Raw genomic sequence first — 57671 nt, forward strand, 5'->3', positions numbered from 1 at the left:
TCCAACCCCGAAACAAGTCCGAGGCCGGGGATGTCAACATATCTGGCGTTGACTTTTGGCACGCTGTTGAGTTCTCAAGGAACGGACACTTCCTTCAGGCGGCTTTCACACCGACCCTCCGGGCGCTTCGTTCTTTCGTGTCTCCAGCTTACCAGACGTTTTCCGCTCCGTTTTCCGGAGTTTCATTCATCCGATTTGCTTCGGCCTTTCGGCGCTCCCGAACTCTAGCAGAGTTTTTCGGGCCGTTTCCCGCGCTCCGTTCTCGAATTTCGTTCGAGAACTTCTGCCGGGGCCGTCCCGTGGGGCAACCCGGAGAACATTACGCACCGGGCTGCCCCACGTCAAACCGAGGTCAAGGGGTCGCGAGCCGAAGGCTCAGACCTCGACGACGACCGGCAGGATCATCGGTCGGCGGCGGTAGTTGTCCGCCACCCACTTGCCGAGAATCCGGCGGACGAGCTGCTGGACCTGGCGGACCTCCAGGACACCGTCGCCGGCCGAACGGTCGAGCGCCTCCTGCAGCTTGGCCGTCACGGGGGCGAACGCGGCGTCGTCGATACCCGAGCCACGGGCCTGGATGCTCGGGCCGCCCACGATCTTCCCGTTGGTGGAGTCGACCACCACGAAGCAGGAGATGAAGCCCTCCTCGCCGAGAATCCTGCGGTCCTTGAGCGAGGCCTCGGTGATGTCACCGACCGAGGAGCCGTCCACGTACACGTAGCCGGCCTGGACCTTGCCGACGATCCGGGCGACGCCGCCTTCGAGGTCGACGCAGACGCCGTCCTCGGCGATGACCGTCCGGTTGCGCGGCACGCCGGTGGCGATACCGAGATCGGCGGCGGCACGCAGGTGACGCCATTCACCGTGGACCGGCATCAGGTTGCGCGGCTTGCAGATGTTGAAGAAGTACAGCAGCTCGCCGGCCGAGGCGTGGCCGGAGACGTGCACCTTGGCGTTGCCCTTGTGCACGACCTTGGCGCCCCAGCGGGTCAGGCCGTTGATGACCCGGTAGACGGCGTTCTCGTTGCCCGGGATCAGCGATGAGGCCAGGACGACGGTGTCGCCCTCGACGATGCGGATCTGGTGGTCGCGGTTGGCCATCCGGGACAGCGCGGCCATCGGCTCGCCCTGCGAACCGGTACAGATCAGCACGACGTCCTTGTCCGGCAGGTCGTCCAGCTGCTTGACGTCGACGACCATGTTGCCGGGGACCTTCAGGTACCCGAGGTCGCGGGCGATGCCCATGTTGCGGACCATCGAACGGCCGACGAACGCGACCTTCCGCTTGTACTCGTGCGCGGCGTCCAGCACCTGCTGGATGCGGTGCACGTGGCTCGCGAACGAGGCCACGATGATGCGCTTGTCGGCGTTCGCGAAAACGTTTCGCAGCGCGACCGAGATGTCGCGCTCGCTCGGGATGAAACCGGGGACCTCGGCGTTGGTGGAGTCCACCAGCAGCAGGTCCATGCCCTCCTCCGCCAGCTTGGCGAAGGCCGGCAGGTCGGTGAGGCGGCCGTCGAGCGGCAGCTGGTCCATCTTGAAGTCGCCGGTGGCGACGACCATGCCGGCGGGCGTGCGCACGGCGACGGCCAGCGCGTCCGGGATGGAGTGGTTGACCGCGATGAACTGGCAGTCGAAGGGGCCGATCCGCTCGCGGTCGCCCTCCTTGACCTCCAGGACGTACGGCCGGATGCGGTGCTCGGCGAGCTTCGCCTCGATCAGCGCGAGCGTGAGCTTCGAGCCGATCAGCGGGATGTCCGGGTTCTCCCGGAGCAGGAACGGCACGGCGCCGATGTGGTCCTCGTGGCCGTGCGTGAGGACGATGCCGTCGATCTTGTCGAGGCGGTCCCGGATGTAGGTGAAGTCCGGGAGGATCAGGTCGACGCCGGGCTGCTCGTCCTCCGGGAAGAGGACGCCGCAGTCGACGATGAGAATGCGGTCCCCGTACTCGAAGACCGTCATGTTGCGGCCGATCTCGCCGAGACCGCCGAGCGGAGTGATACGCAGGGCGCCCTGCTTGAGAGCGGGGGGTGCGCCGAGTTCGGGATGCGGGTGGCTCAAAAGACTCTCCTCACGGCGCACGCCATATGCCCGGGGGTCCTCCCCCGCGAGACATATGGCGTGCGTACTCAGTGTCGGTTTTTCCTACTGGGTCTGTGCATTCGCGCCTTCGGTCCGGTCCAGCGGCGAACCCGTGAGGGTCCGGCGAGCCGGGGCGCGCACGTCTGTGTCTGTTACAGGTCTACCCCGCCGGCGGCGAGATCCTTCTTCAGTTGCGCGATCTCCTCGGGAGTCGCGCCGACGAGGGGCAGCCGCAGCGGCCCGGACGGGTGTCCCTGGAGCTCCAGTGCGGCCTTGGTGAGGATGACGCCCTGCGTGCGGAAGATACCGGTGAAGACCGGCAGCAGGCGCTGGTGGACGGCCGTGGCCTTGGCCACATCGCCGGACAGGAAGCCCTCGACCATGGCCCGCAGCTCGGCGGCGACCAGGTGTCCGACGACGCTCACCACACCGACGGCTCCGACCGACAGCAGCGGCAGGTTGAGGATGTCGTCGCCGGAGTACCAGGCCAGGTCCGAGCGGGCGATGGCCCAGGCGGCGGCGCCGAGGTCGCCCTTGGCGTCCTTGTTGGCGACGATCCGCGGGTGCTCGCCGAGCCGGACCAGGGTCTCGTGGCTCAGCGCGACACCGCTGCGGCCGGGGATGTCGTACAGCATGACCGGCAGGCCGGTGGCGTCGGCGATGTGCGTGGTGTGCCGGTACAGGCCCTCCTGCGGGGGCTTGCTGTAGTACGGCGTGACGACCAGCAGGCCGTGCGCCCCGGCGGCCTCGGCCTGGCGGGCCAGGTCGGCGCTGTGGTGCGTGTCGTTGGTGCCGACGCCGGCCACCACGTGTGCCCGGTCCCCCACCGCCTCCACCACCGCGCGGACGAGCCGGGCCTTCTCGGCGTCGCTGGTGGTCGGGGACTCGCCGGTGGTGCCGTTGACGACGAGGCCGTCGTTGCCCGAGTCGACGAGGTGCGCGGCGAGGCGCTGGGCGCCGTCGAGGTCGAGGCCGCCGTCGGCGGTGAACGGGGTCACCATCGCGGTCAGGACCCGGCCGAAGGGCGTCTGGGAGGTGGAGGTCGGAGCCATGCGTCCAAAGCTACTCGTAGGCGGTGGGGCGGTACCCAGGCCGGTCCAGGGTTCGGACAGGTGCGCCGCTCGGGCGGGCGCACCGGAGGCCGCGCCAACAGCGCGGACATGGGATTCCGGTGCTGCGTGCTCGGGGGTTCAAGCAGCACCGGAATCCGTGTTCACGAGCGTAGGGAGAGGTCAGAAATGCCGCAATCCAGACATGCCCGACACTCCGCCCATCTGCTCGTCGTCGCAGGTCAGGGGGCGACCCGGCCGTGCTTCTCGAAGGCCGCACGGGTGAGCGGCATGAGCTCGGCCCACCGCTCCTCCATCTGCTCGGCCACCATCTCGATCTCGCGCTGGGGGAACGACGGGACCGCCGAGTTCTCCCGCTTGGTGCGCAGCGACAGGAAGTGCATCAGCGAGCGCGCGTTGCAGGTCGCGTACATCGAGGAGAAGAGACCGACCGGCAGCACCGCACGGGCCACCTCGCGGGCCACGCCCGCGTCCAGCATCTCCTGGTACCGCTCGTACGCCTCGCGGTAGGCGGCCTCCATCGAGGCGGTGACGGTCCTGTGCTGCTCCGCCGTGCCCTCGACGAACTCGTACCGGCCCGGGCGGCCCTGCTGGACCAGCTTGCGCTCCTCGGCGGGCACGTAGAAGACCGGCTCCAGCTCGCGGTAGCGCCCGGACTCCTCGTTGTAGGACCAGCCGCTGCGGTGGCGGTGGAACTCGCGGAAGACGAAGATCGGCGCGCTGATGAAGAAGGTCATCGAGTTGTGCTCGAACGGCGTGCCGTGCCGGTCCCGCATCAGGTAGTTGATCAGGCCCTTGGACTTCTCCGGGTCCTCCTGGAGCGCCTCCAGGGACTGCTCCCCCGCCGTCGAGACCCGGGCCGCCCAGATGACGTCCGAGTCGGCGGCGGCGCTGCGGACCAGGTCCACGGTCACGTCGCTGCGGAACTGGGGGGCCGTCGTGCGGTCGCTCACGCGTTACTCCTCGCGGATTCGGTGGTGCCGGTGGTGCCGGTGGTACTGGTCGCGCCCGCGGTGCGGTGCAGCCGGATCGCGTGCTGCATGGTCTTGCGGGCGCGCGGCACGTCGCCCGCGTCGGCGTACGCGACCGCCAGGCGGAAGAACACCCGCCAGTCCCCCGGGGCCGCCTCGGCCTCGGCCCGGCGACGGGCGAACACCGCATCGGCCGAGGCGCGGTCGATCCGCCCGCCGGTGGTGCGCTTCAGCTCGTCGACCGGCAGGCCGCCCTCGGCCTCCAGCTCCTTGGCGAGCCGCTCGCTGTACCGGCCGAAGCGGACCGTCTGGCGCAGGAACCAGACGCCGATCACCGGGACGACGAAGGCGCAGAGGCCCAGGCCGATGCCCAGCGGCTTGCCGGTGGCGAGCAGTTGGACACCCTCGCCCACGCAGACCAGGGCGACCAGCAGCAGGACGCCGGAGAGGACGAAGAAGCCGGTACGGGAGGTCACGACGCGCTCCGGGGGGCGGACACGGTCACAGGTCCAGGAAGTGTTCGAGGCCGAGGGTCAGCCCGGGAGTCTCCACGACCTTGCGCACGCCGAGCAGGATGCCCGGCATGAAGCTGCTGTGGTGCAGCGAGTCGTGGCGGATGGTGAGGGTCTCACCGGTGTCCCCGAACATCACCTGCTGGTGGGCGAGCAGGCCGCGCAGCCGGACGGCGTGCACGGGCACGCCGTCCACGTCGGCGCCGCGGGCGCCGGGCAGGCCGTGCGTGGTCGGGTCCTGCTGCGGCGGCCGACCGGCCTCGGCGCGGGCGGCGGCGATCAGCTGGGCGGTGCGGGTGGCGGTGCCACTGGGCGCGTCGGCCTTGTGGTCGTGGTGCAGCTCGACCACCTCGACCGACTCGAAGTACCGGGCCGCGGTCTGGGCGAACTTCATGCCGAGCACGGCGCCGATGGAGAAGTTCGGCGCGATCAGCAGGCCGAGCTCCGGTGCCCCGTCGAGCCGGCCGCGGACGGTGGCCAGCCGCTCGTCGGTCCAGCCGGTGGTGCCGGTGACCACGTGGATGCCGTGCTGCAGGCAGTAGTCGAGGTTGTCCATCACGGAGTCGGGATGGGTCAGCTCGACGGCGACCTGCACGCCGGCGTCGGTGAGCTCGGAGAGCTCCGACCCCCGCCCGAGGGTGGCGACCAGCTCCAGGTCCGGGGCGGCCTCGACGGCCTTGACGGCCTCCGAGCCGATCCGCCCCTTGGCGCCGATCACGGCGACACGCAGCGTCATGGTGAGATGTCCCTTCAGACCAGCAGGTCGGCGAGCCGGGCGGCCCGCTTGTCGTTGATCGGACCGATCAGCGCGAGCGACGGCCGGTGGGCACCCAGCACATCACGGGCCACGGCGTGCACGTCGTCCAGGGTCACGGCCGCAATCTTCGCCAGCATCTCGTCCACCGACAGGTGGTGGCCGTAGCTGAGCTCCGCCTTGCCGATCCGGTTCATCAGCGAGCCGGTGTCCTCCATGCCGAGCACGGTGGAACCGGAGATCTGGCCGACGGCGCGGTGCAGCTCCTCCTCGGTGATGCCTTCGGCGACCACCTTGGCGAGCTCCTCGCGGCAGATCCGCAGCACCTCCTCGACCCGCTTGGGCTGGCAGCCGGCGTAGATGCCGAACAGGCCGCTGTCCGCGTACGAGGAGGAGTAGGAGTAGACCGAGTACGCCAGGCCGCGCTTCTCGCGGACCTCCTGGAAGAGCCGCGAGCTCATGCCGCCGCCGAGGGCCGCGTTGAGCACGCCCATCGCCCAGCGGCGCTCGTCGTGCCGGGGCACACCGGGCACGCCCAGCACCAGGTGGGCCTGCTCGGTGGTGCGCTGGAGCACCTCCACCCGGCCGGCGGTGCGCAGCGCCTTGACGCCGCGCCGGGCCTCGGCGGGGGCGGCCTCGGAGCGGGCCAGCAGCGGGGCGAAGGCCTGCTCGACCTGCTTGACGACCTTGCGGTGGTCGAGGTTGCCGGCCGCGGCGACGACCAGGTGCTCGGGCTTGTAGCGGCGGTGGAAGAAGCCGGCGATCTGGTCGCGGGTGAGCGACCGGACGGTCTCCTGGGTGCCGAGGATCGGGCGGCCGAGCGGGCCGGTGCCGAAGATCACCTTGGCGAAGAGGTCGTGGACGACGTCACCGGGATCGTCCTCGGCCATCGCCATCTCCTCCAGGATGACGCCGCGTTCGGCCTCGACGTCCTCCGGGCGGATCAGGGAGCCGGTGAGCATGTCGCAGACCACGTCGATGGCCAGCGGGAGGTCGGTGTCGAGCACCCGCGCGTAGTAGCAGGTGTTCTCCTTGGCGGTGAAGGCGTTCATCTCGCCGCCGACCGCGTCCAGGGCGGCCGAGATGTCCAGCGCGCTGCGCCGCTCGGTGCCCTTGAAGAGCAGGTGCTCCAGGTAGTGGGTGGCGCCGTTGAGCTGCGGGGTCTCGTCACGCGAGCCGACGCCGACCCAGATGCCGAAGGTCGCGGAGCGCACCGTCGGCAGGGTCTCGGTGACGACGCGCAGGCCGCCGGGGAGGACGGTGCGGCGCACCGTGCCGGCGCCGTCCGCGCCCTTGAGCAGGGTCCGGGTCGTGCCGGGGCGCTGCTTCGCCGCCGAGGCCTGGGCCACGGTGGTACCTCCGTAGAAAGCAATCCGTAAAGAGCATGGGGAGCGGGACAACAGGGTGCGGCCCGCACGCCGACGGGGGCGTGCGGGCCGCTGGGTCAGCTAGCGGCGCTTCACTCGGAAGCGGCCTCGCCGGCCTCTTCGCCCTCGACGACCGGGATCAGGGAGAGCTTGCCGCGCGGGTCGATCTCGGCGATCTCGACCTGCACCTTGGCGCCGACGCCGAGGACGTCCTCGACGTTCTCGACGCGCTTGCCGCCGGCCAGCTTGCGGATCTGCGAGATGTGCAGCAGACCGTCCTTGCCCGGCATGAGCGACACGAAGGCACCGAAGGTCGTGGTCTTGACCACGGTGCCCAGGTAACGCTCTCCGACCTCCGGCATGGTCGGGTTCGCGATCTGGTTGATCGTGGTGCGGGCGGCCTCGGCGGCCGGGCCGTCGGCGGCACCGATGTAGATGGTGCCGTCGTCCTCGATCGTGATCTCGGCGCCGGTGTCCTCCTGGATCTGGTTGATCATCTTGCCCTTGGGGCCGATGACCTCACCGATCTTGTCCACCGGGATCTTGATGGTGATGATGCGCGGCGCGTTCGGGGACATCTCGTCCGGGGAGTCGATGGCCTCGTTCATCACGTCGAGGATGTGCAGGCGGGCGTCGCGGGCCTGCTTCAGCGCGGCGGCGAGCACCGACGCCGGGATGCCGTTGAGCTTGGTGTCCAGCTGCAGGGCGGTGATGAAGTTGCGAGTACCGGCGACCTTGAAGTCCATGTCGCCGTACGCGTCCTCGGCACCGAGGATGTCGGTGAGGGTCACGTAGTGGGTCTCACCGTCGATCTCCTGCGAGATCAGGCCCATGGCGATACCGGCGACGGCGGCCTTCAGCGGCACACCGGCGTTCAGCAGCGACATGGTCGAGGCGCAGACCGAGCCCATCGAGGTGGAGCCGTTGGAGCTCAGCGCCTCGGAGACCTGGCGGATGGCGTACGGGAACTCCTCGCGGGTCGGCAGGACCGGCAGGATCGCCCGCTCGGCGAGCGCGCCGTGGCCGATCTCGCGGCGCTTCGGCGAACCGACGCGGCCGGTCTCGCCGACCGAGTACGGCGGGAAGTTGTAGTTGTGCATGTAGCGGCGACGCGTCTCCGGGGAGAGCGTGTCCAGCTGCTGCTCCATGCGGAGCATGTTCAGCGTGGTGACACCCAGGATCTGGGTCTCGCCGCGCTCGAACAGGGCCGAGCCGTGCACCCGCGGGATGGCCTCGACCTCGGCGGCCAGGGTGCGGATGTCGGTGACACCGCGGCCGTCGATGCGGACCTTGTCCTTGATGACGCGCTCGCGGACGGTCTTCTTGGTCAGCGCGTTGTAGGCGGCGCTGATCTCCTTCTCGCGACCCTCGAACTCGGGCAGCAGCTTCTCGGCGGCCAGCGCCTTGACGCGGTCCAGCTCGTTGTTGCGCTCCTGCTTGCCCGCGATGGTGAGGGCCTGCGCCAGCTCGTCCTTGACGGCGGCGGACAGCGCGGCGAGCACGTCGTCCTGGTAGTCCAGGAAGACCGGGAACTCGCCGGTCGGCTTGGCGGCCTGGGCGGCCAGCTGGGCCTGGGCGGCGCAGAGCACCTTGATGAACGGCTTGGCGGCGTCCAGACCGGCGGCGACGATCTCCTCGGTCGGCGCCTCGGCGCCGCCCTCGACGAGCTTGATGGTCTTGTTCGTGGCCTCGGCCTCGACCATCATGATCGCGACGTCGCCGTCCGGCAGGGTGCGGCCGGCCACGACCATGTCGAAGACGGCCGACTCCAGCTCGCTGTGGGTCGGGAAGGCCACCCACTGGCCGTTGATCAGGGCGACGCGCACGCCACCGATCGGGCCGGAGAACGGCAGGCCCGCCAGCTGGGTGGAGGCGGAGGCGGCGTTGATGGCCACCACGTCGTACAGGTGGTCCGGGTTGAGCGCCATCACGGTGACGACGACCTGGATCTCGTTGCGCAGGCCCTTGACGAAGGACGGGCGCAGCGGGCGGTCGATCAGGCGGCAGGTGAGGATCGCGTCCTCGGAGGGCCGGCCCTCACGACGGAAGAAGGAGCCGGGGATGCGGCCGGCGGCGTACATCCGCTCCTCGACGTCCACCGTCAGCGGGAAGAAGTCGAAGTGCTCCTTCGGCTGCTTGGACGCGCTGGTCGCCGACAGCACCATGGTGTCGTCGTCCAGGTAGGCCACGGCGGAGCCGGCGGCCTGACGGGCCAGACGGCCGGTCTCGAAGCGGATGGTACGGGTGCCGAAGGAACCGTTGTCGATCACGGCCTCGGCGTAGAACACGTTCTCTTCCACCTGGAAGATCTCCTCTTTCGTACGTTCTCCGGGAGAGCGTCCCCGCGCATCGTCTGCCGGGGGCCCCTGGCCCTCTTTCGCAGAGGGGGGCAGTCGGGCCGGTCTTCGATCGAAGCCTCCGGTGCGCCCCGCTTCGGTCTGCGGGGCTTCCGGCGGCCACTACCGAGGACCGGCGCCTCTCGACTGGCCGGGTCCGGGTTGGCGGTCCGCGTCTGGACGCTCTCTCGGATGCGGGCGGCTTCCGTTTGAAGCCTTCGTCCCGCGGGGGGTCTGGGGTCTTTCTGCCTGGGTGGCGCTCGACAGCGCCATCACCGGCATTTCCCACAACCCTACGGTGCAATCCTCGGGCACCTGGGGAGGTGCGCGCGAGTTGTTATGTTCGGGCGCCGCCAGGGCGCCCCGGGCCATCGGCCGCAGCATACGCGCGAGGGGCGGCCCCCCGGTGTGGGGAGCCGCCCCGAGCGGCGGTCTTAGCGGGCGCCACCGGCGGCACCGCGGCGGATGCCCAGGCGGTCGACGAGCGTACGGAAGCGCTCGATGTCCTTCTTGGCCAGGTACTGCAGCAGACGGCGACGCTGGCCGACCAGGATGAGCAGGCCACGGCGCGAGTGGTGGTCGTGCTTGTGGACCTTGAGGTGCTCGGTCAGGTCCGCGATGCGGCGGGAGAGCATGGCGACCTGGACCTCGGGGGAGCCGGTGTCGCCCTCCTTCTGGCCGAACTCGGCGAAGATCTGCTTCTTGACGTCAGAGGCGAGAGCCACGTGCAACTCCTTCGAAGTGATACCAAGCGGTCCTGGTCTACGGCACAGGACTCTGTGAGAACTCGGTGTCGTGACGGGCGCGGCCGGCGGTCGGCGCCCCCGACGGGGGCGGACACACGGCTGCGCTCGGAGGCCAAGCGTACCAGTGCCGGTGATCCCGCCCGACGGCGGCCGGTGCCCGGCAGGACGGGGCGGGTCAGCCGGTGGCTCCGCGCACCAGCCGGTAGACGTCGAGGACCGCCAGCACCAGCGGGACCAGCGCCATCAGGGTCAGGCTGTCGACCAGGTCCAGGATCCGCCCCCAGAACGGGGAGACGCCGAGCCGGGGCACCACCAGGGCGATCGCGACGAGGACCGCGGCGCCGAAGGCGATCGAGGCGGTCAGCCAGACGGTGCGCAGGTCCGCACCGGTGGAGCCGACACCCGCGCGGAGGACGAACTGCGGGGTGTGCAGGGCGAGTCCGACGACCAGTAGGGAGAGTCCGGACAGGCCGGCCACGGTCAGGCCGAGGACCTGCGCGCTGTAGCGGAAGAGCCGGGCCCGGAGCATGGTGGCGAGCCCGAGGGCGAGGGCGAGCAGTTCGGGGAAGGTCCCGTCGGTGAAGCCCAGCACCGCGCAGGCGCCGACGATCACCGCGGCGCAGCCGCCGACCAGGCCCACCAGCACCTCGTGGCCGCGGCGGGCCTGGTGGGCGATCCGCTCGTACTGCACCAGTTCGGCGCGGTCGGCCTCCTCGTCGTGGTCGCGGCTGCGCGTGCGGGCCTGGCCGGGGGCGCTGAATCCGACGGGCAGCCGGGCGAAGCGGGCGGAGAGGCCGGGCAGGAAGCCGATCACGGCGACGGCGGTGACCCCGGTGACGGCGGCGATGTGGTCGGCCGGGGTGTCGGGCAGCAGGACGGCCGCGAAGGTGGCGAGCGCACCGGCGGCGGACAGGAAGGCGGCCGCGACGAACAGCGCGTCCCTCTCGGGCAGCAAACCGACCAGCAGGACGGCGACGACCAGGACGGTCACGCAGCCGGTGAGGAAGTGGAGCCGGCCGGGGCCCTCCAGGGGCGCGGCCGGGGCGAGGATCCCGCTGCCGGCGATCATGGCGTGCGGAAGGGCGCCGAGGCCGAGCGCGAGACCGGCCCAGGCGTCCCGGTAGACCCGGGCCCGCACACCGGCGAAGGCGGTGAGCACGACGGCGACGACGCCGGAGAGCACGCCGGGCAGGCCGTGCATGTCGTGACGCAGGTCGGCGAACCAGAGCACGAAGCCGAGCAGGGCGAGCAGCACGCCCGCGCCGGTCAGGCCGAAGGCCCGCATCAGTTCGGGGCTCCAGAACCGGCGGTCGGTCTCACCGGCGGTGGCGATGGCGTCGGCGACGTCGTCGTAGACGGCGGGGGGCAGCGACTCCGCGAACGGGCGGAGGCTGAGCAGGTCGCCGTCGCGCACCTGCTGGGCGGCGAGCGACAGGCTGCCGTCGAGGACGGTGCCGTCGCGGCGGACGAGGTGGAATCCGGTGGGGGCGCCGTCCGGCCGGGTCTGGTGGGAGAGCCGCAGCACCTCGGGATACACGTCCGCGAGCGGGATGTCCTCGGGCAGGGCGACGTCGATCCGGCTGTCCGGGGCGACGACGGTGACCCGGCAGAAGCCGGTGGTGGCAGAGGTGTTCATGACCCGGACCTCGCGTTCGCTCGACGCACTGGGCGCTCCCCCTCGTCGGCCCTGCCGACCTGCTGACCTTGCCGGTTCCGCTGATGGTTCTGCCGGTGATTCCGTCGGCGTTTCCGTTGACGGCGCGCCGTGCGCCGGCGGCCGGTTCGACCCGGTTCCGATCGCGGCCCGCGATCGGAACCGGTCCACCCGGGACGCACGTTGACGAAGCGTCACTTTACCGCCCGGCTCGCGCCCGTCCTCGACGCAGGGCGGCGGACGGGCGGGCGGACGGCGGTGTGGCGGGGCGGGGCGCCCAGTAGGATCGGCCCCTGCGCGAGGCGACGGGGGCGGGGCCGCGCTCCCCTCCCGGGTGCCTGCGGTCGGCGGAGCGGGGGCGGCGCCACACGGGGCGCGCTCACCCGTACGGATCCAGTGGCGTGAGGGCTGATGCCGTAGTGATCGAGCGAAGCGTTCGTGGTCGTGGGGTGGGGCGCGCATGGGCGTGATCACGGTGAAGCGGCCGCCCCGGGCCTATCCGCCGGCGGTGCCGGACGAGCCGGTGGAGCTGGTCGGCCCGCCCGAGCTGCCCCGTTCGGGCGGCGAGGACTGGGTGATGGGCGTCCTGCCGATGCTCGGGATGGGCGGGTCTGCGGTCTTCTTCTTCTCTCCGGGCGCCCCGGCCCCGATGAAGATCATGGGCGGTCTGATGATCGTCTCGACGGTCGGCATGGTGCTCGCCCAGATCGTCCGCGTCCGCCGGGGCGGCTCCACCGCCACCGCGGACGAGCGCCGCGACTACCTCAAGTACCTGCAGCAGATGCGCCGCCAGGTGCGCCGGACCGCCGAGCGCCAGCGCGGCGCGCAGCTGTTCCTCAATCCCGAGCCCGACCAGCTCTGGTCGATCGTGGCGGACGGCCGGCGGATCTGGGAACGCCGCACCGGCGACGCCGACTTCGCACAGATCCGGGTCGGCCGGGGGCCGGTGCAGCTGTCCACCCCGCTGGTCGCACCGCAGACGGCGCCGATGGACGAGCTGGAGCCGCTCTCGGCGGCCGCGATGCAGACCTTCCTGAAGGCCCACGGCACCCTGCAGGACCTGCCGTTGGCGGTCTCGCTGCGGGCGTTCTACCACGTCACGGTGTGCGGGGACCCGGACACCGTGTACGGCAACGTACGGGCGATGATCGCCCAGTTGACGACGCTGCACTCGCCGGACGACCTGCTGGTGGCGGTGGCCGCGGCGCCGGGCGCGGCGGAGGAGTGGGAGTGGACCAAGTGGCTCCCGCACAACCAGCACCGCAAGGAGTACGACGGCGCGGGCTCGCGCCGGCTGACCGCCACCGGCCTCGGCGAGCTGGAGTTCCTGCTGCAGGACGAACTGGCGGGCCGCCAGCGGTTCGTCCGGGACGCCGCGCCGTCCCCTGACCAGCCGCACGTCGTCGTCGTGACGGACGGCGCCGCGGTGCCGCACGACTCCTTGCTGGCCGGCGCCGAGGGCGTGCACGGGGTGACCGTCATCGAGGTGGTTCCCGGTGACCTGGACGAGCCGACCGGGCATCTGATCATGACGGTCACGCCGGACACGCTGGTGCTCCGCTCGGCGTCGGGCGCGACGTACTCCGGCAAGCCGGACGTCCTGTCGGCCTGGCAGTCGGAGGCGCTCGCCCGCCAGCTGGCCCCGTACCGGGCGTCGGCCGGCGGCGACGACGAACCGCTGCTCTCCGACCTCGACTTCACCGACCTGATGAACTCGGGCGACCCGGGCTCCTTCGACGTGACCCGCAGCTGGCGCCGGCGGGCGCAGCACGAGCGACTGCGGGTGCCGATCGGGGTCGGGGCCGGCGGCGAGCACATCCACCTGGACATCAAGGAGGCCGCGCTGGAGGGCATGGGTCCGCACGGCCTGTGCGTCGGCGCGACCGGCTCCGGCAAGTCCGAGCTGCTGCGCACCCTGGTGCTGGCGCTGGCGATGACGCACACCTCGGAGACCCTGAACTTCGTGCTCGCCGACTTCAAGGGCGGGGCCACCTTCGCGGGGATGGCGGACATGCCGCACACCTCGGCGGTGATCACCAACCTGGAGGGTCAGCTCACCCTGGTCGACCGCATGCGGGACGCGATCGAGGGCGAACTCAACCGCCGCCAGGAGCTGCTGCACCGGGCGGGCAACTACGCCAACGTCCACGAGTACGAGCGGGCCCGGGCGGCCGGCGCGGCGCTGGACCCGCTGCCCTCGCTGGTGCTGATCATCGACGAGTTCTCCGAACTCCTCACCGCCAAGCCCGACTTCATCGACATGTTCATCCAGATCGGCCGGATCGGCCGGTCGCTGGGGGTGCACCTGCTGCTGGCCTCGCAGCGCCTGGAGGAGGGCAAGCTGCGCGGCCTGGACACCTACCTCTCGTACCGGATCGGCCTGCGCACCTTCTCCGCGGCCGAGTCGCGGGCGGCGATCGGCGTGCCGGACGCCTACCACCTGCCGCCGGTGCCGGGCGTCGGCTACCTCAAGTTCGGCACCGACGTGATGGAGCGGTTCAAGGCCGCGTACGTGTCCGGGCCGTACCGGGCGCCGGGGCAGCAGCGGTCGACCGGCGGCCGGCTGGTGACCGCGCGGCCGGTGGTGTTCACGGCGGCCGAGGTGGCGGTGTCGGAACCGCCGGTGCAGGAGGTCGAGCCGCTCGCCGAGGAGCCGGACGACGCCCTGGTGGACACCGTGCTGGACGTGTTCGTGCAGCGGATGGCGGGCCGGGGCCCGGCCGCGCACCAGGTGTGGCTGCCGCCGCTGGACGCGCCGCCGAGCGTGGACCAGCTGCTGCCGCCGCTCCGGACGACCCCGGAACGCGGGCTGACCGCACCCGGGTACGGGGCGCTGGGCCGCCTGCGGGTGCCGGTCGGCACCGTCGACCGCCCGCGCGACCAGAAGCGCGACATCCTCGACCAGGACTACGCGGGCGCGGCCGGCCACGGACTGGTCGTCGGCGGGCCCCGGTCCGGCAAGTCGACGGTGGTGCGCACCGCGGTGGCCGCGTTCGCGCTCACCCACACCCCGCTGGAGGTGCAGTTCTACCTGCTGGACTTCGGCGGCGGCGGCTTCCAGTCGCTCCAGGACCTGCCGCACGTCGGCGGGGTGGCCGGGCGGCTGGACGTCGAGAAGGTCCGCCGGACCGTCTCCGAGGTGCACGGCGTGCTGAACCGGCGCGAGGAGCTGTTCCGGGCGACCGGACTCGACTCCATCGCGACCTACCGCTCCCGCCGGGCGGCCGGACAGCTGCCGGACGAGCGGTTCGGCGACGTCTTCCTGGTGATCGACGGCTGGAACACCTTCAAGCAGGAGTTCGAGATGCTGGAGGGCGTGATCGGGGACATCGCCCAGCGCGGCCTCGGCTACGGCGTCCACCTGATCGTCACCGCCGCCCGGTACGCGGAGGTGCGGCCGGCGCTCAAGGACCTGCTGCAGAACCGGACCGAACTGAAGCTCGGCGACGCGATGGAGTCCGAGGTGGACCGCCGGGTGGCGCAGAACGTGCCGGCCGTCCCGGGGCGCGGGGTCACCGCGGACCGGCTGCACTTCCTCACCGGCCTGCCGCGGCTCGACGGGTCGAGCGCGGTGGACGACCTCCGGGACGGCGTGGCCGGACTGGTCGCGGCCGTCGACGCCGCCTGGACGGGCCCGCGCGCGCCGCAGGTGCGGATGCTGCCGACGGTGCTGGACGGCCACGCGCTGCCGAAGGGCTTCGAGCACCCCGAGCGGGGCGTCGCGTTCGGCGTCGACGAGGCGGAGCTGGCACCGGCCTTCGTCAACTTCGAGACCGATCCGCTGTTCATCGTCTTCGGCGACACCGAGTCCGGGAAGTCGGCGCTGCTGCGGATGCTGGTCAAGCAGATCACCGACCGGTACACCCCGGACCAGGCCGGCATCGTGGTGGGCGACTACCGGCGGGCGCTGCTCGGCACCGTGCCGCCGGACCACCTGGTGGAGTACGCGGCCGCGCAGCCGGCCATGACCCGGGTGGTCGAGATGCTGCGCGGGGCGTGCGCCCGCCGCCTGCCCGGACCGGACGTGACCCCCGAGCAGCTGCGCAACCGCAGCTGGTACAGCGGCAAGGACATGTTCGTCGTCGTGGACGACTACGAGCTGGTGGCCACCGCCTCCGGCAACCCGCTGGCCGCGCTGACGGAGTTCCTGCCGTTCGCCCGCGACATCGGTCTGCGGGTGATCGTGGCGCGGAGCGCGGGCGGGGCCGGCCGGTCGCTGTACGAGCCGTTCATGCAGCGGATGCGCGAGCTGGGCGGCCAGGGCGTGCTGCTGTCCGGCAACCGGGACGAGGGGGCGCTGCTGGGCACGGTCAAGCCGCAGGCGCTGCCGCCGGGCCGCGGGGTGTTCGTCTCGCGCCGGGTGACCGGCGGGCAGATGGTCCAGACCGGCTGGCTGCCGGCGTCGTGACGCGCCGGCGTGGCTATGCACGACGGACCCGACACAGGTGACGGAGGGTGATCGACGGGCCGGATCCGCGAGGGTCCGGCCCCGCCCCACGTCCCATCTGCTGAAACGTTACCTAGATCTTTACGCCGGAGGGCTGCGGTTCCCGCACCTCCCGGAACGGCGGGCGGGCCACCCGGGGGCGGCCGATCGACCTGTCCTGACGTCGAGACGTCGCCTTTGAATGGGCGCTCGCAATCCCGCGTTCACCTTGGATTCAGACCCAGGGTGGCGAAGGTAACAAGTCGGACATGCATAGTGATGACGATCTGTGATCATGAGATCGCATGCTTATGCCGTCGACCGCAACGGATTCCGAAGCAATTCGACGATTGACTCGATCGATACGGGCAAGGTTCCATGGCGGCCCGGGAGCGACAGAACCAGAAACCGAGCAACCAGCCAGCGGAGGCGATACCGCTCCCTCTCCAGGACCGCACAGAGCCGATCGGAAGCCTCATGACCGACACGCTTCGCCCGCCACGCGCCGTAGCCCCCGCCACGGCGACCGCGGGCACCGCCGCCGCCCCGCAGACGCTCAAGCGCTCGATCGGCGTCGTGGGCGGCACGCTGCTCACGCTGTCCTGCGTCACCCCGGCCTCCACGCTCTTCGTGATCGTCCCGGAGCTGTTCTCCAGCATCGGCAGCGCCACCGCGCTGGCCATCGCGATCGGCTCGGTGCTCTGTATCGCGGTCGCCTTCTGCTACTCCGAGCTCGGCACCCTGATCCCCAGCGCGGGCGGCGAGTACGCGATGGTCGGCACGCTGGCCGGACGGCTGGCCGGCTGGCTGGTCTTCGTGCTCTCGCTGATCGTGGTGATGATCGTCCCCTCGGTGATCGCCCTCGGCACCGCCGACTACCTCGCGCCCGTGCTCCACGTCGACAAGCCGATCGCCGGCGCCGCGGTGATGCTCGCCGCCACCCTGGCCGGCCTGCTCGACCTGCGCGCCAACGCCTGGATCACCGGCATCTTCCTGGTCCTGGAGGTCATCGCCGCCGGGGTCGTCTCGGTGCTGGGCTTCGCCCACGCCAACAGCGACGCGCCGAGCATGCTGCACGGCGTCGTCACCGGCGAGGACGGCGTCACCACCACGGTGAGCATCGGCGCCGTCATCGGCGCACTCGGCATCGCGCTCTTCATCACCCAGGGCTTCTCCACCGCGGTCTACCTCTCCGAGGAGCTGGAGAACCCGCGCCGCAACGTCTCCCGCACCGTGCTGTGGACGCTGGGCATCTCCGCCGCCGTCATCCTCGTCCCGGTCACCGCGATCACCGTGGGCGCCCCCGACCTGGCGACGCTCAGCTCGGGCGACATCTCCGGCATGGTCACCGCCTGGAGCAACTCCGCGGTCGGCACCTTCATCAGCCTCTGCGTCGCCCTGGCCATCATCAACGCCGGCATCGTCATGGTCATCCAGAACTCCCGGGTGCTGTTCGCCTCGGCCCGCGACAAGGCCTGGCCCGACCCGGTCAACAAGGCCTTCGCCACCCTGGGCCGGTTCGGCTCCCCGTGGGTCGCCACCCTGGCCGTCGGCCTGCCGGGCGCCGCGCTCTGCTTCGTCGAGGGCGAGCTGCTCAGCGAGATCACCGGCGTCGCCGTCACCGGGATGTACCTGCTGGTCGCGATCGCCGCGCTGCTCTCCCGCCGCGACCGGCACAAGCACGCCGCCGCCTGGCGGATGCCGCTCTGGCCCGCCGTCCCGGTGGTCCTGATCGTCGTGCTGGTCTACATCATCACCCAGCTCGACACCGTGCCGCTGCTGTGGACCGGCGGCATCACCGCGGCCGCCACCCTCTACTGGCTGTTCTACCTGCGCCCCCGGCAGGACACCCGCTGGGTGATCAGCCTCCCCGAGGACCAGCAGGGCTGATCCGACCGGAACCCGACCTCCCCCCCTCCCCCACGCGGCAGTGCCCCGGGCCCCCCGGCCCGGGGCACTGCCGTGTCGTGGCCCGGGCGCCGCTACTTCTTGAGCTTCCACTGCGGGGCCGTGGCGACCGCCTTCAGCTGCTCGACGGTCAGCGCCGGGGTGGCCCGGGTGGCCGGGGTGCGCAGGCCGGCGCTGTTGAAGGCGCTGATCACCACCCGCAGGCCGTCCGCGTGGAGGGTGTCGACCGTCCACATGCCGCCCTGCTTGAGGACGGTCACCCGGGTGCCGTCCGGGAGCCTCTCGGCGTTGCCGAACAACTGCTCGACCGCATTGTCATGGCTCCCGTCCTGCACGTTGACCTGCACCAGGGACTTGCCCTTGCCGTCGTCCACCACGAAGTCGGCGAAGCCCGGCTGGCCGCCGGTCTCGGCCTGCTTCAGACCGGCCGGCAGCAGCCCGGCGGTGATCGCCAGGATCTCGTCCTTGCCGTACTCCTCGGTGTCGCGCGGCTTCACCGGCGCCGGGAGGGGGATGCCCGCGACGATCCGGTCCCAGGACTTGCCGGTGACCACCGCCGTCAGCTGCTCGGGCGTCAGCGGCGGGGCGGGCCGGGAGACCGGCGCCCCCTTCGCGGCCGGGGCGTTCCACTCGGTCAGCTGGACCATCCGGCCGTCCTGGCCGACCAGCCGGGCGAACCACCGCTTGGTCTCGGCCCGGTTGTCGGGGTACTCGTAGCCCTGGAACACGGTCAGCGAGCCGCCGCCCGGCAGGGCGGTCGAGGTGCAGGCGTCGAACCGCATCGCCTTCCGGTCCGGGCAGCCGTTCTCCGTACGGCGTGCGTCGCCCTCCCCGTACCGGTCCAACGAGAGGCTCAGCACGGACCCGCCCTTGCCGTCGTCGAAGAGCAGCGGCCCGGCGGCATCACCGGTGCCGGTGACCTTGCCCGCGGGCAGCAGGGTCCGGAGGACGGCGATCGCCTCGGGGACGGAGTAGGCGCGGGCCGGGGCCCCGTCCTGGCCTCCCTGGCCTCCCTGGTCGCTCTGGTCGGTACCGGTGCCGGTGCCGGTGGCGCTCACGCTCGCGGTTCCGCCGCCCGCCGCGGGTGCGGTCTGCGGCGCGGTGGCCGGGGAGCCTCCGGTGCCGCCGGTGCCGCCGGTGCCGCCGGTGAGGTACATCGCGCCGGTGCCGACCAGGGCCAGCGCGACCGCGCCGCCCAGCGCCGCGGTGGCCGAGCGCCGTCGGCGGAGCCGGCGGCCCCGGGCCAGGCCACCGACCGCCAGCGCCTGCCGGCCCTCGCCTCCGAAGCCCTCACCCGTGCGGGTCATGGCGAAGAGAAGATCATCCTCGAACCTGTCCTGTTCGGACATGCGTGATCACCGTTTCAATAGGCGGCGGGTGGTGGCGGGTGGCACCGGGCGTCGGTGCGAGCGCGGGGCCAGAGGGGCGCCGGGCAGCGGTAGGGCGGGGGGCTCGGTGTGCGGTGTGCGGCGTGCGGTCAGGAGACGTCCGGAAGCGACAGGAAGCGTCAAGGATCGGTCATCGAACGGCGAGCTCGGCCAGCGTCTCCCCGAACTGCGCCCGCAGCCGGGCCAGCGCCCGCGTGGTCCGGGTCCGGACCGCTCCCGAGGAGACCCGCAGCACCTCGGCGGTCTCCTCGACACTGCGATCCTCCCAGTAGCGCAGCACCAGCACCGCCCGGTCCTTGGGCGGCAGCCCGCCGAGCGCGTCGAGCAGGGTCAGCCGCAGCGCGCGGTCCGCCTCCCGGCCCGCACGCTCGGGCAGCTCGCCGGTGGGCCGCTCCCCGCTGGAACGCCGGCGCTGCTGGGCGAGGAAGGTCCGCACCATGACGGTGTGGGCGTACGCGCCGGGGTTCTCGACCCGGTACCGCCCGCCGGTCCAGGCACTGCGGCGCCACAGCACGTACATCCGCCCGAGGGCCTCCTGGACGAGGTCCTCCGCGTAGTGGGTGTCCCCACTGGTGAGCAGGCACGCCGAGCGGTACAGCCGCCCCGTGTGGCCCGCCACGAGCTCCAGGAACTCCCCGTCCTTGGCCTCGCGCGTGCCCCCGGTCCGTCCCATCCGACGTGCCTCCCCCGCCCGCTCACTCCCCCGACACGGGAGGGATGCGATGAGCGGGGCCGGATGTTACAGCCCGACCGGAAAAGATTCCGGAACTCAGTCCGAGGGCCCGCGGCGGTGGTCGCGGAGCACCACGGCGCCGCCGATCACCAGGGCCACCAGCAGGGCGCCGACACCCAGCACGTAGGTGGCGGTCCGGCCGTCCCGGTCGGCCCGGGTCTCGCCGAGACCGGGCGGCCGCGGCACGATCGGGGCGGCGGCCAGCCGGACCGGCGGATCCTCGGTGGCCCGGTCCGGCGGCGCGACGGGCGCGGTGGCCACGGCCTTCACCGGGTCGACGACGCCCCACCCGACGTACTCGTTGGGCTTGTGGTCGGTACGCTGCGCGGTCTGCTCGATCCAGGCCCGCACCTGGCTCGGCCGCCAGTCCCCGTGCGCGCCGACCAGCAGCGCGGCCAGCCCGGCCACGTACGGCGCGGCGAAGCTGGTGCCGTTGTCCACGCACTGGCCGCCGCGCGGGACGGTGGAGAGCATGTCGACGCCGGGCGCCGCGACGTCCACGAAGTCGCCGTACTGGGAGAAGTAGGTCCGCTCGTTGTTGCGGTCCGAGGCGCCGACGGCGAGCACGGTCGGGAAGGCCGCCGGGTAGGTGTCGCCCTTCCTGCCGTCGTTGCCGCTGGAGGCCACCACCACCGCGCCCCGGCTCTCGGCGTTCTCGATCGCGGCCTTCAGCTCGGTGTAGCCGACGAACCCGCTGTCGCCCGCGCCGCGCACGTCCTGGGAGATGTTGACGACCCTCGCGCCCTGCCGGACGGCCGAGTCGATCGCCTCGACCAGCGAGTGGACGTCCCCGTTGCCCTCCGCGTCGTTCTGCCGGATCGACAGGATGGTGGCGCCCGGGGCGATGCCGACGAAGCCGGTCTGCTCGCTGCGCCCGGCGGCGATGATGCCGGCGACCTTGGTGCCGTGCCCGACCAGGTCGTTCTTGCCGCCGCCCTCGATCCGGCGGCCCTCCTTGTCCTTCAGCAGCGATCCGCCGTCGATCACCCGGTGCGCGAGCTGCGGGTTCTGGTCGTCCACCCCGGTGTCGATGACCGCGACCAGCACCCCCGCGCCGGTGGTCGCGCCGCCCTGCCAGAGCTCGTCCAGCACCATCCGCTGCAGGGACCACGGCACGGCCTGCACGTTCGGCGCGGACCTGCCGCAGTCCCCGGCCGCGGCGATGCCCGGTGCGGCGGCGGCACCCGGTCCGGCGGCGACCGCCGGGGCCACCGCCGGGCCGCCGAGCACCGCCAGCGACGCCAGCGCCACGGCCGCCGTCCGGTACCTGGCCACCGGCACCCTGCCACCCCTCATGTCGTCCACCCCGGTTGCGCGCCAGGGGCGGGTGCCCGCCGGGCAACCCGCCCCTCGTCGAGTCGTGCTCGGGCCGCAGCCCGCCGTCAGCCCGTCCAGAGGGTGGCGTTGCGGTTCTCGGTGTTCTGGTAGCTCTCGGCCGCCTTGTCCAGGGAGTTGGCGATCTGCGCCAGCACCTGCTGCAGGTGCGCGGCGCGCTCGTCCCACTTCGTCTGGTGGGCCTGGTAGCCCTGCTGGGCGACGCCCTCCCAGCTGGTGGCGATCTTGGTGACACCCGCCTTCAGCTCCTCGAGCTGGGCGTTGATCGTCTGCGCGGTCCGCCGGACCTCGGAACTGGCGCTCTTGATGGTGCTGAAGTTGACGAGAATGTGTTCGGCCACGATGTCTCCTAGTCGAGGCTGCGAAGCACCCCATCACCCGAGGGGCGCGTCGCCGGGTGAGCGGACGGAACGGGGATCAAACCGTGCCGGCGCCGAAGGTCGCCTGCTGCTCCGCGTCGGCCTGCGCGTACTTCTGGGTCGTGAGCTCGATCGCTTCCTTGATCGCCACCAGCGACTTGTTGAGCTCCTGGGCGTCCGTGTTGAACTGGCCCTGGAGGTTCGTGTACGCCTGCGCGGCCTGCCCCTGCCAACCGCTGGTGATCGAGGTGACCAGGTTGTTGAGGCCGTTGATCTCGGTGTTGATCGCGCCGATGACCTCGTCCATGTGCTTGGTGAACGCCAGCATCTCCTGAGCGGTCGTCCTGAACTGACCCATGCTCCACCGTCCCCCACGAGACAGACCCTGTGTCCGGGGCGCCGGTTCCGAGCCCCCCGCGCATCACCGGTGTGATGTCCTGCAGCACTGTAGTCGGCACACGCAGCTCACCCAACCTCGCGCGGGGGCCGGTTACCAAGCCATGACATCACGTCAGTTTCCGTGCCCTGAAAGGCGATAGACCGATCATGCGTTCTGCTGCTGAGCTGCGCTCCCGGCATTGAGCGCGGGGCCGGCCGGCACCAGGTTCGACCACTGCCGGGGGACGGGGGCCGGCTGCAGGCCCTGGTAGCCGAGCCGGGCCTGGTTGCCGCCCGCCTCCTCCGGCCGGCCCGCCGCGGCCGGGGCCCCGGACTGTCCGGACGAGGCCGACGAGGCCGACGGGACCGGCTGGGCCGACGCCGCGGCCTGACCGCCCTTGCCGCTGTCGCCGCTGGCCGGCACCGCGTACCGCAGGCCCGTCTCGGTGATCAGGAAGTCGGTGCCGGAGCCGTCCGTCCCGTTGTCCAGCGCCCGGTAGAACAGGCCGTGGCCGGGCGTCACGTGCGCCGACGCCGCCCCGTTGCCGTACCGCGCCGGATAGTCCGGGCCGGCCCAGACGCTGCGCCGCGGGGACCTGCCGTCCTCCGCCACCCCGTCGAAGGTGCTGCAGACCACGGCCCTCGCGTCCTTCTGCGCCTGCCAGTCGTTGACCGGGGCACCCGTCCTGGTGGGCCAGTCGGCGGCGCCGTCGTCCGTCAGCGGAGTGCTGCTGTTGAGCGCGGCGTGCTCGGCCGGGGTGATGTCCTCGATCCGCGGGTTCCGGTTGGCGTCCTGGTCGTACAGCGGCTGCAACAGCGGGTTCTGCCTGATCAGTTCGGCCTGGAACGGGGTGATCAGCAGCAGCCGGCTCCTCCCCACCACGTAGTGCCGGTCACCGAACCGGACCAGCCGGCCCACCTTGCGGTTCTCCGGATTCTGCAACGCCACGGAGGAGTTGGGGGCCTTGGTGTCCGGCACCAGCCCGTCGATCCGCGGGAAGACGATGTCACTGCCCGGCGCCAGCGTGTCCAGCCAGTCCCTCTTCACCTTCTGCGGGCTGGCGGTCGCCCCGAAGACCGCCCCCATCAGCTGCGTCCGCGTGGCGTCCGAGTCCTCCGGACCGCCGATCGCGTGCCTCCGGCCCTTCGAGTCCACCAGGAACAGCCTCAGCCGCCCCCCGCCCGCACCGGCCTGCCCGGAGCGGGCCGCCACCTGCGGGTCGTCCGCCTGCTGCACCAGCAGCGCCTGGTCGACGTCGAGCAGCCGGTCCGGCGCCTCCAGCGCCCGGGCGTCGGCGCCGCCCGCCACGAAGACCGCCTGGTTGACCGTGTTCCCCCCGTCGTCCGCGCCCGGACGGTCGCAGACCGACCACTTCATCGGCCGGCTCGCGTTCTCCCTCGACGGCAACTTGTCCGGGGCGTAGGGGATGCCGATCGTCGGGCCGTGGTTGGGGTACTTGTCGAGCACCCCGTCGGCGACCACCACCACCTTGGCGCCCACCGGCAGCACCAGCCGCGCCGACGACATGTTCAGCACCTGGTGCAACCGCTTGGTCCGGCCGTCCGGATCGGTCAGCACGACGTACCGGGTGGTGCTCTGCTTGCCCTGGACGATGAACCTGCCCTCGTCCCAGCCGAGCGGCGCGCTCGGCCGGAACACCCCCCAGAGCCCGAAGCCACCGACCACCAGCGCCCCGACGACCACGCTCGGCAGGACCGCCCTCACCGGACGCGGCGCGTCCTCGTCGCTCCCCCCGCCACCGGGCAGGAGGAAGGCTCCGACCGTGCGCCTGCGGGCGAAGGTGTAGGCGTTCAGCTCGTCCCGACGCGATGCCATGCTCGTCGTCCCCCCTGTCAGACCGACCTGCCCCGTGGTCCGCATCCGCCGGGCGAGAACGTGCTCGAACCTCTACGATGCGGCAGCAGACGGTGAGTACGGTACGGGCACGGATCGCGAACGGGCCAGCGGGACAAGACAACTGACTTAGCGAAAGGGGCCACCGGGGGATGCCAGGCCAGACCGCTCCAGGACGTCGCAGCACGGCACGCAACAGCGGACCACACCGCCCCGGACCCCGCCCGCAACCCGGCCCCGGCACCTCCGCCGCCCCGACCCGCCCCGACCCGGCCGACGGCCCCGTCCCGGTCCGCATCCACCCCCGCCCCGGGCTCCTGGGCGGTCGCCTGGCGCTCCACCAACTGGTGCTCGTCGAGGTCGCGTCGGCACTGGCCGCAGTCGGCTGGACGATCAGCCGACCGGTCGCCGCCGCGTTCGGCGCGATCGCCCTGGCCCTGCTCGTGCTCGCGGTCGTCCCGGTCCGCGGCCGCACCGCCCCCGAGGCGCTGCGGGTCCGGGCCGCCCTGCAGGCCCGCCGGAAGCGCGCCCGGGACGACGCGCCGCCGGCCGGCACCGACCCGGCGCTCGCCCCCGCGCTGGAGCTGGAGCCCGCGCTGCGCACCTGCACCCACACCACCGAGGCGGCCTTCGGCGGCCGTCCGGTCCGCCGGGAGACCGGCATGGTCGGCGACGGCACCTTCCTGAGCACCGTCCTGCTCGTCCAGACCAAGGACCGCCCGCTGCGCCCCGCCCGCACCGCCCGGCCGCTCCCGCTGGACGTCGTCTGCTCCGTGCTGCGGGTGGACGACATCACCCTGGAGTCGGTCCAGCTGGTCCAGCACACCCGGCCGGCGCCCGCGCCGCACCTGCCCGAACAGTCGCTGGCCGCCCGCGCCTACCGGGAGCTGCCGGACGGCGCAGCCACCCCCGGCCTGCGGCTCACCTGGGTGGCGCTCAAGCTCGACCCCGAACGGGCGGCCACCGCGGTGCGCGCCCGGGGCGGCGGCGAGGAGGGCGCCCGCAAGGCACTCCAGCGGGTCACCGACCAGCTCGCCGGGCGTCTGAACAGCGCGGGCTTCGACGCGACCGTGCTCGACGAGCGCGAGCTGATCGCCGCACTCGCCACCGCCGCCTGCGTCAACCCCCTGGCCACGGCCGGCCGCCGGGGCACGGGCGGCGGCGGCAGCGGGCGGCGCACCCAGGAGGGCAACCGGTTCTGGCGGGTCGACGACCGCTGGCACAGCACCTACTGGATCTCCCGCTGGCCGCAACTCGGCCGCCCCGGCGGCGCCCCCGGCCGGATCGCCGTCCCCGACCTGGTGAACCTGGTCACCGGCGCACCCGCGCTGGCGAGCACCTTCAGCCTCACCGCCGGGCACGGCACCGGCGGCTCGGTGACGCTCAGCGGCCACGTCCGGGTGACCGGGCGCAGCGAGAGCGAGGCCGTCCGGATCGGACGCCGGGTCGAGGCCCGCGCGCAGGGCGCCGGCCTGGGGCTGACCCGGCTCGACCTGGAGCAGGCCCCCGGCGTGCTCGCCACCCTCCCGCTGGGAGGTACCGCCTGATGGCGTACCAGGGCTACCGGCCGACCGGTGCGCCGACCGGAGCCGGGCGGCGGCCGAGGATCCCGTCCCGGCTGCTGCCCGGTTTCGGGCTTCGCGGCCCGCGGCGGGAGAAGCACGTGCTGGCCGTCGGGGATCTGGCCGCGCTGGCCTTCCCGGTCGGCGACGACGGCGTACTGATCGGCCAGGACGTGCACCGGGCGCAGCCCGCCGTGCTCGGACTGTTCCGGCCCGGCGCCTACGACCTGGTCCTGGTCGGCGGCGTCTGGACGGCGCAGGTCATCGCGCTGCGGGCGGCCGCCACCGGCGCCCGGGTCGCCGTGGAGACCGCCCGCGCCCACCTGTGGGGCCCGCTCGCTCAGGCCGCCGGCGGCGGTCAGCCGTGCGTCACCGTCCACCAGGTCGGCAGGCTCGGCCCGCAGGGCGCCTCGGTCACCTCGCCGGTCCTGGTGGTGCGCGACCTCGGCGCCCGCCCGCCCGGCAGCCGGCTCTCCGCCACACCCTGGCAGACCACCCTGACCGTGCTGCCGTACCTGGGGCCGAACGCGGCCCGGGTGCTCAACGCGGCCGACCTGGTCGGGGTGCAACGGGTCTCGCCGCAGGAGGCGGAGCTGATCGGCCGGGTGCTGTCGCTCGGCCCGCCCGAGGTCGGGGCGCTGCCCACCCTCGCCGAGGACCTGACGCTCTGGACGACCCGGATGAGCCGGCAGTACGTACGGGTCGTCGCCGGGCAGGCGGAACGGCAGGTCCTGGGCGGCCCGCGGCGGATCGACTGACCCGGCCGATCCCGGTCGCGGCCCGGTCGGAGATGAGATACCGCCTTCAGTGGGGGGTGGCTCACGGCCTAGGCTGTGATGCGGCAACGGCACCGCGAACGTGCGGCGGCGAACACGAGGGAGCCTCAGGTGAGTAGCGATCGGGACGGCGTCTACGTCGGCGACAACGCGGCGGAGGACGACGACGACTGGTCCGACGCGCCCGACTACACTCCCCCGTCCTGGTACGTGCAGACGGACGCCCCGGGTGCTCCGGCGGCTCCCGGTCCGGCTCCGACGCCTGCCCCTGCCCCCGCCCCTGCCGCCGCCCCGACGGCAGCGGCTCCGGTGGCGCCGCCCGCTCCGGCTCCGGCTCCGGTTCCGGCCGTCGAGCCCGCTCCGCAACCCCAGCCGCCGGTCCAGCCCCAGTTCCAGCCGCAGCCGGCGCCCGCGCCGGCCGTCCCGGCCGCACCCACCGCCGGGATAGCGGCGCCGCACCCCCCGTTCGCCGCTCCGCCGACCCACCCGGCCGTGCCCGCGCCCGCCCCGGTTCCCGCCCCGTACGCGGAGCAGCCGCCGGCCGTCGCCCAGCCCTGGCCCGCGGCCGACCCGTCGGTGCAGCCGCAGCCCTACCCCGGTGGACCCCACCCGCCTGCGCCCGCCCCGGCGCCGCTGCCGGCTCAGCCGGCCCTGCCGTACCCGGACCCGCAGCAGCAGGCCCGGGGGTACCCGCAGGCCCAGCCCCAGCCTCAGCCGTACTCCCAGCAGGTGCAGCAGCCGCAGGACCCGCAGGCCGCCGCCTGGGCCGCCGCGCAGCAGGCCGCCCAGCAGGCCCCGGCTCCGCAGCCCGGCCCGCAGCCCGGCCCGCAGGCCGCCGCCGACCCGCGCGCGGCCGGCTGGCCCCAGCCGAACACCTACCAGCAGCAGCCCCCGCAGCCGGGCCCGGGCCTGCCCGCCCAGCCCTGGCAGCAGCAGCCCGACGCCCCGCAGGTGCCCGCCGCGATGCAGCAGTCCGGGGCCCCGCAGCAGACCGCGCACGGCGCCCCGCTCGGCTACACGGCCGCCGTCGAGCTCTCCTCGGACCGCCTGCTGCGCAGCCAGCCGAAGCAGCAGCGCCAGCAGCCGCGGTTCCAGTTCGGCGGCAAGGCCGCCGCCGCCGAGAAGTCCCGCAAGCTGGAGATCATCCGCACCCCGGTGCTCAGCTGCTACCGGATCGCCGTGATCAGCCTCAAGGGCGGCGTCGGCAAGACCACGACCACGACCGCTCTCGGCGCGACGCTGGCCAGCGAGCGCCAGGACAAGGTGATCGCGATCGACGCCAACCCGGACGCCGGCACGCTCGGCCGCCGGGTCAAGCGGCAGACCGGCGCGACCATCCGCGACCTGGTGACGGCCATCCCGCACCTGCGCAGCTACATGGACATCCGTCAGTTCACCTCGCAGGACCTGCACTCGGGCCTGGAGATCCTGGCGAACGACGTCGACCCGGCCGTCTCGACGACCTTCAACGACTCGGACTACCGGCAGGTCATCGACGTGCTGGGCCGCCAGTACCCGATCATCCTGACCGACTCCGGCACCGGCCTGCTGTACAGCGCGATGCGCGGGGTGCTGGACCTCGCCGACCAGCTGATCATCGTCTCCACCCCCAGCGTGGACGGCGCCTCGTCCGCCTCGACCACGCTGGACTGGCTCTCCGCGCACGGCTACGCCGATCTGGTGCAGCGTTCGATCACCGTGGTCTCCGGGGTCCGCGAGACCAGCAAGATGATCAAGGTCGAGGACATCGTCGCGCACTTCCGGACCCGCTGCCGGGGCGTGGTCGTGGTGCCGTTCGACGAGAGCCTGGCGGCCGGCGCCGAGGTCAACCTCGACATGATGCGGCCCAAGGTCCGCGAGGCGTACTTCGACCTCGCCGCGCTGGTCGCCGAGGACATCGTCCGCGCCCAGCAGGCCGCGGCCCAGCAGGCGAGCTGGCAGCACCCGGGCGCACAGCAGTACGCCGCCGCACCGCAGCCCTACGCCCCGCAGCAGCAGCCGGCCCAGCAGCCCGGCCCGCTCCACCCGGACCCGCAGCAGCAGCCGTACCCGCACCAGCAGCCGGTGCAACCGTGGCAGCAGCCGGGCCCCCAGCCCGTCCCCGGTGCTCCCTGGGCGCAGCCGGGCCAGACCCCGCCGCCGGCCGGCTACGGCTACCCGCCGCAGGGTCCGCCCCAGCCGGCGCCGGAGTGGCAGCAGCCGCAGCAGCCCGCGCCGCCGGGCGGTGGATACGGCTACCCCCAGCCCGACGGCGGCCAGCAGCCGCCGCCCGCCGGGTACGGCTACCCGCCGCCGCCCGCACCGCCCCAGCAACAGCAGTAGGGGAACGCACCGCGCGCAAGGGCCCGCCGACCGGAGTCGGCGGGCCCTTGCGCGCGGATCCGGCGGGTCAGCCGGCGTCGGTCAGCTCGCGCGACCGCTTCACGTCGTCGGCCATCCGGTCCAGCAGCGCCTCGATCGAGTCGAACTTCTCCATCCCGCGCAGGTAGACGAGGAACTCGACGGCCACGTGCAGCCCGTAGAGGTCCAGCCCGACCCGGTCGATGGCGTACGCCTCGACGGTCCGGGCGGTGCCGTCGAAGGTCGGGTTGGTGCCGACCGAGATGGCCGCCGGCATCCGCTCGCCGTCGGCCGTCAGCCAGCCCGCGTACACCCCGTCGGCCGGGACGGCGCTGTGCGGCACGGTGTCCACGTTGGCGGTCGGGTAGCCCAGCTCACGGCCGCGCTGCGCGCCGCGCACCACCTCGCCCTCCACCCGGTGCGGACGGCCCAGCACCTCGCCGGCCCCGGCCACGTCGCCCGCGGCGACCAGCCGGCGGGTCAGGGTCGAGGAGAACGGCTCGCCGTCGCCCGCCGCCCCGCGCACCCGGAGGTCGACGACCTCGACGCCGCAGTCGGCCGACCGGCCCAGTTCGGCCAGCAGCGCGACGTTGCCGGCCGCCCGGTGGCCGAACCGGAAGTTCGGCCCCTCGACGACCAGGCACGCGTGCAGCGCGTCCACCAGCACCTGCCGGAAGAACTCCTCCGGGGACTCCTTCGAGAACTCGGTGGTGAACGGCAGCACCAGGACGGCGTCCACGCCGAGCGCCTCGATCAGCTCCGCGCGGCGCGGCTGCGGGGCCAGCAGCGCCGGGTGGCTGCCCGGACGGACCACCTCGCTCGGGTGCGGGTCGAAGGTGACCACGACCGACCGGACCCCGAGCTCGCGGGCGCGCTCGACCGCCCGGCCGATGATCAGCTGGTGCCCACGGTGCACTCCGTCGAACGAGCCGATGGTGACGACGCTGCGTCCCCAGTCACCGGGGATCTCCTCCAGGCCACGCCAGCGTTGCACCCTGACCGCTCCTTGTTCCGTACGACGCGTACCTTCTGTACGCTCAAACGCTCAAAACCCGAACCCCTATAGCGTGCCATGCGCCTGTCCCGAGTTCGGCACCGGAAGGCGGGTTGGACGCACCGCCGGGTGCCGGGCCCCGGTGCCGGGTGTACGAAGCGACCCCGTCCCGGACCCCGGGCCGGCCCCCCGCCCGGCCTCGGCAGCCGCGTCCCGCGGGTCCCGGCCCGCCGCCACCAGGTCGCGCAGCCGGTCCAGGCGGGGACCGGCGGGGCGGGCGGGCCTGCCGTCCGCCGGCCACCGTGCCAGCAGCAGCGCGAGCGCCGCCGACCCGCCGGCGCAGCGGACCAGCAGCCCGTCCGCGTCCGGCAGCCCGGCCGCCGCCCGCACCAGGACGGCCCGGGCCCTGACCGGCCGCTCGGCCGCGCAGTGCTCGGCGAGCGCGGCCACGGCGGCGGCCAGCACCTCCGGATCGCCCTCGGTGGCCAGCAGGGTGTCCAGCAGCTCACAGCGCAGGGCGTCCGCCACCGGGTCGGCCACCGGGCGGGACAGCACCTCGGCGAACGGCCGCCGGACGGCCACCGCCCGGGCCGCCAGACCACTGCTCAGGAGCACCCGGAGCTCCAGCCGGGCGGCCGCGCCCTCGACGGCCCCGCCCGCCAGCCTGCGGCCGAGGTAGTCGACCGCCACCGGCCCGGCCAGGGCCGGACGCTCGCGCAGCAACCGGGCCACCAGCTCGGCGCCCCGCCGGACGGCCAGGGGTGCCCGGGCGTCCGCCAGCACCCGGAGCGTCCCGGCGACCGGGGCCGCCCGACCCGCCTCATCCGCCCGGCCTGCCGGACCCGTCCGACCCGCTGCCCCCTCCGGCCCGCCCAACCGGGCGGCGAGGGCGGCGAGGACCGGCTCCGGGTCGCTCTCCAGGGCCGGCGCCAGCGCCGCCGCGGTGAGGAAGCGGTCCTCCCCTCGCCGGTACGCGGCCAGCGCCGCCGGGAGGTGGGCCGTCCGGGTCCGCCCGTCCCGGACCAGCAGGGCGAGCGCGGCGCCGTGCAGGGCCGGCTCGTCCTCCCGGGCCAGCAGGGTCAGCGCGGTGAACCGCAGCAGCTCCGGCCCGGCGCCGCTCGCGTGCGGGGCGGTGCGCAGCGCGTGCACGGCGGCGGCGACATGGCGCTCGGGGCGCCGGTCGTGGCTCCAGCGGTCCACCGCCCGGCAGAGCGCCGAGGGCTCCTCGACGGCCAGGACGGCGAGGAGCGCGTCCGCCCTCGGATGCGCGGCGCCGGCCAGCGCCTCGGTCAACTCGTCCAGGGCCAGGGCACGGTGGGAGTACAGCAGATCGTGGACGAGGTCCGCGACGGTGCTGCCGGGGCGGACGGGCAGGCCCCGCGGGTCGTCGAACCAGGCGCAGAGCAGCGGGAGGGTGCCCGCCGGGTCGGCACGCAGCCGGTCGGCCGTCGCCGCGAGGAAGCCCCGGCCGGGGCCGTCGGCGGCCACCAGCCTTCGGTACAGCGCGAGTTCACGCTCGACGGGCAGGCGCAGGCCGGTCCAGAAGTCCGGGCCGAACCGGCCGAGCCCGGCCTCCGGAAGACGCTCGAACCCGCCCTCGGCCGCGGCGCGTTCGACGATCCGGTCGGCCAGCTGGTCGAGCAGGGCGCGGTGCTCGGCGAGATCGGGGCTGGCGGCCAGACCGGCGATCAGCAACCGCCCGGCCCACCAGCCGGGTTCGCTGCCGGGCGGGCGCAGGTCCAGCGCCCGCCAGATCCGGTGCAGCCACGGGTCCAGCGCCGGCGCGCCCCAGGTGTCGGCGATCCGCCGGAGCGCGGCGGCCACGGGACCGACCCGGGAGCGGGACACCGTCCGGACCTCGCCGGCCGGGCGGGTGTCCTCGGTCTCGCCGAGCAGCAGCCGCAGTGCCTCGTCCAGGTCCAGGTGCCGCCCCTGCAGCCAGTCGGCGAACTCGCCGTGCGCGAACCGGTAGCCCGGTCCGGCCGGCACGAACAGCCCCTCCGCCAGCACCGCCGCCGCCCAGCCGCCGGCCACCGGGAACAGCTCCTCGAACACCGCCCGGCCCAGCCCGCCCTGCTCGGCGCCCAGCATCCGCCGGGCCGCCTCGTGCACCCGGCCGGCCACCGCCGCCGCCAGCCGCCGCACCCGCCCGTGCCCCGCCCGGCGGACGGCACCCCTGCGGTGGGCTCCCGACCGGCGGGGCCGCCCGTCCTCGGCGAGCCGCTGCGCCACCCGCAGGCAGCACAGGTCGAGACGGGCGCCGAAGAGCTCGCCCCGCCGGGCGGGCTCCCCCCGCAGGCCCTCGGCCCACAGCTCCCCGGCCAACCGGACCGCGAGCGGGTGACGGGCGTCCGCCTCCTCCGGCCACCCCGGCGGCAGCCCGTACCGCCGCCGGACCCGGTCCGCCGCCTCGGCCGGGAGCGGCCCCAGCCGGCGGACGGCCACCCGGACGGCGGGGGAGGACGGCGGCGACCCGCCGTACCGGGCCGCCGCTCCGCCCACCGGGACCAGGAAGTCCCCCGTTCCGCCGCCCGGCGCCAGCCGCTCCCAGGCCTCGTCCCCGCAGGCCGTGAGCAACCGCGCGCCGCAGGCAGCCAGCCACCGCGCGGTCACCCGCAGCCAGTCGGCGTCGAGCGGCACCGGCGCCTCCTCCGGCCCGTCCAGCACCACCAGCAACGGCCGCCCGGCCGCCGCGCAGAGCCCGGCCGCCGTGCCCGGTCCCGGCGGCGGTGTGCCCGGTTCGGCCGCCCCGGCGAACGCCCGCTCCACGGCCTCCGCGAGCGAGGCGTCCCCGGCGCCCAGATCGGCGCCGCGCAGCCACAGCGTGGGCCGGGGCCGTTCCCCGCCGCCGCGCCGCACGGCGAGGGCCGCCAGCTCGGTGCTCCGCCCCGACCCGGGCGCCCCGACCAGCGCGACGATCCCCACCCCCGCCGGGCCCCCGGGTGGACCGGCCCACCCGTCCGGACCGTCACCGGCGGCGCCGCCGTCCTCGCCGTCACCGGGCCACTCCCCCAGCCCGTCCGGCCGGTCCACCCGGTCGGCCGCCAGCCCGGCCACCCGGCCCGGCCCGGCGCCGGCGGCGGCCAGCTGGGCCGCGGCCAGCCGCAGCACCCCGGCCAGGTTGAGCGCGCCGCCGTAGGCGGGCACCCCGGCCGCGTTGCGGGCCAGTACCTCGGCCAACTCCGACCCGCCGTACCCGGTGTCCGCTCCCGCACCCGCCGCACCCGGGCCGGATCCCGGCCCCGCCACCGGTACGGCGACGGGTGCCCCGGGCCGGCCGGGGGCCCGCAGCGCGGGGGCGACCACCGCGACCACCGCGCCGGTGCGGGCGTCCAGGACGGGCGCGCCGGCCGGCACCACCGCCGCGTCGCCGGGCGGCGGCACGTCGAGCAGCAGCGCGCCGGCGATCAGGTGACAGCCGCCCGCCCGCGCGTAGAGGGCCCCGGTGGTCTCGGCGACGCCGCAGCGCAGCAGCACCGTCCGCCCGTCGGGGCGGCCGTCCGCCCAGACCGGTACGGGCACCAGCAGGACGTCCCCGGCCTGCGCCGCGGGGGGCGCCGTGACCGGCAGCGGCGGCACGGGGACACCGCCGACCGCGTCGGTGCGCAGCAGGGCGAGGCCGTACCCGGGCAGCGGCCGGACGTGGTCCGGGCCGAGGACCCGGGTCTGGCCGCCGGGGGTGTGCAGAACGATCCGGTCGAGTCCCTCGACGGTCTCGTGGGCGGTGAGGACGGTGCCCCGCAGGTCGACCACGAAGCCGAGTCCGCGCGGGCGCCCGTCCCGGTCGCGGATCCGCAGCAGCCGGTGGCCGGTGTCGCCCGCCGCCCCGTCGTCCGCCGGCAAGCCCAGGAAGCCCAGCAGTCCCGGCATCGAGCAGCCCCTCCCGGCAGGGCCGGCCGGCCCCGGAGTGGACTCGTCGCGGCGACCTGTCCGCCGCCCGGGAGCCTGCCCGGCCCGGGTGCGGGCCGACCACACCCACGCCGTTCACGACTGCCGTTCACCTCGCGCGCTCCCTCGTGCGGGTGAACTCCGGGCGGTACGAACCCCTGCGCGCCCCCGCCCGCCCCCTCCGCCCGCCCCCTCCGCCTCGCACGACCTGCCGCCGAGAGACCGTGGCCGGAAAGCACGGAACCCCGGAAGCCCCGAGCCCGAGGACCCGGCGCGTCCGGGGCCCGGCCCCGGGCCGTCCTCAGCCCACGAAGACGGCGACCGGCCTGGCCTGGCCGCCCTTCTCCTCCACCAGCGCGAGGAACCCGCCGTCCGGCCCGAACACCGCGATCGGCCCGTCCACGTCCAGGCCCGGTGCCTTCAGCCGGGCGCCGTGCGACAGCTGCTTCGCCTGGTCGGCGTCGAGGTCCCAGCGCGGGAAGGCCGCCGCGGCGGCCTCCCCGATCGGCAGCACCTCCAGCGGCGCGCCGGAGCCGTCGGAGCCCCCGGTGACCGCCTCCTCCAGCTCCTCCAGGGTCCGCGCCGACTCCACCCCGTACGGGCCGACCCGGGTGCGCCGCAGCGCGGTCAGGTGGCCTCCGACGCCGAGCGCCGCTCCGAGGTCGCGGGCCAGCGCCCGGATGTAGGTGCCGGAGGAGCACTCCACGGTGACGTCCAGGTCGATCACCGGCGTGCCGTCCTCGGCGACGGCGGCGCGCTGCTCGTGGACGGTGAAGGAGTGGATCGTGGTCGGTCGGGCGGCCAGCTCGAAGTCCTCGCCCTCGCGCACGCGCGCGTACGACCGCTTGCCGTCGATCTTGATCGCACTGACCTTGGACGGCACCTGCATGATCTCGCCGGTGAGGGCGGCGATCCCGGAGTCGATGTCCTCCCGGCGCACCGCGTCGGCCGGGGCGGAGGCGGTGACGTCGCCCTCCCGGTCGTCGGTGACGGTGGTCTGACCGAGCCGGACGGTGGCCTCGTAGGTCTTGGCGGTGAGCATCAGGTGGCCGAGCAGCCGGGTGGCCCGTTCGACCCCGATCACCAGCACGCCGGTGGCCATCGGGTCGAGGGTGCCGGCGTGGCCGACCTTCCGCGTCCCGGCCAACCACCGCAGCTTGGCGACCACCCCGTGCGAGGTGATGCCCTCCGGCTTGTCGACGATGACCAGGCCGTCCGGACCGGTGCCTTTGCGCTTCATCAAGTTCTTTCTCTAAGGATGGTCAACTACACGGGACGGGCCGCGTCCGGGCCGGCCGAACGGGCCGGCCGTGCCGGACCGCCCCCCGGCGCCCCGCGCGCCGTCCCCACGGCGGCCGGTCACACGGGCCGCAGCGCGCCCCGGAACCGCTCCACCACCGCGGTGACATCCTCCCGGACGGAGAAACCGGCCGCGAAGGTGTGCCCGCCGCCGCCGAGCGCGGTGCAGGCCGCCGCGACGTCCACCGCGCCCTTGGAGCGCGAGGAGCCGCGCAGCGTGCCGTCCGGGTCCTGCTTGAGCACCAGCGCCACCTCGGCCTCGGCCGGGCGGCGCAGGATGTCGATCAGGCCCTCGATCTCCTCGACGGTGACACTGAACAGCACCAGGTCCTGGTAGGGCACCCAGGTCCACACCAGGCCGAGCCCGCCGGCCGCGGCCGGCTCGTAGACGGCCCGGTCGAGCGCACCGGCCAGCACCTTGAGGTAGCCGAAGGAGGAGGTGTCCCACAGCTGCCGCGAGATGAGGTCCTGCCGGATGCCGGTGGCCAGCAGCCGCGCGGCGAGTTCGTGGGTGGCGGGCGTGGTGGCCCGGTACTTGAACGAGCCGGTGTCGGTGGCGACCCCGGTGTAGAGGCAGGTGGCCAGGTCCTGGTCGAGTTCGACGCCGAGCCGGCGCAGCAGCTCGTCCACCAGGACGGCGGTGGCCGGGGCACCCGGGTCGATCAACTGGTGGGTTCCGAACCCGGGGTTGGAGGCGTGGTGGTCGAAGACCACCAGCACGGGCGCCGCGAAGGCCTTCCCGTGCAGCAGCCCCAGCCGGCTCTCCGCGGCGACGTCGAAGCAGAGCACCAGGTCCGGAGCCTCGGGCACCTCGGAGGCCGGCACGATCAGCTCCCGGCCGGGCAGGAAGGCCAGCGACTCGGGCACGACCTGCGGGTCGTCACCGAAGGAGACCCGCACCTCCTTGCCGAGGCCGCGCAGCGCCAGCCCGGCCGCCAGGGCGGAACCGAGCGCGTCGCCGTCCGGGCAGATGTGGCAGATCAGGTCGACGGAGCGGGCCCGCCCGATCTCCGCGACCACCTGCTGCCACACCAGCTCGAAACCGCTCTCCTCGGCACGCGGTCCCGGAAGCACCGCGAGGGCACCCTCCACCGTGTCGGTGGAGGATGCCCCCGTGGCCGTACCGGCCGTGGTCGTGCCGGTTGTCGAACCGGCCTCCGCCGGCTCACCCGCCATGACTACTCGTCCTCGTCGTCACGCTCGGACGCCGGAACCTTGTACGGGTCCGCGTCACCGGCGTAGACCGCGCCCGCGGCGGTGGTGCGCACCGCCGCGTCGATGGCCCTGGCCCGGTCGAGCAGGTCGTCGATGTTCCGGGCGTTCTCCGGCAGTGCGTCCGCGATGAAGGTCAGCGTCGGGGTGAAGCGCACCCCGGTCTGCTTGCCGACCTCGGAGCGGAGCACGCCCTTGGCGCTCTCCAGCGCGGCGGCCGTGGCCTCGCGCTCGGTGTCGTCACCGTAGACGGTGTAGAAGACGGTGGCCTCGCGCAGGTCGCCGGTCACCCGTGCGTCGGTGATGGTCACGAACCCCAGCCGGGGGTCCTTGATCCGCCGTTCCAGGGTCTGGGCGACGACCACCTGGATGCGGTCGGCGAGCTTGCGCGCCCTTGCGGTGTCGGTCACGTTGCCTCCTCGTGCAGTGGGCCGGGTGGTCGGGCATGTTGCGCGCCCGTCGGGGCCCCAGCCCCAAAGTACCGGCCCGCGCCCAGCCTTGTGGGCGCTCTCGGTCCTGATCTGTGTGAGAACGGCGACTCGCGCCGGTCTGCTCCGCAGATCTCATTCGTCGTCGTCGTTGTGGTAGCGCCTCCTGGCGGAGAGCAGCTGAACCTCGGGGCGGCCGGCGACCAACCGCTCACAGCTGTCCAGGATCTCGGTGACGTACCCGGCTTCGCCGGACACCACCGCGAGGCCGATCTCGGCCCTGCGGTGCAGATCCTGGTTCCCGGTCTCGGCAGCGCACACGCTGTACTTGCGCTGCAGTTCGGCCACGATGGGCCGTACGATCGACCGTTTCTCCTTGAGCGAGTGGACGTCGCCCAGCAGCAGGTCGAAGGTGAGTGTTCCCACGAACATGTGTGACAGGTCCAGCCGACCTGAAGGCCTCGGTGACAGCCCGGGAGCGGGCTGGTCTACGAGGACCCTACACAGCGAGACCGGGGCCGGTCGACGGGAATTCCACCCGCCGACCGGCCCCGGACACCACTCGCTTACGCGCGCGGCTTCTCGCGCATCTCGTAGGTCTCGATGACGTCCTCGACCTTGATGTCGTTGAACGAACCGAGCGTGACACCGGCCTCGAAGCCCTCGCGGACCTCGGTCGCGTCGTCCTTGAAGCGGCGCAGACCCTCGATGGTGAGGCTCTCCGCCACGACCTTGCCGTCGCGGATGAGGCGGGCCTTGGCGTTGCGGCGCAGCAGGCCCTCGCGGACCAGGACACCGGCGATGTTGCCGAACTTGGAGGAGCGGAACACCTCGCGGATCTCCGCGGAGCCGAGGCGAACCTCCTCGTACTCCGGCTTGAGCATGCCCTTGAGGGCGTTCTCGATCTCCTCGATCGCCTGGTAGATGACCGAGTAGTACCGGACGTCCACGCCTTCCTTGTCGGCCGCGGCGCGCGCACGACCCTCCGCGCGCACGTTGAAGCCGATGATGATGGCGTCCGAGCCCATCGCCAGGTCCACGTCGGACTCGGTGATGGCACCCACACCGCGGTGCAGGACCCGGAGCTCGACCTCCTCGCCGACGTCCAGCTTGACGAGGGCGTCCTCAAGGGCCTCGACCGAACCGGAGACGTCACCCTTGATGATGAGGTTGAGCTGCTCGATGGAGCCGGCGGCGATGGCCTTGTCCAGGTCCTCCAGGGACACCCGGACCCGACGCTGCGCGAAGGCGGCGTTGCGGTCACGGGCCGAGCGCTTCTCGGCGATCTGGCGGGCGGTGCGGTCCTCGTCGACGACGATGAAGCTGTCGCCGGCGCGGGGCACCGAGGTCAGACCGAGCAGCAGCACCGGGCGGGACGGGCCGGCCTCGGCGACGCTGTTGCCGTTCTCGTCCAGCATCGCGCGGACGCGGCCGTAGGCGTCGCCGACCACGATCGAGTCGCCGACGCGGAGGGTACCGCGCTGCACGAGCACGGTCGCCATGGCGCCGCGGCCCTTGTCGAGGTGGGCCTCGATGGCGATGCCCTGCGCGTCCTGGTCGGGGTTGGCCCGCAGGTCGAGCGAGGCGTCCGCGGTGAGGACCACGGCCTCCAGCAGCTGGTCGATGTTGAGACCCTGGCGCGCGGAGATGTCGACGAACATGGTGTCGCCGCCGTACTCCTCGGCCACCAGACCGAACTCGGTCAGCTGACCGCGGACCTTGGTCGGGTCGGCGCCGTCGACGTCGATCTTGTTGACGGCGACCACGATCGGCACACCCGCGGCCTTGGCGTGGTTGAGCGCCTCGACCGTCTGCGGCATGACACCGTCGTTGGCCGCGACCACCAGGATCGCGATGTCGGTGGACTTGGCACCACGGGCACGCATGGCGGAGAACGCCTCGTGACCCGGGGTGTCGAGGAAGGTGATCGGGCGCTCTTCGCCGTTCACCGTCGTCGCCACCTGGTAGGCACCGATGTGCTGGGTGATGCCACCGGCCTCGCCGGCCACCACGTTCGACTTGCGGATCGCGTCCAGCAGTCGGGTCTTACCGTGGTCGACGTGACCCATGACGGTGACGACCGGCGGGCGCGCGGCCAGCTGGTCCTCGTCGCCCTCGTCGGCACCGAAGTCGATGTCGAACGACTCCAGCAGCTCGCGGTCCTCGTCGTCCCGGCTGACGATCTCCAGGACGAAGCCCATCTCGTCCGCCAGCAGCTGCAGCGTGGCGTCGGAGACCGACTGGGTCGCGGTGACCATCTCACCGAGGTTGAACATGACGGAGACGAGCGCGGCCGGGTTGGCGTTGATCTTCTCCGCGAAGTCCATCAGCGAGGCGCCGCTCGACAGGCGAACGGTCTGACCGTTGCCGCGAGGCAGCATCACACCGCCGACGGACGGGGCCTGCATGGCCTCGTACTCCTGGCGCTTCGCCCGCTTCGACTTGCGACCACGGGCCGGACGGCCACCGGGGCCACGGCCGAAGGCACCCTGCGTGCCACCACGGGCACCCGGGCCACCGGGACGGCCGCCGAAGCCACCCGGACGCGGGCCGAAACCGCCGCCGCCACCCGGGGCACCGCCACCGGGACGGGGGCCGCCGAAGCCGCCACCGGCCGGACGCGAGCCCGGACCTGCCGGACGACCGGCGAAACCGGGACGGGCGCCACCGGCACCACCCGGACCACCCGGACGGCCACCGGGGCCACCCGGACCACGGCCACCGGGGCCGGGACGCGGGCCCGGACCGGCCGGACGCTGCGGCATCATGCCCGGGTTCGGACGCGGCATGCCCGACGGGGTCGGACGCGGGCCGGCCGGACGCGGCATGCCGTCGGGACGCGGGGCGCCACCCGGACGGGGGGCACCGGCACCCGGGGCACCGGGAGCGCCACCGGGACGCTGCGGACGGTCACCGCCGGGGCGCGGGGCACCACCGGCACCGGGAGCGCCACCGGGACGCTGCGGACGGTCGCCACCCGGACGGGGAGCGCCACCACCGGGAGCACCGGCACCCGGACGGGCCGGACGGTCGCCACCGGGACGCGGACGGTCGCCGCCCTGGCCACCCGGACCGGCCGGACGCGCACCGGGCGCGGCCGGACGACGGTCACCGGGGCGGGCCATGCCGGTCGCACTGCCCGAGGTGAACGGGTTGTTGCCCGGACGCGGGCCGGCCGGACGCGGGCCCGGACGGGCGCTGCCACCGGCGGGGGCGCTGCCGCCACCGGCCGGGGCACCCGCCGAACGCGGGGCCTGCGGGGCCTGCGAGGCCGGGCGCGGGGCCTGGGTCTCGCCGGACACCGGGGCGGGCGAGGAGAACTCGGCCGCCGGGGCGGCCGGGGCCGCGGGAGCGGCCGGACGCGCCGGGCGCGGGCCCGGAGCGGGGGCGCCGGCCGGCTTGGGCGCGGCGGCGGGGGTTGCGGGGGCGGCCGGGGCGGCGGGAGCCGCGGCGGCCGGGGCCGGACGGGGACCCGGGGTCGCGGCAGGGCGCGGTCCCGGGGTGGGCCCACCCGGCCTGGGTGCGGCCGCACCGGCGGCGGCGCCACCGGTGGGCTGGGGCGCCGCGGGCTTCCGCGGGCCCGGCTTGGCAGCGGAGCCCCCACCGGTGGGGGCCACTCCCAGCGCGTCAGTCAACTTGCGTACGACCGGCGCCTCGATGGTCGAGGACGCCGAACGGACGAACTCACCCAACTCGGTGAGCTTGGCCATCACGGCCTTGCTCTCCAAACCGAGCTCCTTGGCGAGTTCGTAAACCCGGACCTTAGCCACTTCACTCCTGATCTATGAGTCCGGGGTGTCTCGTCCGCCGGACCGTCGCTACTTCATGGGCGTACCCATCGCGTACTCATCGCGTACTCATCGAGTGCTCATCGCAATCTCGACCTACTTCCACATCGCGAGGTACCTGACTGGTGGCACGGCGTGCGGCTGCCCGCCCGCCGTGCTTGTTGCGGTGGTTCTCCGCCGCGCGAGCGGCGGCCGTGACGAGGGGGTGCCCCACCGGACCTGGCCTGGGAAGCTCAGGGCTCCGGGGTGTCGCCCGCCCGTTCCCCGAGGTACTCGCGGATCCGCTCGGTGTCGAGCGTGCCCTGGAGCCGGAAGGCCCGGGGGAACGCCCGTCTGCGGACCGCGAGGTCGAGGCAGGCCGGTTCGGGGTGCAGGTGAGCGCCCCGGCCCGGCAGTGCGCCACGGGGATCGGGGACGCAGACGCCCTCGACCGCCGTGACACGCAACAGCAGGTGCTTGGCCGCGCGCTTTCGGCAGCCCACGCAGGTGCGTTCCGGGCGTGCTCGGACGTGCGTCCGGCCAGACGAAGGCAAGTCTACCCCTCCGGAGGGACATGGCGCCGCCCCGCCGATCCGGGGAGGATCCGCGGGGGGCTCGTGCGGTACCGACCGGCCGGCAGAACCGCGGTCAGTCACCGGCCCGGTCGCCGGCCTCGGAACGGCCCTCGGGCTGGCCCTCGGTGTCCGGACGGATGTCGATCCGCCAGCCGGTGAGACGGGCGGCGAGGCGGGCGTTCTGCCCTTCCTTGCCGATCGCCAGCGACAGCTGGTAGTCCGGCACGATCACCCGTGCGGAGCGCTGCTGGAGGTCCACGATCTCCACGCTCGTCACCCGCGCGGGGGACAGCGCGGCGGCGACCATCTCGCGCGGGTCCTCCGACCAGTCGACGATGTCGATCTTCTCGCCGTGCAGCTCGCCCATCACCGCGCGCACCCGGGAGCCCATCGGGCCGATGCAGGCGCCCTTGGCGTTCAGGCCCTGGCGGCGCGACCAGACCGCGATCTTGGTGCGGTGGCCGGCCTCGCGGGCGATCGCCGCGATCTCCACGCTGCCGTCCGCGATCTCCGGGACCTCCAGCGCGAACAGCTTCTTGACCAGGCTCGGGTGGGTCCGGGACAGCGTCACCGACGCACCGCGGACGCCCCGGCGGACCGCCACGACGTAGCACTTGAGCCGGGTGCCGTGCCGGTAGTCCTCGCCCGGGACCTGCTCCTGCGGCGGCAGGATGGCCTCCAGCTTGCCGATGTCGACCAGCACGTTCTTCGGGTCGTTGCCCTGCTGGACGACACCGGTGACGATGTCGCCCTCCTTGCCGGCGTACTCACCGAACGTCTGGTCGTCGGCGGCGTCGCGCAGCCGCTGCAGCATCACCTGCATGCCGATGCTGGACGCGATCCGGCCGAAGCCGTTCGGGGTGTCGTCGAACTCCTTGGGCTCGACGCCCTCGTCCAGCTCCGCCGGGTCCTCGGTGGCCCACACGGTCACGTGGCCGGACCTGCGGTCCAGGTCGACCCGGGCCCGGCGGCGCGAGCCCTCGGTGCGGTGGTACGCGGTGAGGAGGGCCGACTCGATCGACTCGACCACCAGGTCGAAGGGGATGTTCTTCTCGCTGCTCAGCGCGCGCAGGGCACTCATGTCGATGTCCACGGCTACGCCTCCTCGTCTTTCGTCACGTTCATCATGGTGCGGTCGGTGCGAAGGTCGTCACTGCGCACCGTCGTCCCCCTCCTCCGAGGAGTCGCCCGCCAGGGCGTCGTCCGCGTCGTCCGCGAAGTCCGGGGTCTCGTCGAGAAGCTGCTGGTCCTTGCGGTTGAACTCCACCTGGACGCGCGCCCGGTCGACCTCGGTGTACTCCAGACGGCGCTCCTTGGGCCGGCCGCGGCCCTTCACGGGCTGCACCTCGACCCGTGCGCCGTCCTCGTCGGCCGACAGCACCCGGGCGACGATCTCCCCGCCGTCGACCAGGTTGATCTTGGCCAGTCGGCCCTCGGCGCGGATCCAGTGCCGCGGTGCGCCCAGCGGACGCTCGGCACCCGGCGAACCGACCTCCAGCACGTACGCGCCGGCGCCCATCACGTCCGACTCGTCCAGGGCCTCGCCGACCACGCGGCTGAACTCCGCGATGGCGTCCAGGTCCACGCCGCCGTCGGCGTCCACGTCGATCTGGACCTGCCGGCGGTTGCCCGCCCGGGTGACCTTCACGTCCTCCAGGTCCAGGCCCGCCTGCGCGGCCAGCGGCTCCAGCAACGCACGCAGCCGGTCGGTGTGGGTGGTGCTCATCCGGGTGGACTCCTCGGCCGCGTGTGCTGTTGTCGGAAGGGCGCGCCGCCTTCCCGGGCGCCGGTCCGGCGCACGCCGGGTCTCGGCAGCTCGGCCCAAAGCGTAACCGGTGAAGCGCCCAACCACCGATTCCGGACCCGTGCGCCCGCCCGGCCCGCACCCGGTGCGAGCAAGGTCACACCGGCCCCGCGCCCCGACCGGCAACGCAATCCCCGCCCGGGGACGTGAGGATTCTGTAATCATTCACGCCAACGAGGGCAGGCGGGCAGGCCGTCCTCCCGTACACGCCCCGGAGTGACGCCGATGCAGCCGCCCAGCCGACGGACCTTCCTGGCCCTCGGGCTGCTCCTCGCCGCCGGCGGAGCCCTCACCGCCTGTACGGACGGGCCGGACGCCGGTACCGGCGGCACCGCCGGCGAGCACCGCCGCCCCGACCCGGACGAGCCCGTCCGGCTGCGCGCCGTCGCCGCCACCGACGCGCTGCTCGCCGGGTACGACGCGCTGCTCGCCGCGCCCGGCGCCGGGCAGGCGGCGCAGCTCCAGCCGTTGCGCGCCGAGGTCGTCCAGCACCGGGCCGCGCTGGCCGCCGGACTGCCGGAGGCCTCGTCCAGTCCGTCCGGCCCGTCCGGCGTGGCCGGCCCGTCCGGTTCCGGGTCCGCCGCTCCCACGGCGTCCGCCTCCGCCTCATCCGCCTCCCCCGGTGCGACCGGCACCACGGGCACCACCGGCACCGCCGTGACCAGCGCCGCCGCGCTCGCCTCGCTGGAGCGGCAGACCGCCCAGGCCAGACTGGCCGACCTCGGCGCCGCCTCCCCGCAGCTGGCCCGGCTGCTCGCCTCGGTCTCCACGGCCGGGGTGCTGCACGCCGTCGCCCTCGGGGACACCCCTCCGCCGACCGTCCCGGCCCCGGCGCCGACCGACCCGCCCACCGGGTCCGCCGCGACCGGGTCCGGCAGCCCCGAACCCGCCGCGACGGCTTCCGGCACGCCCGTCGCCACCGAGGCGGTCGCCGCGTTCCAGACCGCGCTCGGCGCCGAGCACGCCGCGATCTACGGCTACGGCGTCGTCGGCGCCCGCCTGCCCGACGACCAGCAGCGCGCCGACGCCCGTACCGCGCTCGCCGCGCACCAGGCCCGACGGGACGCCTGGCAGCGGCTGCTCGGCGCGGCCGGTGCCACCCCGAGTGCCGCGGCGGCCGGCTACCAGCTGCCGTTCGCCGTCACCGACGCGGCGGGCGCCGCCCGGCTGGCCGCCCACGTCGAGACCCGGCTCGCCGGCGTCTACGCCGACCTGGTCGCGGCCGTCGCCACCCCCCGGCGGGCCACCGCCACCGACGCGCTGCGCGAGTGCGCCCTCCGCGCCCGTCGCTGGGGCGCCGCGCCCACGGCGTTCCCCGGCATCCCCGAGCCCGACGGCACCGCGTCCCCGACGGCCCCCGGGAGCGCCTCCCCGACCGCGGCGGCCTCGGCCACCGCCTGACCCGTCCCCGTCGTCCGGGCCCGTCCCCCGCCTGTCCCCCCTGTCCCCGCCGCACGCCGCCGTGCGTCGCCCCACCCCCGCCGACCTGCGCCTTCACCGCCGCCCGGACGGCTCCGGCCCACCCCCGCCCGCAGCACTGACCTGCGGTTTCGGCCCCATGGTCGACAATGGACGGGTAACACCACGGGGGAACGGCTACCGGAAGGCCAGCATGTCGGCAGCACCAGGGCAGATCAGCGTCCCCGCGTGGCTGGCGCGGAGCGTCGTCGCCGGCCGGGTCGAGGAGGGACGGCGCTGGGTGGCGGAGCTGCCCGACCGGGTGGCGGCGCAACTCGCCCGCCGGGACCTCACGCTGGAGCGGATCCTCGACCCGGGCGGCAGCCTGAGCCTGGTCGCCTACGTCCACCGCGACGACCTCTCCCCCGCCGTCCTCAAGATCGGTCTCCGGACCCCAGAGACCGCCCGCGAACCCGACGCCCTCGCCGTGTGGGCCGGCCGCGGCGCCGTCCTGCTGCTGGAGGCCGACCCCGCCGAGGGGGTGCTCCTGCTGGAGCGGCTGCACGGCGAGATCCCGCTCCGCTCGCTGGCCGAACCGAAGGCGATGCTGGAGGCGACCAGCCTGCTGCACCGGCTCTGGGTGCCGCTCCCCGAGGGCCACCCCTTCCCGCTGCTCGCCGACCGGACGGCGGGCACCGCCGAGGCCCTGCACCGGCACCGCGGGCTGCCCGGCGCCGGGGAGGCCGACCCCCTCGTCACCGAGGCGCTGGAGACCGCCGAAGGGCTGACCGCCTCGGCCACCGAGGAGTTCCTGCTGCACGGCGACTTCCACCACGGCAACGTGCTCGCCGCCGACCGGGCCCCCTGGCTGACGATCGACCCGCGGCCACTGGCCGGCGAACGCGCCTACGACCTGGCCCGGCTGACGCTGGACCGGGCGGACACCCTGATCGGCTCGCCGGGCGTGCCGGCCGCCGTCCGGCGCCGGCTGCACCAGCTCGCCGACGCGCTGGAGGTCGACCGGGAGCGGCTGCGCGGCTGGACCCTCGTGCGCGCCGTCGAACTGGGGCTGGGCGCCCTGGCGGCCGACCGCCGGCCGGACGCCGAGCTCTACCTGGAGTTCGCGGGCGCGCTCTGAGCCGATCCGGTCGGTGCCTGCAACGGCAGCCGGGCGCCCATCACCGCGTAGAGCCGGTCGGTGTTCGGGAAGTGCACCGCGCGGGCGAGGTCCCGGTAGCCGAGCGCGCGGTAGAGCCGGCGGGCGGGCGTCTCGGCGTCGATCGCGGAGAGGATGCTGCGGTCCAGCCCGGACCGCTCGCAGAGGGTGCGGATCAGCGCGGAGCCGACGCCGCGGCCCTGGAACTCCGGCAGCACGTGCAGCTCGGTGATGGCGAACACCCCGTCCAGCCAGTCGCCGTGGCCCCGGGCGACCAGGTAGGGCTCGATCACCGAACTCCACCAGTGCTCGCGCCGGTTGGGCATGCCGTACCCGAAGCCGACCAGCCGGCCGCCGCTCAGCGCGCCCAGCGCGACGACCCCGGGCTGCTGCGCGTGCCGGCCGACGATGTGCAGCCGGACCATGACCTCCTCGGGCGTCAGCCCGAACGCCACAGCCTGGACATCGAGCGCCTGCGGAGCCCACGCCGCAAGGTCGATGGCCTCGATCGTCACCCCGGTCAGCTGATCCATGACCCGGACGTTACTACCCGTCCGGCCCGCGCGCGGGCCGGGTCGGGGACGCCGGTCCGCCGGGCGGTTCCCGGTGCCACGGCGCCGGTCAGAACAGCACGCTCATGAACGCGCCGACCTCGCGGAAGCCGACCCGGCGGTAGGCCGCGCGGGCCCGCAGGTTGTAGTCGTTGACGTAGAGCGAGGCGACCGGGGCGATCTCGCGCAGGGCGATGTCGAGGACGGCCGCCATACCCGTCTCGGAGTGGCCGCGACCGCGGTGCCCGGGGGCCACCCAGACGCCCTGGATCTGGCAGGCGCCCTCGGTGACCGCTCCGATCTCGGCCTTGAACACCACCTCGCCGTCCTCGTCGAAGCGGGCGAAGGAGCGTCCCGAGGCGACGAGTTCACCGACCCGGGCCTGGTAGAGCAGCCCGCCGTCACCGGCCAGCGGGGAGACGCCGACCTCCTCCGTGAACATCGCCACGCAGGCCGGCATCAGCGTCTCGACCTCGTCCCGCCGCACCCGCCGCACCAGCGGGTCGGGGGCGATCTCGGCGGACGGCACGGCCGTGGCCAGCAGCGGCTGGTGGGCACGGACCTCCCGGGCCGGGCCCCAGCTGCGCTCCAGCAGGGCCCAGAGGGCGGCGGTGGGGCCGGCCGGGCCGACGACGGAGGAGCAGCGGCGGCCCTGACGGCGGGCCCGCTCGGCGAACGCCTGGACGGCCTGCGGTCCGGCTTCGACCAGCACGAGGTTGGCGCCGGCGTAGCAGAGCGCGTCGAGTTCGCCGCGCTCGTCGTACCAGCCCCACATCTCGCCGCCGAGGCGCCAGGGATCGAGGCCGACCGTCTCCACCCGGGTGGCGACGAAGGCGTTGGCGACCGGGTCCCGGCGGAGCACCGCGAGAGCGTCGGCGAGGTCCGACGGCTCCAGTACGCGAGTGGTCGCCAGGGCGCGGGCGGCCTGGAACGAGCTGGGGAGCATCACACCTCGATCGAGCATCGAGACAGCACCTTACTGAGACGACTCTGGCCGCACCCTACTCCCCGGCCCCACCCGGCTACGGCCGCGGGGCCGTCCGCGCACGGACGGCCCCGCTTCCGGAAGAACGGCGAACTACCGGGCACCAGGGCCGGTCACTCTCCGGCGATGACGGTCGGCGCACCGGACTCGACGCCCGCGGCCTGCATCTGCTCGGCGAGCTTGAGGGCCTCCTCGATCAGGGTCTCCACGATCTTCGACTCGGGGACGGTCTTGATGACCTCGCCCTTGACGAAGATCTGGCCCTTGCCGTTGCCGGAGGCGACGCCGAGGTCGGCCTCGCGGGCCTCGCCCGGACCGTTGACGACGCAGCCCATGACGGCGACGCGCAGCGGCACCTCCATGCCCTCCAGGCCGGCGGTGACCTCCTCGGCGAGCTTGTAGACGTCCACCTGGGCGCGGCCGCAGGACGGGCAGGAGACGATCTCCAGGCCGCGCTCGCGCAGGCCGAGGGACTCCAGGATCTGGTTGCCGACCTTGATCTCCTCGGCCGGCGGGGCGGACAGCGAGACCCGGATGGTGTCGCCGATGCCCTCGGCGAGCAGCGCACCGAACGCGACCGCCGACTTGATGGTGCCCTGGAAGGCGGGGCCGGCCTCGGTGACACCGAGGTGCAGCGGGTAGTCGCAGGCGGCCGCGAGCTGGCGGTAGGCGTTGATCATCACGACCGGGTCGTTGTGCTTGACCGAGATCTTGATGTCGCGGAAGTCGTGCTCCTCGAAGAGCGAGCACTCCCAGAGCGCGGACTCGACCAGCGCCTCGGGGGTGGCCCGGCCGTACTTCTCCAGCAGGCGCTTGTCGAGCGAGCCGGCGTTGACGCCGATCCGGATCGGCACGCCGGCGGCCCCGGCGGCCTTGGCGATCTCGCCGACCTTGTCGTCGAACGCCTTGATGTTGCCAGGGTTGACCCGCACCGCCGCACAGCCGGCGTCGATCGCGGCGAAGACGTACTTCGGCTGGAAGTGGATGTCGGCGATCACCGGGATCTGCGACTTCCTGGCGATGATCGGCAGGGCGTCCGCGTCGTCCTGCGACGGGACGGCGACCCGCACGATCTGGCAGCCGGAGGCGGTCAGCTCCGCGATCTGCTGCAGCGTGGCGTTGATGTCCGAGGTCAGGGTGGTGGTCATGGACTGCACCGAGACGGGAGCGTCACCACCGACCGGTACGTTGCCGACCATGATCTGACGGGAGACACGGCGCTTGGCGAGCGGCTTGAGCGGCAGAGACGGAATACCGAGCGAGATCGCGGTCATGTGCGCAGGGTTCCCCGGGGTTGAGGTGTGGTCGGCCCGGTCGAAGACGGCCGAACCCGGGCGCGCCGACGATCGCACACCCGGGCTCCAACGGTACGGCACCGGGACCGGCACCCGTGCACCACCGGTCCCGGCGGGTTAACTGATCTTGACCGGGTTCACCAGGTCGGCGACCAGCACCAGCAGAGTGAACCCGATGAACACGCTGGCCACGACGTACGCCAGCGGCATCAGCCGGGCCACGTCGAACGGACCCGGGTCGGGCCGCCGGAACACCTGTGCGAACCGGCGGCGGATCGACTCCCAGACCGCGCCCGCGATGTGACCGCCGTCCAGCGGCAGCAGCGGCAGCATGTTGAAGAGGAAGAGCGACAGGTTGATCCCGGCGAGCAGGTTCACGAAGTAGGCGACCCGCTGGGTGCCCGGGATGTCGAGCGCGAACACCTCACCACTCACCCGCGCCGCCCCGACCATGCCGATCGGCGAATCGACCTCGCGCGGCGTCCCGTCCACCACCGAGTGCCAGAGACCGGGGACCTTGCCGGGCAGCGCCGCCAGCGACTCCACCCCGTTCTCCGCCATGTCGTACATCCGGTCGAGGGACTGCCCGAAGCCCAACCGGACGATGCCGGAGGCCGGCGTGAAGCCGAGGAAGCCGGCCCGCACCGTCTCGCCCTTGACCGGCAGGCCCTCGGCGTCGTACTTCTGCACGTCGTTGACGGCGATGGTGGGGTTCAGGGTCAGCTCCTTGCCGTCCCGCTCCACCACCAGCTCCACCCGCTTGTCCGCCGACTTCCGGATGTCGGCCTGGAGCTGTTCGTAGTCGGTGATCCGGTTGCCGTCGAAGGAGATCACCTTGTCCCCCGGCTTCAGCCCCGCCTGGAACGCCGGCGCCGGCAGCGCGTCCGCCGGGCAGGTGTCGGTGGGCTGCCCCGCCTTCACCACGCACTCCGAGACGGTGCCGATGGTCGGCACGGACATCGGGACGCCGAAGCCCATCATCACCGTCAGGAAGAGCCCGAAGGCCAGGATCAGGTTCATGAACGGGCCGGCGAACATCACGATCACGCGCTTCCACGGCTTGCGCGTGTAGAAGAGCCGCGTCTCGTCGCCCTCCTTGACCTCCTCGTACGAGGCCTCCCGGGCGTCCTCGATCATCGTCCGCCAGGGCGAGGTACTGCGCTGGGTGATCCGCCCGTCCGCACCGGGCGGGAACATCCCGATCATCCGGATGTACCCGCCCAGCGGAACCGCCTTGAGGCCGTACTCGGTCTCGCCCCTGCGCCGCGACCAGATCGTCGGGCCGAAGCCGACCATGTACTGCGGCACGCGGATGCCGAACAGCTTGGCCGTGGATAGGTGGCCGAGCTCGTGCCAGGCGATCGAGAACAGCAGCCCCAGTGCGAAGACCAGGATGCCGACCACCGTCATCACCGTTGCCACTGCTGCTCCTCCGTCATGCCACTCCGCTCATCCTGTCGTCGTACCGGTCGTCCCGGTCGGCCCCGTCACCCGGGTCCGGTCCGGGGACCGGCGTCAGCCGGCCGCCAGCTCGCGGGCCCGGGCGCGCGCCCAGTCCTCCGCGTGCAGGACGTCCTCGACCGTCAGCGAAGTTCCCGTCGCCGGCCGTCCACCGTCGTACTGTCCGTGCTCCGCCACGACCTTCGCAACAGTGTCCACGATTCCGGTGAAGGCGAGACGGCCGCCCAGGAAGGCCTCCACACACTCCTCGTTCGCCGCGTTGAAGACCGCCGGGGCCGTCCCGCCCAGCGTCCCCACCTCGCGGGCCAGCTCCACCGCCGGGAAGGCCTCGTCGTCCAGCGGGAAGAACTCCCAGGTCGCCGCCTTGGTCCAGTCACAGGCCGACGCCGCGTCCGGCACCCGGTCCGGCCAGCCCAGGCCCAGCGCGATCGGCATCCGCATGTCCGGCGGGCTCGCCTGGGCCAGCGTGGAACCGTCCGTGAACTCCACCATCGAGTGGACGACCGACTGCGGGTGGACCACGACCTCGATCCGGTCGAACGGCACGTCGTACAGCAGGTGCGCCTCGATCACCTCCAGGCCCTTGTTCACCAGGGTGGCCGAGTTGATCGTGACGACCGGGCCCATCGCCCAGGTCGGGTGCGCCAGCGCCTCCGACGGGGTGACACCCGCCAGCTCCGCACGGCTGCGGCTGCGGAACGGACCGCCGCTCGCCGTCACCACCAGCTTGCGGACCTCCGCCCGGGTGCCGCCGGCCAGCGCCTGGAACAGCGCGGCGTGCTCGGAGTCCACCGGGACGATCTGACCCGGCCGGGCCACCGCCTTCACCAGTGGACCGCCGACGATCAGCGACTCCTTGTTGGCCAGCACCAGCACCCGGCCGGCCCGCAGCGCCGCCAGCGTCGGACGCAGGCCGATCGAACCGGTGATGCCGTTCAGCACCGAGTGGCACTCCACGCCCGCCAGCTCGGTCGCCGCGTCCGGACCGGCCAGCACGGCCGGCAGCGGACGGCCCGCCGCCTTCGCCGCCAGGGCCTCGCGCAGCGCCGGCTCGGCCGCCGGATCGGCCACCGCCACGGTGTGCACGCCCAGCTCCAGGGCCTGCTCGGCGAGCAGTTCCACCCGGCCGCCGGCCGCCGACAGGGCGACCACCCGGAACCGGTCCGGGTTACGGCGCACCACGTCGATGGCCTGGGTACCGATCGAACCGGTGGAACCGAGGATCACCAGCTCCCGGGGGCCGGAGGGGTCGTTCACCTCGGGGGTGAACCGCAGCTGCGGGTGGGCGAGCGAAGTCATGCGCCCATTGTGTCCTGCCCGGCCGTCTCCCCCGGACGCCGGGCCGTCCCCGCGCGGCTCCGGAGCTCCCGGCCGCCCGGGGATCCCCCGGCGGCTCCCCGGGCACCGGACGGACTCCCGGGCTACCGTCGGAACCATGCGTACCGTCATCGCCGGAGGCCACGGACAGATCGCGCTCCGGCTCGAACGGCTGCTCGCCGACCACGGCGACCGGCCCGCCGGCATCATCCGCCGCCCCGAACAGGCCGAGGACCTGGCCGCCGCCGGGGCCGAACCCCTACTGCTCGACCTGGAGACCGCCACCCCCGCCGCCCTCGCCGACCTGCTCACCGGCGCCGACGCGGTGGTCTTCGCGGCCGGCGCCGGACCGGGCAGCGGAGCCGACCGCAAACTCACCGTCGACCGGGACGCCGCCGTCCTGCTCGCCGACGCCGCCGAACTCGCGGGCGTCCGCCGCTACCTGATCGTCTCCTCGATGGGCGCCGACGCCGGGGCGGCGTACCCCGACGACGAGGTCTTCGAGACCTACCTGCGGGCCAAGGGCGCCGCCGACGACGCCGTCCGGGCGCGCACCGCGCTGGACTGGACGGTGCTGCGCCCCGGGCGGCTCACCGACGGCCCGGGCACCGGCCTGGTCCGGCTCGCCCCCTCGACCGGCCGCGGCGCGATCGACCGGCAGGACGTCGCCGCCGTCCTCGCCGCCCTGCTGCACGAACCGGCGACCGCCGGGCAGACCCTCGAACTGACCGCCGGCGACGCGACCGTCGCGGAGGCCGTCGCCGCCGCCGCCGGCCGCGACTGACCACGCCGTTACCCCTTCCTCCCCGGACGTGCGAGGGGCCCGACAGCACAAGGCTGTCGGGCCCCTCGCACGTCCGGACCGGACCGGTCGGTCAGGTCCGGTCGGTCAGGTCAGGTCGTCAGGTCAGGTCGTCAGGTCAGGTCAGAGGTCGAGACCGGTGAGGACCATGACCTTCTCGACGGTGTAGTCGTCCATCGCGTACTTGACGCCCTCACGGCCGACGCCGGAGTCCTTGACGCCCCCGTACGGCATCTGGTCGGCGCGGTAGGACGGCGCGTCGCCGATGATCACACCGCCGACCTCCAGCTCCCGGTGGGCCCGGAAGGCGGTCTGCAGGTCATGGGTGAACACACCCGCCTGCAGGCCGAACAGCGAGTCGTTGACGGCGGCGAACGCCTCGTCGGTGCCCTCCACCCGGTGCAGCGACAGGACCGGGCCGAACACCTCGGCCTTGGCCAGGATCGCGTCGGCCGGCATCTCCGCCAGCACGGTCGGGGCGTACGTCGCGCCCTCACGGGTGCCGCCGACGAGCAGCTTGGCCCCCTTGGCGACCGCGTCGTCCACCCAGGACTCGACCCGCCGGGCCGCGTTCTCGTCGACCAGCGGACCGACGTCGGTCGCGTCGTCGTTCGGGTCACCGGTGACCTGCGCCGCGACCTTGGCGACGACCTTCTCCACCAGCGCGTCGTAGACGGACGCGTCGGCGATCACCCGCTGCACCGAGATGCAGGACTGGCCGCCCTGGTAGTTCGCGAACATCGCGATCCGGGTGGCCGCCCAGTCCAGGTCCGCCTCGGAGGACCAGTCGGCGAGCACCACGGCCGCCGCGTTGCCGCCCAGCTCCAGGGTGGTGTGCTTGCGCGGCACCGAGTCCATGATCTGGTAGCCGACCGTGTCCGAACCGGTGAACGAGATCACCGGCAGACGCGGGTCCTGCACCAGCGCCGGCATCCGGTCGTTCGGCACCGGCAGAACGCTCCAAGAACCGGCCGGCAGGTCGGTCTCGGCCAGGATCTCGCCCAGCACCATCGCGGAGAGCGGGGTCGCCGGGGCCGGCTTGAGGATGATCGGCGCGCCGACCGCGATCGCCGGGGCCACCTTGTGCGCCACCAGGTTCAGCGGGAAGTTGAACGGCGCGATGCCCAGCACCACACCGCGCGGGAAGCGGCGCACCACCGCGAAACGGCCCACGCCGCCCGGGTCGGTGTCCAGCCGCATGGTCTCGCCGTTGGTACGGCGGGCCTCCTCGGCGGCCCAGCGGAAGACGGAGACGGCGCGGCCGACCTCACCACGGGCCCACTTGATCGGCTTGCCGTTCTCGGCGGTGATCAGCTGGGCGATCTCCTCCGTACGCTCGGCCAGCCGCCGGGCCACGTGGTCCAGCGCGGCGGACCGCACGTGCGCGGGGGTCGCGGCGAACACGGGCAGCGCGGCCACGGCGGCGTCCAGCGCCTCCTCGACCTGCGCCTCGGTGGGGATGCTCACCCTGCCGACCAGACGGCCGTCCCAGCTGTTGTGCACCTCGAAGTCGGCGTCGCCGCTCGCCCGGCGGCCGGCCAGCCAGAAATCGTACGTGGTGGTCACCGTGGTACCGGCCCTTCCCTCGACATCCTCAGGGCCCCACGGACGTGGAGCCAGAATCGAGGGTAGGGGCGGGGGCGCGCCGACCGGATTGGCCACGGCGTAGCGTTCACCCCCGCGGCCACTCCACCGCGTCCAGCGGCGCCGCGGCTACTCCTCGCCCGAGCGAAGCGCCAGCCAGAGCTCCATCCGGACGTCCGTGTCGTCCAGCGACCGCCCGAGCAGCTCCTCGACCCGCCGCATCCGGTACCGCAGCGTGTGCCGGTGCACACCGAGATCGGCCGCCGCCGCATCCCACTGCCCGTGCCGGGACAGCCAGGCCCGCAACGAGGCCACCAGGTCACCGCGCGCCGTCCGGTCGTGATCGCGCAACGGCCGCAACAGGCCCTCCGCGAAAGCCGTCACGGCGTCCTCCCCGAGCAGCGGCAGCAGCGACCCCGCGCCGACCTCCTCGTGGTCCACCGAACGCCGCCCACCCCGCAACGCCACCGCCAGCGCCCGCTCCGCCTGCGCGTGCGCCGTCCCCGCGTCCTCCAGCGCGGCCGGCGCCGAGACGCCCAGCGACAGGCCCTCGTGCTCCTCCACCGTGCCCAGGCACGCCCGGTGCACCGCGCCGTTGTCCAGCGCCAGCACCATCAGCCGAGACCCGTGCGCCCCCTCCTCCCGCGCCACCAGCAGCTTCTCCGCCACCCGCGCCCCGGCCTGCTCCGCCCGGTCCCCCAGCTCGCCCAGCGCCTCCCCGGCGTCCACCCCCTGGCCGGCCCCGGCCACCAGCACCCGGACCGTCCCCTCCGGCAGCCCGCCGAACAGCCCCGCCGCCACCTGCCGGGCGGTCGTCACCTCGCCGGCCAGCACCATCCGCAGCAGCGCCGCGCCCATCTTCTCCTCGGCCTGCCGCAGCTCCCGCGACCGCTCCAGGGTCAGCGTCAGCAACGCCACCGCCGCGTTCAGCACGTAACGCTCGGTCGGCGTGATCCGGTCCTCGGTCCCCACCGCCAGGAACCCGCGCGCCCGCCGGTCCGCGCCCAGCGACTGGACCACCACGTAGTCCTCGTCCGCCGTGTCGATCCCCGGCGACCGCCCCTGCAGAGCCGCACTCGACGGCGCCGGCCGCCGCCGCAGCCGGTCCACCTCGGCCGCCAGCCGGCCCGCACGGCGCGCCGCCCAGTCCGGCGCCACCACCGACAGCGCACCCGACCCGTCGTACAGCGCCGCCCAGCCACCCAGCCGGGCCGCCAGGCGCCGCACCACCGCGGTCGTACCGTCCTTGCCCAGCGCGGCCCGGGTCAGTTCCTCCTGCGCCTCGAAGCTGGTGGTCACCGCCTCGTACTGCTCCGCGGCCAGCGCCGCCGAGACCACCTTGCTGATCGCGATGAACGGCGTCGGCTCCGGCACCCGCAACAGCGGCAGCCCGCGCTGCGCGGCCGCCTCCACCAGCGGCTGCGGCACCTCGGCGTGCGACAACCCGACACCGAGCCCCAGCCCCACCACCCCGGCGTCCGCCAGACGGTGCACGTACGCCTGCAACCGGGCGGCGGTCCGGCCCAGCTTGATACCGGTGGTGAGCAGCAGCTCGCCACCCTCCAGGAACGGCGTCGGGTCGTCCAGCTCGCTGGTGTGCACCCAGCGGACCGGCCGCTCCAGGTGGTCCGCACCGGCGAGGACCGTCAGATGGAGCGAGGTGTTGCGAACGACGGAGGCAAGTGTGGGGGGCATGGCACCTTCGGGGGAACGACCCGACCGCGCCGTTGCGGCCGGGCGAGAAGAGGGCTGAGGGTTCTCGGGAACTCCCTCCTCTCATTATGGACGCCCCGGACAAGCCGCACTGCCGAATCCTCCTCGAAGGCGAGCTTCATCCCCACTTCAACCCCGCAGATCCACCAGCAGCGGTGGCACCTGCTCCCCCGACACCGCCGTCAGCGACACCACCGCGTGCCCCGCCGGCAGCGCGTGCGCCAGATCCGACGGCGACCACCGCAACCGCTCCACTTCCCGCGTCGTCACCGACTCGGTCTGCGCCGTCGTCCCCGACAGCGCCTTCCGCCCCAACCGCCCGGCCCGCCGAACCGCACCGCCCGAGGTGTCCGGGGCGAGCGTCACCGCCGTCTCCCGGACCACGTGCGTGCCCCAGGCCTCGGAGAACAGCCGGCCGTCCCACGGCGCGATGCCCGGGAACGCCACCCGGCATCCCACGGCCCCGAACAGCGGCGCCCGCAACGCCTCCGGCAGATCGACCAGCGTCCGCAGCAGCAGCACGACCCCGGCGTTCGCCCCGCGCAACCGCTGCAGCCCGCGCACGACCCCGGCGTCCAGCGCCGACGAGGCGTCGTCCACCACCAGGCCGGCGAACAGCGAACGGTCCTGGCGCACCCCGGCGGCCTGCACGAACTGCCCCACCAGCAGACGCGACAACATCCGCGCCGCCTCCGGATGACTGCGCTCGGGCAGTCGCACCAGCACCCGCAGCGGGTGGTCCAGCACCCGCATCGCGAACGGCGGACGGCCGGAACCGTCCGTCGCGAACGCCCCCTCGAAGGCCGGCCGGTCCAGCAGCGCCAACCGGTCCGCCAGCAGCGCCCCCGGATCGTCCGCCCGGCCGTGCTGACGCTCCCGCTGCTGAAGGTCCCGCTCGTACGAGGTCAGCCGGCCGGCCGCCCTCAAGCCCTTCACCAGGGCCTCCAACGCCTCCGGCTCACCCGCGAGCAGCGCCCGCAGCTCACGCACGCCCGGGTACCGGCCGAACGCGGCGTGGAACGGCCCCACCATCTGCTGCAGCGCCGTCCGGGCCGACTCCGCACGCGCGGTCAGCTCGTCCGGCAACAGCGCCTCGGCGAGCCGGGCCGCCGCCTCGTCCGGATCCTGAGCCGCGCCGTACAGATCGAGCCCGTACCGGGAGCCCGCCTCGCCCGGGGCGATCACCACGTCGTACCAGGCGTCCGGCCCGAGATCCGCGTCCGCCGACCCGATCACCACCGCGCACGCCGTGCCGGCCAGCGCCTGCAGACAGAGCGCTTCGGCCACCGGCCGGGCCAGCCGGGCCGTCTTCCCCGTCCCTGCCGGACCCACCGCCAGCAGTGACGTGCCCAGCAGCGCCGGATCCAGCGCGAAGCCCGCCGCCCGGTGGGCCTGCGGGTTCTTCGGCACGTCCTGAGCGGTGCCCAGCCGCACCTGGCCCACCAGCAGATCGTGCCGCTCCACCCGGCCGGGCAGCTCCCGCGCCTCGGAGGGATGCGCGAACGCCGCCGCACCGCGGGCCGCCACCTGGTCGACGAAAGCCGGAAGGAACGCCGGATCCGCCTGCGCCGACTCCCAGGCCCGCTGGATCCGCACGTAGTCGACGTCCCCGACCGCCTCGCCGTCCAGCCGTGCGGCCGCAGCTGCCGCCCCGCCGTGCCGCAGCACCACCCAGGGGTCCCGCTGCCGTACCGCCTCGGCCGCCTCCTCCTCGGTGACGGGCTCCGCCTCCGTCACCGTCCGCGACAGCAGCGGCATCGCATACCGCCGCCACACCTCGGGCCACCTGCCCATCCGGCCGAAGACCTTGATCACGGCGGCAAGTACGAGGACGTTCACCGAAAGCCCCACGGCGGTCACTGCAGTCCCCGACGGATGGTCCACCCACACCGTCAGAACGATCAGATGCAGAGCCAGCTGGGTCCCGTAGATGAAGGCCAACCACCCGACCACCGCGTTCAGCCCCGCGCGGAGGAGGAGGGGCCAGGTCGGCACCTTGGCGGCTTCCGCCCGTTCGGGGTCGAGCTGCCGGTGCCCCTGGCGGAAGATGCCCGGGGCGGCTTCGGGGCGGGGGGCGGCGACCCAGGTGGGGAGGTCGAAGGGGAGCTGGGCCGGGGGCCGTGGGCGGGGCATGGGGGTGAAGGGGGTGGCGGTGGTCCGCTCGCCGTGGTTCTGTGCCCCGTCCGGTCCCATGTACGGCCCCGCTCCCTCGCCCGCCGGCCCGACCGCCGTCGGTGCCGCCATACCCATGCCGCCGCCCCGGCGACACGCCCGCGCTCAATGTAGTGGAGTGCGGGCCGCCGGTAGTCGCGTCGCCCGCGCTGGCCGCGCCGGACAAGTCGGACGGCGCAGTGCTACCGAGTGGCGCATGCCCGGCCGGGGAGGCCCGCCGTAGCCTGCGAAGCACCGAGCCGAGAAGTCTGGAGAAACCCATGAGCGCCGCAACGCCGCTCCCGCAGGAGCGCCGCCTGGTCACCGCGATCCCCGGTCCGAAGTCGCAGGAGCTGCAGGCCCGCAAGCTGGGTGCGGTGGCGGCCGGCGTCGGCACCACCCTGCCGGTGTACGTGTCCCGTGCCAACGGTGGCGTGCTGGAGGACGTGGACGGCAACTCGCTGATCGACTTCGGCTCCGGTATCGCCGTGACCAACGTCGGCAACAGCGCCGAGGCCGTGGTGGCCAAGGCGTCCGAGCAGCTGGCCGCCTTCACGCACACCTGTTTCATGGTGACCCCGTACGAGGGCTACGTCGCCGTGGCCGAGCAGCTCAACGAGCTGACCCCGGGCGACCACGACAAGCGCACCGCGCTGTTCAACTCGGGTGCCGAGGCCGTCGAGAACGCGGTGAAGATCGCCCGCGCGTACACCAAGCGCACCGCCGTCGTGGTGTTCGA

42 protein-coding genes (1 of these 42 running past the window's edge) are annotated in these 57671 nt (G+C 73.7%); 9 read left to right on the forward strand and 33 right to left on the reverse strand.

From position 1 onward, the window contains the following. Window positions 1–375 precede the first annotated feature (375 nt). The 9 genes from PUR56_RS39645 to eccD form a co-directional block, all read right to left on the reverse strand. Window positions 376–2061, reverse strand: coding sequence for a ribonuclease J (locus PUR56_RS39645; RefSeq protein ID WP_329877570.1), 1686 nt, complete (start codon window positions 2059–2061; stop codon window positions 376–378). Window positions 2062–2234: 173 nt separating this feature from the next. After that, window positions 2235–3134, reverse strand: a complete 900-nt coding sequence (gene dapA / locus PUR56_RS39650) for a 4-hydroxy-tetrahydrodipicolinate synthase (protein ID WP_329952533.1) — start codon at window positions 3132–3134, stop codon at window positions 2235–2237. Window positions 3135–3373: 239 nt separating this feature from the next. Beyond that, window positions 3374–4105 carry an FAD-dependent thymidylate synthase gene (thyX, locus tag PUR56_RS39655; protein ID WP_329952534.1) on the reverse strand — a complete coding sequence of 244 codons (732 nt, stop codon included), beginning with the start codon at window positions 4103–4105 and terminating at the stop codon, window positions 3374–3376. After that, entirely contained in the window at window positions 4102–4599 is a 498-nt protein-coding gene (locus tag PUR56_RS39660; RefSeq protein WP_329952535.1) for a hypothetical protein, read from the reverse strand. The genes thyX and PUR56_RS39660 overlap by 4 nt, the downstream gene beginning before the upstream one ends. 25 nt (window positions 4600–4624) lie before the next feature. Further along, window positions 4625–5371 (reverse strand): 4-hydroxy-tetrahydrodipicolinate reductase, encoded by a 747-nt coding sequence (gene dapB / locus PUR56_RS39665; RefSeq protein ID WP_329877562.1) that lies wholly within the window; start codon window positions 5369–5371, stop codon window positions 4625–4627. 14 nt (window positions 5372–5385) lie between these two features. Next, the gene (locus tag PUR56_RS39670; protein ID WP_443034624.1) at window positions 5386–6762 is read right to left on the reverse strand and encodes a M16 family metallopeptidase; all 1377 of its coding nucleotides are present in this window, start codon (window positions 6760–6762) and stop codon (window positions 5386–5388) included. Between the two features lie 86 nt (window positions 6763–6848). Continuing rightward, a complete protein-coding gene (locus PUR56_RS39675) occupies window positions 6849–9056 on the reverse strand; it encodes a polyribonucleotide nucleotidyltransferase (RefSeq protein ID WP_329877558.1) in 2208 nt (735 codons plus the stop codon). Between the two features lie 470 nt (window positions 9057–9526). Then, on the reverse strand, window positions 9527–9817 hold the full coding sequence (rpsO, locus tag PUR56_RS39680; protein ID WP_329877556.1) for a 30S ribosomal protein S15: 291 nt from the start codon (window positions 9815–9817) through the stop codon (window positions 9527–9529). Window positions 9818–10013: 196 nt separating this feature from the next. Beyond that, window positions 10014–11474 (reverse strand): type VII secretion integral membrane protein EccD, encoded by a 1461-nt coding sequence (eccD, locus tag PUR56_RS39685; RefSeq protein WP_329952537.1) that lies wholly within the window; start codon window positions 11472–11474, stop codon window positions 10014–10016. Window positions 11475–11952: 478 nt separating this feature from the next. Between eccD and eccCa the strand changes: the two genes are divergently transcribed. Further along, window positions 11953–15900 carry a type VII secretion protein EccCa gene (gene eccCa / locus PUR56_RS39690; protein ID WP_329952538.1) on the forward strand — a complete coding sequence of 1316 codons (3948 nt, stop codon included), beginning with the start codon at window positions 11953–11955 and terminating at the stop codon, window positions 15898–15900. Window positions 15901–16395: 495 nt separating this feature from the next. Then, a complete protein-coding gene (locus PUR56_RS39695; protein ID WP_329877550.1) occupies window positions 16396–17808 on the forward strand; it encodes an APC family permease in 1413 nt (470 codons plus the stop codon). A 92-nt stretch (window positions 17809–17900) separates the two neighbouring features. Here PUR56_RS39695 and PUR56_RS39700 read toward each other — a convergent pair whose 3' ends face one another. The 6 genes from PUR56_RS39700 to PUR56_RS39725 form a co-directional block, all read right to left on the reverse strand. Further along, complete coding sequence (locus PUR56_RS39700; RefSeq protein ID WP_329952539.1) at window positions 17901–19175, reverse strand: hypothetical protein; 1275 nt, start codon at window positions 19173–19175, stop codon at window positions 17901–17903. A gap of 169 nt (window positions 19176–19344) precedes the next feature. After that, entirely contained in the window at window positions 19345–19887 is a 543-nt protein-coding gene (locus tag PUR56_RS39705; protein WP_329952540.1) for a SigE family RNA polymerase sigma factor, read from the reverse strand. Between the two features lie 96 nt (window positions 19888–19983). Continuing rightward, window positions 19984–21243 carry a type VII secretion-associated serine protease mycosin gene (mycP, locus tag PUR56_RS39710; protein WP_329952541.1) on the reverse strand — a complete coding sequence of 420 codons (1260 nt, stop codon included), beginning with the start codon at window positions 21241–21243 and terminating at the stop codon, window positions 19984–19986. 86 nt (window positions 21244–21329) lie between these two features. After that, window positions 21330–21623, reverse strand: coding sequence for a WXG100 family type VII secretion target (locus PUR56_RS39715; RefSeq protein ID WP_329952542.1), 294 nt, complete (start codon window positions 21621–21623; stop codon window positions 21330–21332). Window positions 21624–21699: 76 nt separating this feature from the next. Then, window positions 21700–21999: a WXG100 family type VII secretion target gene (locus PUR56_RS39720; protein WP_329952543.1), complete on the reverse strand. Its 300-nt coding sequence runs from the start codon at window positions 21997–21999 to the stop codon at window positions 21700–21702. Between the two features lie 186 nt (window positions 22000–22185). Beyond that, entirely contained in the window at window positions 22186–23856 is a 1671-nt protein-coding gene (locus PUR56_RS39725; RefSeq protein WP_329952544.1) for a type VII secretion protein EccB, read from the reverse strand. A 170-nt stretch (window positions 23857–24026) separates the two neighbouring features. On the opposite strand from PUR56_RS39725, the gene eccE reads away from it, so the two are divergent. From eccE to PUR56_RS39740, 3 genes are all read left to right on the forward strand, one after another. Continuing rightward, on the forward strand, window positions 24027–25421 hold the full coding sequence (eccE, locus tag PUR56_RS39730) for a type VII secretion protein EccE (protein ID WP_329952545.1): 1395 nt from the start codon (window positions 24027–24029) through the stop codon (window positions 25419–25421). Next, complete coding sequence (locus PUR56_RS39735) at window positions 25421–26194, forward strand: hypothetical protein (RefSeq protein WP_329877534.1); 774 nt, start codon at window positions 25421–25423, stop codon at window positions 26192–26194. The genes eccE and PUR56_RS39735 overlap by 1 nt, the downstream gene beginning before the upstream one ends. Window positions 26195–26323: 129 nt before the next feature. Then, entirely contained in the window at window positions 26324–28534 is a 2211-nt protein-coding gene (locus PUR56_RS39740) for a MinD/ParA family ATP-binding protein (protein WP_329952546.1), read from the forward strand. A gap of 67 nt (window positions 28535–28601) precedes the next feature. Here PUR56_RS39740 and PUR56_RS39745 read toward each other — a convergent pair whose 3' ends face one another. From PUR56_RS39745 to rimP, 10 genes are all read right to left on the reverse strand, one after another. Continuing rightward, window positions 28602–29546, reverse strand: coding sequence for a bifunctional riboflavin kinase/FAD synthetase (locus tag PUR56_RS39745; protein WP_329877530.1), 945 nt, complete (start codon window positions 29544–29546; stop codon window positions 28602–28604). Between the two features lie 66 nt (window positions 29547–29612). Continuing rightward, complete coding sequence (locus PUR56_RS39750) at window positions 29613–33416, reverse strand: serine protease (RefSeq protein WP_329952547.1); 3804 nt, start codon at window positions 33414–33416, stop codon at window positions 29613–29615. A gap of 319 nt (window positions 33417–33735) precedes the next feature. Then, window positions 33736–34674 carry a tRNA pseudouridine(55) synthase TruB gene (gene truB / locus PUR56_RS39755; RefSeq protein WP_329952548.1) on the reverse strand — a complete coding sequence of 313 codons (939 nt, stop codon included), beginning with the start codon at window positions 34672–34674 and terminating at the stop codon, window positions 33736–33738. 119 nt (window positions 34675–34793) lie between these two features. Beyond that, window positions 34794–35909: a DHH family phosphoesterase gene (locus PUR56_RS39760; RefSeq protein ID WP_329952549.1), complete on the reverse strand. Its 1116-nt coding sequence runs from the start codon at window positions 35907–35909 to the stop codon at window positions 34794–34796. Between the two features lie 2 nt (window positions 35910–35911). Then, window positions 35912–36355 (reverse strand): 30S ribosome-binding factor RbfA, encoded by a 444-nt coding sequence (rbfA, locus tag PUR56_RS39765; RefSeq protein WP_329877522.1) that lies wholly within the window; start codon window positions 36353–36355, stop codon window positions 35912–35914. Window positions 36356–36508: 153 nt separating this feature from the next. Further along, window positions 36509–36805: a DUF503 domain-containing protein gene (locus PUR56_RS39770; protein WP_030397729.1), complete on the reverse strand. Its 297-nt coding sequence runs from the start codon at window positions 36803–36805 to the stop codon at window positions 36509–36511. Window positions 36806–36939: 134 nt separating this feature from the next. Further along, window positions 36940–40143: a translation initiation factor IF-2 gene (gene infB, locus PUR56_RS39775; protein ID WP_329877516.1), complete on the reverse strand. Its 3204-nt coding sequence runs from the start codon at window positions 40141–40143 to the stop codon at window positions 36940–36942. A gap of 251 nt (window positions 40144–40394) precedes the next feature. Beyond that, window positions 40395–40643, reverse strand: coding sequence for a YlxR family protein (locus PUR56_RS39780; RefSeq protein ID WP_329877514.1), 249 nt, complete (start codon window positions 40641–40643; stop codon window positions 40395–40397). Between the two features lie 145 nt (window positions 40644–40788). Beyond that, on the reverse strand, window positions 40789–41808 hold the full coding sequence (nusA, locus tag PUR56_RS39785; RefSeq protein WP_329877512.1) for a transcription termination factor NusA: 1020 nt from the start codon (window positions 41806–41808) through the stop codon (window positions 40789–40791). Window positions 41809–41865: 57 nt separating this feature from the next. Next, window positions 41866–42441 (reverse strand): ribosome maturation factor RimP, encoded by a 576-nt coding sequence (gene rimP, locus PUR56_RS39790; RefSeq protein ID WP_329952550.1) that lies wholly within the window; start codon window positions 42439–42441, stop codon window positions 41866–41868. Window positions 42442–43296: 855 nt separating this feature from the next. On the opposite strand from rimP, the gene PUR56_RS43715 reads away from it, so the two are divergent. After that, the gene (locus tag PUR56_RS43715) at window positions 43297–43920 is read left to right on the forward strand and encodes a ferritin-like domain-containing protein (RefSeq protein WP_443034625.1); all 624 of its coding nucleotides are present in this window, start codon (window positions 43297–43299) and stop codon (window positions 43918–43920) included. Window positions 43921–44131: 211 nt separating this feature from the next. Beyond that, the gene (locus PUR56_RS39800) at window positions 44132–45055 is read left to right on the forward strand and encodes an aminoglycoside phosphotransferase family protein (RefSeq protein WP_329952551.1); all 924 of its coding nucleotides are present in this window, start codon (window positions 44132–44134) and stop codon (window positions 45053–45055) included. Here PUR56_RS39800 and PUR56_RS39805 read toward each other — a convergent pair. The 5 genes from PUR56_RS39805 to dxr all read right to left on the reverse strand — a co-directional run bounded on the left by PUR56_RS39805 (window position 45028) and on the right by dxr (window position 50664). Beyond that, entirely contained in the window at window positions 45028–45606 is a 579-nt protein-coding gene (locus PUR56_RS39805) for a GNAT family N-acetyltransferase (protein WP_329877506.1), read from the reverse strand. The genes PUR56_RS39800 and PUR56_RS39805 overlap by 28 nt on opposite strands. A gap of 88 nt (window positions 45607–45694) precedes the next feature. Continuing rightward, window positions 45695–46588 (reverse strand): GNAT family N-acetyltransferase, encoded by an 894-nt coding sequence (locus PUR56_RS39810; protein WP_329877503.1) that lies wholly within the window; start codon window positions 46586–46588, stop codon window positions 45695–45697. Between the two features lie 134 nt (window positions 46589–46722). Then, the gene (gene ispG / locus PUR56_RS39815) at window positions 46723–47883 is read right to left on the reverse strand and encodes a flavodoxin-dependent (E)-4-hydroxy-3-methylbut-2-enyl-diphosphate synthase (protein WP_329877501.1); all 1161 of its coding nucleotides are present in this window, start codon (window positions 47881–47883) and stop codon (window positions 46723–46725) included. A 138-nt stretch (window positions 47884–48021) separates the two neighbouring features. Then, the gene (locus PUR56_RS39820) at window positions 48022–49326 is read right to left on the reverse strand and encodes a M50 family metallopeptidase (RefSeq protein ID WP_329952552.1); all 1305 of its coding nucleotides are present in this window, start codon (window positions 49324–49326) and stop codon (window positions 48022–48024) included. Between the two features lie 93 nt (window positions 49327–49419). Then, window positions 49420–50664 carry a 1-deoxy-D-xylulose-5-phosphate reductoisomerase gene (gene dxr, locus PUR56_RS39825; protein WP_329952553.1) on the reverse strand — a complete coding sequence of 415 codons (1245 nt, stop codon included), beginning with the start codon at window positions 50662–50664 and terminating at the stop codon, window positions 49420–49422. A 136-nt stretch (window positions 50665–50800) separates the two neighbouring features. Here dxr and PUR56_RS39830 point away from each other — a divergent pair, with 136 nt between their 5' ends. Further along, window positions 50801–51466 carry an NAD(P)H-binding protein gene (locus PUR56_RS39830; protein ID WP_329952554.1) on the forward strand — a complete coding sequence of 222 codons (666 nt, stop codon included), beginning with the start codon at window positions 50801–50803 and terminating at the stop codon, window positions 51464–51466. Between the two features lie 141 nt (window positions 51467–51607). Here the strand turns inward: PUR56_RS39830 and PUR56_RS39835 are convergent, their stop codons facing one another. From PUR56_RS39835 to PUR56_RS39845, 3 genes are all read right to left on the reverse strand, one after another. After that, window positions 51608–53050: an aldehyde dehydrogenase family protein gene (locus PUR56_RS39835; protein ID WP_329952555.1), complete on the reverse strand. Its 1443-nt coding sequence runs from the start codon at window positions 53048–53050 to the stop codon at window positions 51608–51610. 147 nt (window positions 53051–53197) lie between these two features. Then, on the reverse strand, window positions 53198–54763 hold the full coding sequence (locus tag PUR56_RS39840) for a PucR family transcriptional regulator (protein WP_329877492.1): 1566 nt from the start codon (window positions 54761–54763) through the stop codon (window positions 53198–53200). A gap of 147 nt (window positions 54764–54910) precedes the next feature. Further along, complete coding sequence (locus PUR56_RS39845; RefSeq protein ID WP_329952556.1) at window positions 54911–56974, reverse strand: ATP-binding protein; 2064 nt, start codon at window positions 56972–56974, stop codon at window positions 54911–54913. A gap of 239 nt (window positions 56975–57213) precedes the next feature. Between PUR56_RS39845 and gabT the strand changes: the two genes are divergently transcribed. Further along, a protein-coding gene (gene gabT / locus PUR56_RS39850; RefSeq protein WP_329877488.1) for a 4-aminobutyrate--2-oxoglutarate transaminase crosses the window boundary here: on the forward strand, window positions 57214–57671 show its start. Its footprint extends 883 nt past the window's final position; the window shows 458 of its 1341 coding nt (coding positions 1–458); it begins with the start codon at window positions 57214–57216; the stop codon falls past the right edge of the window.

The sequence above is a fragment of the Streptomyces sp. BE303 genome, assembly GCF_036290945.1.
In the GTDB taxonomy this organism is placed as follows: Bacteria; Actinomycetota; Actinomycetes; order Streptomycetales; family Streptomycetaceae; genus Kitasatospora.

Excerpts from the sequence above, each read along its gene's own strand:
- truB (WP_329952548.1), bottom strand. The coding sequence starts at position 34,674 with ATGAAGCGCAAAGGCACCGGTCCGGACGGCCTGGTCATCGTCGACAAG.
- eccE (WP_329952545.1), top strand. The coding sequence starts at position 24,027 with ATGCCAGGCCAGACCGCTCCAGGACGTCGCAGCACGGCACGCAACAGC.
- PUR56_RS39725 (WP_329952544.1), bottom strand. The coding sequence starts at position 23,856 with ATGGCATCGCGTCGGGACGAGCTGAACGCCTACACCTTCGCCCGCAGG.
- PUR56_RS39840 (WP_329877492.1), bottom strand. The coding sequence starts at position 54,763 with ATGCCCCCCACACTTGCCTCCGTCGTTCGCAACACCTCGCTCCATCTG.
- dapA (WP_329952533.1), bottom strand. The coding sequence starts at position 3,134 with ATGGCTCCGACCTCCACCTCCCAGACGCCCTTCGGCCGGGTCCTGACC.
- PUR56_RS39750 (WP_329952547.1), bottom strand. The coding sequence starts at position 33,416 with ATGCCGGGACTGCTGGGCTTCCTGGGCTTGCCGGCGGACGACGGGGCG.
- eccCa (WP_329952538.1), top strand. The coding sequence starts at position 11,953 with ATGGGCGTGATCACGGTGAAGCGGCCGCCCCGGGCCTATCCGCCGGCG.
- eccD (WP_329952537.1), bottom strand. The coding sequence starts at position 11,474 with ATGAACACCTCTGCCACCACCGGCTTCTGCCGGGTCACCGTCGTCGCC.
- PUR56_RS39760 (WP_329952549.1), bottom strand. The coding sequence starts at position 35,909 with ATGGCGGGTGAGCCGGCGGAGGCCGGTTCGACAACCGGCACGACCACG.
- PUR56_RS39700 (WP_329952539.1), bottom strand. The coding sequence starts at position 19,175 with ATGTCCGAACAGGACAGGTTCGAGGATGATCTTCTCTTCGCCATGACC.
- PUR56_RS39735 (WP_329877534.1), top strand. The coding sequence starts at position 25,421 with ATGGCGTACCAGGGCTACCGGCCGACCGGTGCGCCGACCGGAGCCGGG.
- ispG (WP_329877501.1), bottom strand. The coding sequence starts at position 47,883 with ATGACCGCGATCTCGCTCGGTATTCCGTCTCTGCCGCTCAAGCCGCTC.
- PUR56_RS39695 (WP_329877550.1), top strand. The coding sequence starts at position 16,396 with ATGACCGACACGCTTCGCCCGCCACGCGCCGTAGCCCCCGCCACGGCG.
- PUR56_RS39770 (WP_030397729.1), bottom strand. The coding sequence starts at position 36,805 with ATGTTCGTGGGAACACTCACCTTCGACCTGCTGCTGGGCGACGTCCAC.
- PUR56_RS39805 (WP_329877506.1), bottom strand. The coding sequence starts at position 45,606 with ATGGATCAGCTGACCGGGGTGACGATCGAGGCCATCGACCTTGCGGCG.
- mycP (WP_329952541.1), bottom strand. The coding sequence starts at position 21,243 with ATGAGGGGTGGCAGGGTGCCGGTGGCCAGGTACCGGACGGCGGCCGTG.
- PUR56_RS39830 (WP_329952554.1), top strand. The coding sequence starts at position 50,801 with ATGCGTACCGTCATCGCCGGAGGCCACGGACAGATCGCGCTCCGGCTC.
- PUR56_RS39810 (WP_329877503.1), bottom strand. The coding sequence starts at position 46,588 with ATGCTCGATCGAGGTGTGATGCTCCCCAGCTCGTTCCAGGCCGCCCGC.
- PUR56_RS39845 (WP_329952556.1), bottom strand. The coding sequence starts at position 56,974 with ATGGGACCGGACGGGGCACAGAACCACGGCGAGCGGACCACCGCCACC.
- PUR56_RS39720 (WP_329952543.1), bottom strand. The coding sequence starts at position 21,999 with ATGGGTCAGTTCAGGACGACCGCTCAGGAGATGCTGGCGTTCACCAAG.
- dxr (WP_329952553.1), bottom strand. The coding sequence starts at position 50,664 with ATGACTTCGCTCGCCCACCCGCAGCTGCGGTTCACCCCCGAGGTGAAC.
- PUR56_RS39800 (WP_329952551.1), top strand. The coding sequence starts at position 44,132 with ATGTCGGCAGCACCAGGGCAGATCAGCGTCCCCGCGTGGCTGGCGCGG.
- rimP (WP_329952550.1), bottom strand. The coding sequence starts at position 42,441 with ATGAGCACCACCCACACCGACCGGCTGCGTGCGTTGCTGGAGCCGCTG.
- PUR56_RS39705 (WP_329952540.1), bottom strand. The coding sequence starts at position 19,887 with ATGGGACGGACCGGGGGCACGCGCGAGGCCAAGGACGGGGAGTTCCTG.
- dapB (WP_329877562.1), bottom strand. The coding sequence starts at position 5,371 with ATGACGCTGCGTGTCGCCGTGATCGGCGCCAAGGGGCGGATCGGCTCG.